At 71.9% G+C, this 54,190-nt stretch carries 60 protein-coding genes (2 of these 60 running past the window's edge); 38 read left to right on the top strand and 22 right to left on the bottom strand.

Annotated elements, in window-relative coordinates; translation table 11 throughout:
* Positions 1-384, top strand: the end of a protein-coding gene (locus tag AB0K35_RS14675; RefSeq protein ID WP_238670738.1) for an SDR family NAD(P)-dependent oxidoreductase. 525 nt of this gene lie to the left of the window's left edge; only the last 384 of its 909 coding nucleotides appear in the window; the start codon falls outside the window, past its left edge; its stop codon occupies positions 382-384.
* A gap of 7 nt (positions 385-391) precedes the next feature.
* Here AB0K35_RS14675 and AB0K35_RS14670 read toward each other — a convergent pair whose 3' ends face one another.
* Positions 392-1,573 (bottom strand): low temperature requirement protein A, encoded by a 1,182-nt coding sequence (locus AB0K35_RS14670; RefSeq protein ID WP_238670737.1) that lies wholly within the window; start codon positions 1,571-1,573, stop codon positions 392-394.
* Positions 1,574-1,599: 26 nt separating this feature from the next.
* The gene (locus AB0K35_RS14665) at positions 1,600-2,019 is read right to left on the bottom strand and encodes a hypothetical protein (RefSeq protein WP_238670736.1); all 420 of its coding nucleotides are present in this window, start codon (positions 2,017-2,019) and stop codon (positions 1,600-1,602) included.
* 184 nt (positions 2,020-2,203) lie between these two features.
* Between AB0K35_RS14665 and AB0K35_RS14660 the strand changes: the two genes are divergently transcribed.
* A complete protein-coding gene (locus AB0K35_RS14660; RefSeq protein WP_196922733.1) occupies positions 2,204-3,292 on the top strand; it encodes an S-(hydroxymethyl)mycothiol dehydrogenase in 1,089 nt (362 codons plus the stop codon).
* The gene (locus tag AB0K35_RS14655) at positions 3,289-3,918 is read left to right on the top strand and encodes an MBL fold metallo-hydrolase (RefSeq protein WP_363885617.1); all 630 of its coding nucleotides are present in this window, start codon (positions 3,289-3,291) and stop codon (positions 3,916-3,918) included. Before AB0K35_RS14660 ends, AB0K35_RS14655 begins: the two co-directional genes overlap by 4 nt.
* A 37-nt stretch (positions 3,919-3,955) precedes the next feature.
* Here AB0K35_RS14655 and tsaA read toward each other — a convergent pair whose 3' ends face one another.
* Complete coding sequence (tsaA, locus tag AB0K35_RS14650; RefSeq protein ID WP_238670734.1) at positions 3,956-4,384, bottom strand: tRNA (N6-threonylcarbamoyladenosine(37)-N6)-methyltransferase TrmO; 429 nt, start codon at positions 4,382-4,384, stop codon at positions 3,956-3,958.
* Positions 4,385-4,442: 58 nt separating this feature from the next.
* Between tsaA and AB0K35_RS14645 the strand changes: the two genes are divergently transcribed.
* Together AB0K35_RS14645 and AB0K35_RS14640 are read left to right on the top strand one after the other, a co-directional pair.
* The gene (locus AB0K35_RS14645) at positions 4,443-4,913 is read left to right on the top strand and encodes a VOC family protein (protein ID WP_238670733.1); all 471 of its coding nucleotides are present in this window, start codon (positions 4,443-4,445) and stop codon (positions 4,911-4,913) included.
* Positions 4,914-5,480: 567 nt separating this feature from the next.
* A complete protein-coding gene (locus AB0K35_RS14640) occupies positions 5,481-6,194 on the top strand; it encodes a hypothetical protein (protein WP_238670732.1) in 714 nt (237 codons plus the stop codon).
* A 67-nt stretch (positions 6,195-6,261) separates the two neighbouring features.
* Here the strand turns inward: AB0K35_RS14640 and AB0K35_RS14635 are convergent, their stop codons facing one another.
* Positions 6,262-7,632: a hypothetical protein gene (locus AB0K35_RS14635; protein ID WP_363885614.1), complete on the bottom strand. Its 1,371-nt coding sequence runs from the start codon at positions 7,630-7,632 to the stop codon at positions 6,262-6,264.
* A 189-nt stretch (positions 7,633-7,821) separates the two neighbouring features.
* Between AB0K35_RS14635 and AB0K35_RS14630 the strand changes: the two genes are divergently transcribed.
* The 6 genes from AB0K35_RS14630 to AB0K35_RS14605 all read left to right on the top strand — a co-directional run bounded on the left by AB0K35_RS14630 (position 7,822) and on the right by AB0K35_RS14605 (position 12,886).
* Positions 7,822-8,136, top strand: coding sequence for a MazG-like family protein (locus AB0K35_RS14630; RefSeq protein ID WP_363885612.1), 315 nt, complete (start codon positions 7,822-7,824; stop codon positions 8,134-8,136).
* A gap of 662 nt (positions 8,137-8,798) precedes the next feature.
* Positions 8,799-9,383 carry a hypothetical protein gene (locus AB0K35_RS14625; protein WP_238670729.1) on the top strand — a complete coding sequence of 195 codons (585 nt, stop codon included), beginning with the start codon at positions 8,799-8,801 and terminating at the stop codon, positions 9,381-9,383.
* Positions 9,384-10,260: 877 nt separating this feature from the next.
* Complete coding sequence (locus tag AB0K35_RS14620) at positions 10,261-10,410, top strand: hypothetical protein (protein ID WP_363885611.1); 150 nt, start codon at positions 10,261-10,263, stop codon at positions 10,408-10,410.
* A gap of 35 nt (positions 10,411-10,445) precedes the next feature.
* Complete coding sequence (locus AB0K35_RS14615) at positions 10,446-11,060, top strand: hypothetical protein (RefSeq protein ID WP_363885610.1); 615 nt, start codon at positions 10,446-10,448, stop codon at positions 11,058-11,060.
* 135 nt (positions 11,061-11,195) lie between these two features.
* Positions 11,196-12,170, top strand: coding sequence for a pirin family protein (locus AB0K35_RS14610; protein WP_238666793.1), 975 nt, complete (start codon positions 11,196-11,198; stop codon positions 12,168-12,170).
* Between the two features lie 47 nt (positions 12,171-12,217).
* On the top strand, positions 12,218-12,886 hold the full coding sequence (locus AB0K35_RS14605; protein WP_238666792.1) for a hypothetical protein: 669 nt from the start codon (positions 12,218-12,220) through the stop codon (positions 12,884-12,886).
* A gap of 267 nt (positions 12,887-13,153) precedes the next feature.
* Here the strand turns inward: AB0K35_RS14605 and AB0K35_RS14600 are convergent, their stop codons facing one another.
* Together AB0K35_RS14600 and AB0K35_RS14595 are read right to left on the bottom strand one after the other, a co-directional pair.
* Positions 13,154-13,822 (bottom strand): DUF1345 domain-containing protein, encoded by a 669-nt coding sequence (locus tag AB0K35_RS14600; protein WP_112640475.1) that lies wholly within the window; start codon positions 13,820-13,822, stop codon positions 13,154-13,156.
* Positions 13,823-13,864: 42 nt separating this feature from the next.
* The gene (locus AB0K35_RS14595; RefSeq protein ID WP_030332551.1) at positions 13,865-14,137 is read right to left on the bottom strand and encodes a DUF2795 domain-containing protein; all 273 of its coding nucleotides are present in this window, start codon (positions 14,135-14,137) and stop codon (positions 13,865-13,867) included.
* A 154-nt stretch (positions 14,138-14,291) separates the two neighbouring features.
* On the opposite strand from AB0K35_RS14595, the gene AB0K35_RS14590 reads away from it, so the two are divergent.
* The 6 genes from AB0K35_RS14590 to AB0K35_RS14565 all read left to right on the top strand — a co-directional run bounded on the left by AB0K35_RS14590 (position 14,292) and on the right by AB0K35_RS14565 (position 18,238).
* Positions 14,292-14,702, top strand: coding sequence for a DUF2267 domain-containing protein (locus AB0K35_RS14590; protein WP_091408107.1), 411 nt, complete (start codon positions 14,292-14,294; stop codon positions 14,700-14,702).
* 217 nt (positions 14,703-14,919) lie between these two features.
* Positions 14,920-15,945, top strand: coding sequence for a TerC/Alx family metal homeostasis membrane protein (locus tag AB0K35_RS14585; RefSeq protein ID WP_238666791.1), 1,026 nt, complete (start codon positions 14,920-14,922; stop codon positions 15,943-15,945).
* Between the two features lie 75 nt (positions 15,946-16,020).
* On the top strand, positions 16,021-16,620 hold the full coding sequence (locus AB0K35_RS14580; protein ID WP_091408112.1) for a sulfite oxidase-like oxidoreductase: 600 nt from the start codon (positions 16,021-16,023) through the stop codon (positions 16,618-16,620).
* Between the two features lie 7 nt (positions 16,621-16,627).
* On the top strand, positions 16,628-17,392 hold the full coding sequence (locus AB0K35_RS14575; RefSeq protein ID WP_091408113.1) for a ferredoxin reductase: 765 nt from the start codon (positions 16,628-16,630) through the stop codon (positions 17,390-17,392).
* Positions 17,393-17,427: 35 nt separating this feature from the next.
* On the top strand, positions 17,428-17,721 hold the full coding sequence (locus AB0K35_RS14570) for a DUF6510 family protein (RefSeq protein WP_238666790.1): 294 nt from the start codon (positions 17,428-17,430) through the stop codon (positions 17,719-17,721).
* A 34-nt stretch (positions 17,722-17,755) separates the two neighbouring features.
* A complete protein-coding gene (locus AB0K35_RS14565; protein WP_238666789.1) occupies positions 17,756-18,238 on the top strand; it encodes a hypothetical protein in 483 nt (160 codons plus the stop codon).
* Here AB0K35_RS14565 and AB0K35_RS14560 read toward each other — a convergent pair.
* The 3 genes from AB0K35_RS14560 to AB0K35_RS14550 form a co-directional block, all read right to left on the bottom strand.
* A complete protein-coding gene (locus AB0K35_RS14560) occupies positions 18,181-18,825 on the bottom strand; it encodes a hypothetical protein (protein WP_363885607.1) in 645 nt (214 codons plus the stop codon). The two genes, AB0K35_RS14565 and AB0K35_RS14560, sit on opposite strands and share 58 nt — an antisense overlap.
* Positions 18,826-18,848: 23 nt before the next feature.
* Complete coding sequence (locus tag AB0K35_RS14555) at positions 18,849-19,256, bottom strand: TIGR03618 family F420-dependent PPOX class oxidoreductase (RefSeq protein ID WP_363885605.1); 408 nt, start codon at positions 19,254-19,256, stop codon at positions 18,849-18,851.
* 67 nt (positions 19,257-19,323) lie between these two features.
* Entirely contained in the window at positions 19,324-19,668 is a 345-nt protein-coding gene (locus tag AB0K35_RS14550; protein WP_238666786.1) for a helix-turn-helix domain-containing protein, read from the bottom strand.
* Positions 19,669-19,739: 71 nt separating this feature from the next.
* Here AB0K35_RS14550 and AB0K35_RS14545 point away from each other — a divergent pair, with 71 nt between their 5' ends.
* The 5 genes from AB0K35_RS14545 (at position 19,740) to AB0K35_RS14525 (ending at position 25,571) form a co-directional block, all read left to right on the top strand.
* Positions 19,740-20,504 carry an antibiotic biosynthesis monooxygenase gene (locus AB0K35_RS14545; protein ID WP_238666785.1) on the top strand — a complete coding sequence of 255 codons (765 nt, stop codon included), beginning with the start codon at positions 19,740-19,742 and terminating at the stop codon, positions 20,502-20,504.
* A 143-nt stretch (positions 20,505-20,647) separates the two neighbouring features.
* On the top strand, positions 20,648-21,370 hold the full coding sequence (locus AB0K35_RS14540; RefSeq protein WP_238666784.1) for a VOC family protein: 723 nt from the start codon (positions 20,648-20,650) through the stop codon (positions 21,368-21,370).
* Positions 21,371-21,440: 70 nt separating this feature from the next.
* Positions 21,441-21,968: a GNAT family protein gene (locus AB0K35_RS14535; RefSeq protein ID WP_363885603.1), complete on the top strand. Its 528-nt coding sequence runs from the start codon at positions 21,441-21,443 to the stop codon at positions 21,966-21,968.
* Between the two features lie 93 nt (positions 21,969-22,061).
* On the top strand, positions 22,062-24,215 hold the full coding sequence (locus AB0K35_RS14530; RefSeq protein WP_363885601.1) for a glycogen debranching N-terminal domain-containing protein: 2,154 nt from the start codon (positions 22,062-22,064) through the stop codon (positions 24,213-24,215).
* Positions 24,216-24,269: 54 nt separating this feature from the next.
* Positions 24,270-25,571 carry an NAD(P)/FAD-dependent oxidoreductase gene (locus AB0K35_RS14525; protein WP_238666780.1) on the top strand — a complete coding sequence of 434 codons (1,302 nt, stop codon included), beginning with the start codon at positions 24,270-24,272 and terminating at the stop codon, positions 25,569-25,571.
* Positions 25,572-25,664: 93 nt separating this feature from the next.
* Here AB0K35_RS14525 and AB0K35_RS14520 read toward each other — a convergent pair whose 3' ends face one another.
* The 3 genes from AB0K35_RS14520 to AB0K35_RS14510 form a co-directional block, all read right to left on the bottom strand.
* Positions 25,665-26,750, bottom strand: a complete 1,086-nt coding sequence (locus AB0K35_RS14520; RefSeq protein WP_363885599.1) for an AI-2E family transporter — start codon at positions 26,748-26,750, stop codon at positions 25,665-25,667.
* Between the two features lie 58 nt (positions 26,751-26,808).
* Positions 26,809-27,603 carry a fused MFS/spermidine synthase gene (locus tag AB0K35_RS14515; RefSeq protein WP_238666778.1) on the bottom strand — a complete coding sequence of 265 codons (795 nt, stop codon included), beginning with the start codon at positions 27,601-27,603 and terminating at the stop codon, positions 26,809-26,811.
* A 103-nt stretch (positions 27,604-27,706) separates the two neighbouring features.
* Entirely contained in the window at positions 27,707-28,684 is a 978-nt protein-coding gene (locus AB0K35_RS14510; RefSeq protein ID WP_363885597.1) for a DUF2267 domain-containing protein, read from the bottom strand.
* A gap of 200 nt (positions 28,685-28,884) precedes the next feature.
* On the opposite strand from AB0K35_RS14510, the gene AB0K35_RS14505 reads away from it, so the two are divergent.
* Positions 28,885-29,199 carry a hypothetical protein gene (locus AB0K35_RS14505; RefSeq protein ID WP_238666775.1) on the top strand — a complete coding sequence of 105 codons (315 nt, stop codon included), beginning with the start codon at positions 28,885-28,887 and terminating at the stop codon, positions 29,197-29,199.
* 75 nt (positions 29,200-29,274) lie between these two features.
* Here the strand turns inward: AB0K35_RS14505 and AB0K35_RS14500 are convergent, their stop codons facing one another.
* Positions 29,275-29,613 carry an STAS domain-containing protein gene (locus AB0K35_RS14500; protein WP_363885595.1) on the bottom strand — a complete coding sequence of 113 codons (339 nt, stop codon included), beginning with the start codon at positions 29,611-29,613 and terminating at the stop codon, positions 29,275-29,277.
* Between the two features lie 211 nt (positions 29,614-29,824).
* Between AB0K35_RS14500 and AB0K35_RS14495 the strand changes: the two genes are divergently transcribed.
* From AB0K35_RS14495 to AB0K35_RS14475, 5 genes are all read left to right on the top strand, one after another.
* A complete protein-coding gene (locus AB0K35_RS14495) occupies positions 29,825-31,582 on the top strand; it encodes a PP2C family protein-serine/threonine phosphatase (RefSeq protein WP_363885593.1) in 1,758 nt (585 codons plus the stop codon).
* Positions 31,579-32,616, top strand: coding sequence for a cobalamin-dependent protein (locus tag AB0K35_RS14490; protein ID WP_238666772.1), 1,038 nt, complete (start codon positions 31,579-31,581; stop codon positions 32,614-32,616). Before AB0K35_RS14495 ends, AB0K35_RS14490 begins: the two co-directional genes overlap by 4 nt.
* A gap of 116 nt (positions 32,617-32,732) precedes the next feature.
* The gene (locus tag AB0K35_RS14485; protein WP_363885591.1) at positions 32,733-33,080 is read left to right on the top strand and encodes an STAS domain-containing protein; all 348 of its coding nucleotides are present in this window, start codon (positions 32,733-32,735) and stop codon (positions 33,078-33,080) included.
* Positions 33,081-33,164: 84 nt separating this feature from the next.
* Positions 33,165-33,611 carry a response regulator gene (locus tag AB0K35_RS14480; RefSeq protein WP_238666770.1) on the top strand — a complete coding sequence of 149 codons (447 nt, stop codon included), beginning with the start codon at positions 33,165-33,167 and terminating at the stop codon, positions 33,609-33,611.
* 114 nt (positions 33,612-33,725) lie between these two features.
* Positions 33,726-34,247, top strand: a complete 522-nt coding sequence (locus tag AB0K35_RS14475; RefSeq protein ID WP_363885589.1) for an ATPase — start codon at positions 33,726-33,728, stop codon at positions 34,245-34,247.
* Positions 34,248-34,266: 19 nt separating this feature from the next.
* Here AB0K35_RS14475 and AB0K35_RS14470 read toward each other — a convergent pair whose 3' ends face one another.
* Positions 34,267-35,118 carry a hypothetical protein gene (locus AB0K35_RS14470; protein ID WP_238666767.1) on the bottom strand — a complete coding sequence of 284 codons (852 nt, stop codon included), beginning with the start codon at positions 35,116-35,118 and terminating at the stop codon, positions 34,267-34,269.
* A 398-nt stretch (positions 35,119-35,516) separates the two neighbouring features.
* Here AB0K35_RS14470 and AB0K35_RS14465 point away from each other — a divergent pair, with 398 nt between their 5' ends.
* Positions 35,517-35,726: a hypothetical protein gene (locus tag AB0K35_RS14465; protein WP_363885587.1), complete on the top strand. Its 210-nt coding sequence runs from the start codon at positions 35,517-35,519 to the stop codon at positions 35,724-35,726.
* A 107-nt stretch (positions 35,727-35,833) separates the two neighbouring features.
* On the opposite strand, the gene AB0K35_RS14460 is transcribed toward AB0K35_RS14465, so the two are convergent.
* Complete coding sequence (locus tag AB0K35_RS14460; protein ID WP_196922768.1) at positions 35,834-36,259, bottom strand: OsmC family protein; 426 nt, start codon at positions 36,257-36,259, stop codon at positions 35,834-35,836.
* Positions 36,260-36,329: 70 nt separating this feature from the next.
* A complete protein-coding gene (locus AB0K35_RS14455; RefSeq protein WP_363885585.1) occupies positions 36,330-37,277 on the bottom strand; it encodes a serine/threonine-protein kinase in 948 nt (315 codons plus the stop codon).
* 190 nt (positions 37,278-37,467) lie between these two features.
* On the opposite strand from AB0K35_RS14455, the gene AB0K35_RS14450 reads away from it, so the two are divergent.
* The 3 genes from AB0K35_RS14450 to AB0K35_RS14440 all read left to right on the top strand — a co-directional run bounded on the left by AB0K35_RS14450 (position 37,468) and on the right by AB0K35_RS14440 (position 40,041).
* The gene (locus AB0K35_RS14450) at positions 37,468-37,698 is read left to right on the top strand and encodes a hypothetical protein (RefSeq protein ID WP_091408172.1); all 231 of its coding nucleotides are present in this window, start codon (positions 37,468-37,470) and stop codon (positions 37,696-37,698) included.
* Between the two features lie 113 nt (positions 37,699-37,811).
* Positions 37,812-38,558, top strand: coding sequence for a response regulator transcription factor (locus AB0K35_RS14445; RefSeq protein WP_238672061.1), 747 nt, complete (start codon positions 37,812-37,814; stop codon positions 38,556-38,558).
* Positions 38,536-40,041, top strand: coding sequence for a HAMP domain-containing sensor histidine kinase (locus tag AB0K35_RS14440; RefSeq protein WP_363885582.1), 1,506 nt, complete (start codon positions 38,536-38,538; stop codon positions 40,039-40,041). Before AB0K35_RS14445 ends, AB0K35_RS14440 begins: the two co-directional genes overlap by 23 nt.
* Before the next feature lie 45 nt (positions 40,042-40,086).
* Here AB0K35_RS14440 and AB0K35_RS14435 read toward each other — a convergent pair whose 3' ends face one another.
* The 3 genes from AB0K35_RS14435 to AB0K35_RS14425 are packed head-to-tail and all read right to left on the bottom strand — an operon-like array spanning position 40,087 to position 42,858.
* A complete protein-coding gene (locus AB0K35_RS14435) occupies positions 40,087-41,223 on the bottom strand; it encodes an FUSC family protein (protein ID WP_238672063.1) in 1,137 nt (378 codons plus the stop codon).
* A gap of 46 nt (positions 41,224-41,269) precedes the next feature.
* Positions 41,270-41,644 (bottom strand): sensory rhodopsin transducer, encoded by a 375-nt coding sequence (locus AB0K35_RS14430; RefSeq protein ID WP_238672064.1) that lies wholly within the window; start codon positions 41,642-41,644, stop codon positions 41,270-41,272.
* Positions 41,641-42,858 (bottom strand): D-arabinono-1,4-lactone oxidase, encoded by a 1,218-nt coding sequence (locus tag AB0K35_RS14425; RefSeq protein ID WP_363885580.1) that lies wholly within the window; start codon positions 42,856-42,858, stop codon positions 41,641-41,643. The genes AB0K35_RS14430 and AB0K35_RS14425 overlap by 4 nt, the downstream gene beginning before the upstream one ends.
* 68 nt (positions 42,859-42,926) lie before the next feature.
* Between AB0K35_RS14425 and AB0K35_RS14420 the strand changes: the two genes are divergently transcribed.
* Complete coding sequence (locus AB0K35_RS14420) at positions 42,927-44,795, top strand: glycoside hydrolase family 15 protein (protein WP_363885578.1); 1,869 nt, start codon at positions 42,927-42,929, stop codon at positions 44,793-44,795.
* Here AB0K35_RS14420 and AB0K35_RS14415 read toward each other — a convergent pair.
* The gene (locus AB0K35_RS14415; RefSeq protein WP_363885725.1) at positions 44,773-45,621 is read right to left on the bottom strand and encodes an arginase family protein; all 849 of its coding nucleotides are present in this window, start codon (positions 45,619-45,621) and stop codon (positions 44,773-44,775) included. The two genes, AB0K35_RS14420 and AB0K35_RS14415, sit on opposite strands and share 23 nt — an antisense overlap.
* Before the next feature lie 201 nt (positions 45,622-45,822).
* On the opposite strand from AB0K35_RS14415, the gene AB0K35_RS14410 reads away from it, so the two are divergent.
* The 4 genes from AB0K35_RS14410 to AB0K35_RS14395 all read left to right on the top strand — a co-directional run bounded on the left by AB0K35_RS14410 (position 45,823) and on the right by AB0K35_RS14395 (position 50,983).
* Complete coding sequence (locus AB0K35_RS14410) at positions 45,823-45,972, top strand: hypothetical protein (RefSeq protein ID WP_165947858.1); 150 nt, start codon at positions 45,823-45,825, stop codon at positions 45,970-45,972.
* Between the two features lie 17 nt (positions 45,973-45,989).
* The gene (locus AB0K35_RS14405; RefSeq protein ID WP_363885576.1) at positions 45,990-47,420 is read left to right on the top strand and encodes a methyltransferase; all 1,431 of its coding nucleotides are present in this window, start codon (positions 45,990-45,992) and stop codon (positions 47,418-47,420) included.
* A gap of 16 nt (positions 47,421-47,436) precedes the next feature.
* The gene (locus AB0K35_RS14400; RefSeq protein WP_363885723.1) at positions 47,437-49,467 is read left to right on the top strand and encodes a sulfatase-like hydrolase/transferase; all 2,031 of its coding nucleotides are present in this window, start codon (positions 47,437-47,439) and stop codon (positions 49,465-49,467) included.
* A 232-nt stretch (positions 49,468-49,699) separates the two neighbouring features.
* Positions 49,700-50,983 (top strand): citrate synthase, encoded by a 1,284-nt coding sequence (locus tag AB0K35_RS14395; RefSeq protein ID WP_238672068.1) that lies wholly within the window; start codon positions 49,700-49,702, stop codon positions 50,981-50,983.
* 249 nt (positions 50,984-51,232) lie between these two features.
* On the opposite strand, the gene AB0K35_RS14390 is transcribed toward AB0K35_RS14395, so the two are convergent.
* Both AB0K35_RS14390 and AB0K35_RS14385 read right to left on the bottom strand, forming a co-directional pair.
* A complete protein-coding gene (locus tag AB0K35_RS14390; protein WP_363885574.1) occupies positions 51,233-51,877 on the bottom strand; it encodes a maleylpyruvate isomerase N-terminal domain-containing protein in 645 nt (214 codons plus the stop codon).
* A gap of 300 nt (positions 51,878-52,177) precedes the next feature.
* Complete coding sequence (locus AB0K35_RS14385) at positions 52,178-53,617, bottom strand: glycosyltransferase family 4 protein (protein WP_363885572.1); 1,440 nt, start codon at positions 53,615-53,617, stop codon at positions 52,178-52,180.
* 316 nt (positions 53,618-53,933) lie between these two features.
* Between AB0K35_RS14385 and glgX the strand changes: the two genes are divergently transcribed.
* Positions 53,934-54,190: the beginning of a glycogen debranching protein GlgX gene (gene glgX, locus AB0K35_RS14380; RefSeq protein ID WP_238672071.1), read on the top strand. Its footprint extends 1,861 nt past the window's final position; 257 of the gene's 2,118 nt are visible here — the first part of the coding sequence; it begins with the start codon at positions 53,934-53,936; its stop codon lies beyond the right edge, outside the window.

Here is a 54,190-nt window from a genome sequence, read left to right as displayed (position 1 = left end):
GAGCTGGTCGACGACGGGATCGGGGTGACCTCGGTGCATCCCGGCGGCATCCGCACCCGGATCACCGAGAACGCCCGGATCGGCAGCGGCGTCTCCCACGACGAGTACGCGGCCGGTCGGGCGCAGTTCGAGAAGCTGCTGACCATCGCGCCGGAGCGGGCCGCCGAGGTGATCCTGCGTGGCGTCGAGCGACGTCGGGGCCGGGTGTTGATCGGCTGGTCGGCGAAGTTGCCCGATCTGCTGGCCCGGGCCTTGCCGGCCTCCTACAACCGGCTCCTGGTCACCGGCCTGAACCGGGGCGTGGTCCGCCCGGCGACCGCCCCCGCCGTCCCCGCGCAACGCCCCGCCGACACCCTCGCCGACCCGGCCCGCGAGGTGGCGTGACAGCGGTTCAGGCCGGGCCGGCCGCCGTTGCGCTCGGGCCGACGTCGCGGTGGCGCAACAGGATGGTCAACGCCACGAGGGCGACCAGCAGCGCCGCCATCGCGTACACCGGGGCCGGGCCGAGTGGCGCGAGCAGTGCCACCAGCGCGACGACCGGGAAGGCGACGACCACCACTCCGTGCTGGTGCCGGCGTACGTGCAGCACCCAGACGGTGAGCAGGAAGACGGCGATCGGGACGGCCACCGCGTACCCGGCGGTCCGGCCCGAGATGTGCGCGAGGTGCCGTTCGTGGTCCACCGACACGTTCAGGCCCGCGCCGACCGCGGCGACCGCCGCGAAGATCAGGTAGTGGCCATACCCCCAGACCAGGGAGTACGGCAGCCGGGCGGGCGCCTCGATCGGCCGGTCGAAGTAGAGCCACCACAGGGCGAAGACGATCACGGTGGCCGCCGCCGCCAGCGACCAGAGACGACGGTCGCCGGCGTCCACGCCGGTCTGGATGGCCACCGACGTGGCCAGCACCACGTCACCGAGCACGATCAGGGTGAACAGCCCGTACCGTTCGGTGATGTGTCGCGGATGCCAGGGGGTCATCCCCGGGCGCTCGGCCACCGCCGGCACCAGCAGGTCGGCCACGATCAGCAGCAGCAACGCCGCGGTCTCCCACCCCGGCGGCAGGGCCAGCCGGAGCAGCCAGCCGAGCTGGACGACGGTGACGCCGATCGCGTACCGCTGGGCCGCCGGGCGGTGCGCCGGGTCCCCGGCGGCGGCCCGGCACCACTGCACCACGAGCGCGATCCGCATCACCACGTAGCCGTACGTGATGACGCTGAAATCGCCGTCGGTGAACGCGCGGGGCACGCCGGCGGCGATGATCAACGCACCGGCGATCTGCACCAGCGTCGCGATCCGGTAGAGGTCGTCGTCGGTGTCGTAGGCCGAGGCGAACCAGGTGAAGTTCATCCACGACCACCAGATCGCGAAGAAGACCAACAGGTACCTGGTCAGCGCGTGGCCGAGCTGATCCTCGGAGACGGCGTGGTGCAGGTTGGCGGCGGCCTGGGACACCGCCACCACGAAACACAGGTCGAAGAAGAGTTCCAGCGGCGTGGCCGCGCGGTGCGGCTCGTCGCGACGACGTGGCCGCATCGGCCGGTAGAACGGCCGCACGGACCGAGGCTGGGTCACCGAAGCTCCTCAGGCCACCCGCCGGGTCAGCCGCGCCGACGGCCGTGGGTCAGCCCCTCCAGCACCAGGGTCAGCCCCGCACCGACCAGCCAGACGTCCTTGGCGAGCCCCGAGCCCTGCTGGGTCGGACGGATGCTGCCGGGTTCGCGCATCCCCGGCGTCTTCAGGTACAGCTGCACCAGGCCCGCGCCGAACGCGGTCAGGCCGAGCCCGACCAGGGGCGCCGGGACGAACGGCGCGATCAGCGCGGCCCCCAGGGCGATCTCCGAGTACGACAGCAGCTTGGCGAAGCGCGCCGGTTCCAGCTGACCGAGCTGGGGCATGGCGGCGACCGCCATCCCGTGCAGGCCCTCCGCCGCGGTCCCCTCCAGGGTGCGCTTGCCCAGACCCGAGTTGAGGAAGTACGCGCCGATACTGACCCGCAGTGGCAGGTGCGCGGATTTCATTGTCACTCCCGTCGGCCGTTGTCGAATGCCGCCCGCGTACCCCGGACCGCCCGCGATAACCCGCCGGGCCGACTGGGCTGGCCGTGGTGGTCGCGGTAGGTTCGCCGGGGGCCCACCGCCGAGCCCGTGGCACATCCGCCCACCCGGCGCCCGGCCCTGCCGCAGACCACCAGCAGGAGGCGAAGTGAGCCAGGAAGTCCGGGGAGTCATCTCCCGCAGCAAGGGCGCACCGGTCGAGGTCACCACCATCGTGGTGCCCGATCCCGGGCCCGGTGAGGCGATCGTCCGGATTCAGTCGTGCGGTGTATGCCACACCGATCTGCACTATCGCGAGGGTGGCATCAACGACGACTACCCGTTCCTGCTCGGTCACGAGGCGGCGGGCATCGTGGAGCAGGTCGGCGAGGGCGTCACCGACGTCGCCCCGGGCGATTTCGTGGTGCTCAACTGGCGGGCGGTCTGCGGGGTCTGCCGGGCCTGCCGCCGGGGTCGGCCCTGGTACTGCTTCAACACCCACAACGCCACGCAGCGGATGACCCTCACCGACGGCACCGAACTCGCTCCGGCGCTGGGCATCGGGGCGTTCGCCGAGAAGACCCTTGTGCACGCCGGGCAGTGCACCAAGGTCGACCCGGCGGCCCGACCCGCCGCCGTGGGTCTGCTGGGCTGCGGGGTGATGGCCGGGCTGGGTGCGGCGATGAACACCGGAAACGTCACGCGGGGCGACTCGGTCGCGGTGATCGGCTGCGGCGGCGTCGGGGACGCGGCGGTCGCCGGTGCGCTCCTCGCCGGCGCCACCACGATCGTCGCTGTGGACACCGACAGCCGCAAGCTCGACTGGGCCCGCAAGTTCGGCGCCACCCACACGGTGAACGCGTCCGAGACCGACCCGGTCGAGGCGATCCGCGCCGCCACCGGCGGCTTCGGCGCCGACGTGGTGATCGACGCGGTGGGCCGACCGGAGACGTGGAAGCAGGCGTTCTACGCTCGCGACCTGGCCGGCACCGTGGTGCTGGTCGGCGTGCCGACCCCGCAGATGCAGGTCGAGCTGCCGCTGCTGGACGTCTTCGGTCGTGGCGGCGCTCTCAAGTCCAGTTGGTACGGCGACTGCCTGCCCAGCCGGGACTTCCCGATGCTCACCGAGCTGTACCTGCAGGGCCGGCTCGACCTGGACGCGTTCGTCACCGAGGAGATCGCGCTCGACCAGGTCGAGAACGCCTTCGACCGGATGCACAACGGCGACGTGCTCCGCTCGGTGGTGGTGTTCCCGTGACCGCCCGCGTCGACCACGCGGTCACCTCGGGCACGTTCTCCCTGGACGGGCAGACCTTCGACGTGGACAACAACGTCTGGGTGATCGGTGACGACAGTGAGTGCGTCGTCCTGGACGCGCCGCACGACGTGGCGGCGATCCTCGCGCTGGTGGGTGACCGTCGGGTCCGGGCGATCCTGGCCACCCACGCCCACGACGATCACGTCCGGGTGGCGCCCGAGCTGGCCGAGGCCACCGGCGCGCCGGTGCTGCTGCACGCCGCCGACCGGGTCCTCTGGGACATGGTCCACCCGCACCTGCCGCCGCACGGTGAGCTGCACGACGGGCAGAGCATCGAGGTGGGCGGCACCACGCTGCGGGTGCTGCACACCCCCGGGCACAGCCCCGGGGCGTGCAGTTTCCACGCGCCGGAGCTGGGCGCGGTGTTCACCGGCGACACGCTCTTCGCCGGTGGCCCGGGCGCGACCGGCCGCTCGTACAGCGACTTCGACACCATCGTCCGGTCGATCCGCACCCGCCTGCTGAGCCTTCCCGCGGAGACGGTCGTGCACACGGGGCACGGCGACGACACGACGATCGGCGCGGAGGCGCCGCACCTGCAGGAGTGGCTGGACCGCGGCCGCTGAGCCCGGCACACCGCACCGCTGTCGCGCGGTCGACGGCTCAGCGTTCGTCAGCCGCGCCCAGCACCGGTTTGACGTCCAGGATCGGGGTGCCGTCGAGGGCCTCCAGGTCGGCGACCTCGACGCGCAGCCCATCCACCGCCAGGATCCGCACCCGGTGCAGCCCGATCGGGTTGGGCCGGTGCGGTGAGCGGGTGCTGAACACCCCGGTCTCCGGACGGTTCTCGTCGCCGCGTGGGTGCACAGCGAGCACGTCGCGCCGGGCACGGTCCAACCAGGTGAGTACCAGCATTTCCGTGCCGACCCGCAGGTCACGCACGGCCCGCTCGACCTGCGGGTCGAAGACCAGCCACGCCGTCGGCGCGCCCTCGTCGCCCTGCCGTGGCGCGCTCGCCACGTCGGTCAGCGGCGACGCGACCCGGCCGACCAGGTGCAGCAGGTACGTGTCATCGCTCGCCGCCTCGACCACAGTCGCTCCCCTCTGGACGGTCCCAACATAACCCTGCCGCGGCGCTAGGATCTTGAACATGGCCGCCGACTCGCCCGCCCCCGTTGTCCGCCAGCTGCGGCTCGTGGTGGAGGCCGCCGACCACGACGCTGCCGTCGCGTTCTTCCGCGATGCGCTCGGCCTGCCCGAGGAGGCGGCGTTCAGCGGCGACGGCGACGCCCGGGTGGTGATCCTGGACGCCGGCCGCGCCACCCTGGAGATCGCCAACCCGGCGCAGAAGCGCATGATCGACGAGGTAGAGGTGGGTCGGCAGGTCGCGCCCAGAATCCGGGTGGCCTTCGAGGTGGACGACGCCGAGGCGACCACCGCCCGGTTGGTCGCCGCCGGGGCCAGCGAGGTCGCCCCGCCCACCCGCACACCGTGGCAGTCGCTCAACTCCCGCCTGGACGCCCCCGCCGGCCTGCACATCACCGTCTTCCAGGAACTTCTCGGCCCCGACGAGGGTGTCGGGACGCGGGCCGCGAAGTCCGGACGCGACGGCGACGACTGAGTCGGGCAGCCTCCGGGCGGTCCTCTCACCCCGGGGGCAGACAGCCGCAGCGGCGGACGCCCACGGGCGATTGCTGGCCGTGGCCGCGCGTCGCACCGCCTCCGCCACGATCATCCGGAAACGGCCACTGACGGTAGCGACAAAACGCTCGGTCCCTACCCCCACCCACCCTGCGCGTTCCCTTTGCTCTGCTTACCTATACGCACCATGTCCCCTGAGCTGCGGATGGGCGCTTTCGGCCAGCCACGGAGGTCCCTCCCCATTGTCACGGACTGTCACTGGCGCGTATAGGTAAGCAGAGCAAAGGCTGTTGTTCGGAGACTGCCCCCCCGACTCCGAAAGCACCCTCCGTCACAGCCCTCGCCGTTCGGTGCGCCAAGAGCCGTCGTGTCCGGGGTCGTCCCGTGACCGAGGCCGCACCGGCGCGGGCCTCGGACGTTTCCGGAATGCCCGACACCTGAACCCGGTTGTGTCCCCCGTACCGCCGGAGCCCAAACGCTTTTCCGCGGTCATCTCCCGAGGAGTGTTCATCCCGGAGCGCTCCGCACGATCGAAAGGGCAACCATCGTGAAGGTCGACTTCACTCGATGGCTCCCCGCCATCGCTAAGGACTCGTACCGCAAGACCGCGCTGAGCGTGGCGGGTGTGGCCGCCCTCGGCGGTCTGGCCCTCGCGCCGACCGCAGCCGCCGCCCCGGTCACCTCCGGACCGCACCAGGGCGCCGTCGCCGCCATCGACCTCGCCACCGGCAAGGCCGCCACCTCGGTACGCCAGGATGAGCAGCCCGTCGAGTCGGGCCTGACCACCGGTTCCGCCACCGGCAAGCCGCCGGCCGGCAAGCCGAGCCGAGCCCAGCTGATCCCGCACGGCATCGAGGGCGCGCAGTCGCGTGTACCGCTCGACGACGCGCAGTTGGCCAACGCCCGCGCCATCGTCGACGCCGCCAAGAAGACCGGCGTCGGTGACCGGGGCGCGGTGATCGGCATCGCCACCTCGCTGCAGGAGTCGAAGCTGTACAACCTCGGCCACCTCGGCGCGTACAACGACCACGACTCGCAGGGCCTGTTCCAGCAGCGTCCGTCGTCCGGTTGGGGCACGCCCGACCAGATCACCGACCCGGAGTACGCCGCCACGGCGTTCTTCACCGCGCTCAAGAACGTCGGCGGCTGGCAGGACCTGCCGCTGACCGCCGCCGCGCAGACCGTGCAGGTCTCCGCCTTCCCGTACGCGTACGCGCAGTGGGAGGAGCAGGCTGCGGACATCGTCCAGCAGATGTGGTGACACCCGCACACGAGGCCGGCCGGCTCCCTATCGACGGGAGCCGGCCGGTTCTTCGTGTTCGCGTACCTCAGCAGGCCGGGTAGAGGCGGCGGGTGCCGACCCCGGCCGCGTACGCGTCCCGGTCGCTGAACCGGCAGCCGTAGTCGGGTCGGGCCACCACCGCCGGGTCGGTCACGGTGTCGCCGGCCGGGCGCTTGCCGGTGCGTACCCAGGACACCAGGTCGTCCCAGGCGGCACCGGCCTCCGCCGGGCTGAACTCGCAGTGCTGCGTGGCCCGGATCGCCCGCTGAACCAGCAGCCTGCTGCGACCGTTGCGCGCCACGTCACTGGCGTACGCCTGCTCCATGCTGAACGGCACGAACAGGTCGCCGAGACCGTGCAGGCTGAGCACCGGCGCGGTCGGGCGGCCGGCGATGCGCGGCACCTCGGTCAGCGTCGGCAGGAGCCGCTGCCGCAGGTTCTCCGGGGCGACCCGCTGCACTGTCGCGTTGACGTTCACCGGGCTGTTCGGTGTGTAGCGGGTGAGCAGGTTGGTGGACAACTGGCCGGGCCGCTGGGCGGGGGAGTTGCCGCTCCCGGTGGGCACGCTGATCGAGAAGAGGAAGTCCTTCCACACCGCGAACGCCGCGTCGGCGCCCGGACGTGGCCCGCCGGAACGGTTCACGGTGATCGCCCGCAGCTGTTTGCCCCGGTCCGTGGTGGTGTCCGGGCCGGTGGGGGTCAGCCCGGCCAGGCCGAGCGCCACCTGGATGCGGGGCACCGCGTTCGTCAGATAGTCAGCCGGCGTGGGATACGCCGGCACCCCGGCGAGTGCCTGCGCGACCAGGTTGTAGTCCAGGTAGAAGTCGAGCAGCGTCTGATCGCCGAGCACACCACACATCGGCAACGCGCCGTCGTAGAAGCCGGGGTACTGCTCCAGCGAACGACCGATGACGTACCCACCCATCGACACCCCGGCGACGTAGGTGTGCTGCGGTCGGCGGACCGTCCGCCCGAAGTGGTCGGCGAGATCCTTCGTCCCCAGCACCCCGGAGCGGATGTCGAAGCCGTTGCGGTCGTACGAGGACGACGCCCACGCGTACCCCTGCTCCAGCAGGCGCTGGCGCAGCCCGAAGGCCGGCGGTTCCGGCGAGAGCACAGTGCCCTGGCCGCGGTAACCGTGCGCCCACAACACCAGGTCGCCGTTCCACCGGGCGGGGACCTCGATCATGTACCCGGCGTGGCGGTGCACGCCCTGGCGTACCGTCGTCGGCTTGCCGCCCACGACCAGCGGCGCCAACGGCGGATTCTCGATGGTGTAGCCGGGCAGCGGCTCGCCGCCCCTCGGGTCGCGACCGGTGGCGCCGGCTGGCGCGGCACCGGCCAGCCCGACCGCGAGGGTCAGCGTCGCAGCCGCGGCGAGCAGGCGGCGGAGGGTACGGACGGGTGTGGACAGCATCGGTGCTCCCCATCGGACGGTTGTCGCCCGGGGGCGACCAGCGGGACGTTTGCCTACCGGCCGGTAGCGTCCTGAACCTAGAACCGCCGTCGACCAGTGTCAATGGGTTCGCTGATCCGCCGGTCAACACGGCGGTCCGGCCCTACCCGGTCGTTCGGGCCGGTGGGCCGATCGGGTTGACTGGTCGTCGTGGACGAGACGATCTGGGAGGCGGCCCGAGCGTCACGCGGCTGGCTGGACGCGGCGAACGGCACCGGGCAGACGGAACTGACCTGCCGCATCCTCAAGCTCACCGAGGAAGCGGGGGAGGCTTCGGCCGCCTGGATCGGTCTGCTCGGGCAGAATCCACGCAAGGGTGTCACCCACACCCGCGAGGACGTCGCGGCGGAGTTGGCCGACGTCGCCTTCACCGCGTTGGTGGCCATCGAAAGCCTCGGGCTGGACGCGCAGACGGTTCTGGACGCCTGCGCCGCAAAGGTGCGCTCCCGCCTGACGGGCCAGTAACCGCTCCTGGCGTCCGGTCAACGCCGTCCCCCTCCCGGCTGTCGCCTGCCGGGCCTGTCTGAGAACTTCGCCGGCAACGGGTGTCATACGCCGGCCGCTTCATTCGTGATCGACTCGGGTTTCCTGACGTCGGGCTGTCCCAGCGTCTCGGATGCCCCGACTTCCGTGAATCCGAGTGGATCACGCCGCTGAGGCATGATCCGACGCCCCGCCACCCGGTGCCGCCTGGGCGGTTTGTCGTCTGCTGGGTGTTGTGGGATGTGGTCGGGCGCACTCGTGGGCCGGAATCGTGGCGGGGCCGGGGTCGTTACATACCCTGACGATCGCAGTACCACCGACCCGCCGCCCGCCCCTGAGGGCTGGTCACGCAGGCTGGAATGCCAGCCTCCACCCGGTCGTTACAGTCCCCACGAACGACCACCTTGCACCGCCTCGATGAGGGTGCCGACGGGTGGGCCAACCCGGAATGACCCCGGCCCCCCGGTCGTTACACAGGGTCCCGGCGCCACGAGCCCCCCGCTCGCAGGTCGCCGACCCGACGCCCAGATGGACGTCACCCCCCAGAGACTTTTCCCCTTGTTTGTGCAGCGCCGGACGAGGTGCTCACACCCTGCCGCCGCCCCCCGGCGGTTGGGTGTCCTACCCCCGAAGGAGCTACCCCCATGAACACGATCATGCGTAAGAGCGTGCTGTCCGTTGCTGGTCTCGCCTTCGCCGGTGGTGTCTTCGCCGGCCCGATCGCCCACGTGGCCAACCCGGTCGACGCCAAGCCCGTCGCCGTTGCGGTGCAGGCCGACAAGCCCGACACCAGCAAGCTCATCCCGCACGGCACCCAGGGCGACCAGTCCCGGATCGCCCTGAACGACGAGCAGACCGCGAACGTCAAGGCGATCATCGCCGCCACGAAGAAGGCGGGCCTGCCGGAGCGGGCCGCGGTGATCTCGATCGCGACGAGCCTGCAGGAGTCGAAGCTGGAGAACCTGGGCCACCTCGGCGACATGAACGACCACGACTCGCTGGGCCTGTTCCAGCAGCGCCCGTCCAGTGGTTGGGGCACGCCGGAGCAGATCACCGACCCGGAGTACTCGACGACGGCGTTCCTCAAGGGCTTGAAGCAGGTCGACGGGTGGCAGGACATGCCCCTGACCGACGCCGCGCAGACCGTGCAGGTGTCGGCGTACCCGGACGCCTACGCCCAGTGGGAGCAGCAGGCCGCCGACCTGGTTGGCCAGTACTGGAACAGCTGACCCGCACAACAGCACCTCCGCACGACACCGACCGCTGGCCGGCACCCGCAACCCCGGGTGCCGGCCAGCGGCCTTTCTGCTCTGGCCGGTCGCCGTTCACCAGTCGCGGAATCGTTGACTGATCACTGGCTGCTAGCCGCTCATCGCCCGCCAGCCATCGGCTGCTGGCCGCCGCCGGTTGGGGTGCCGTTGATTGGGGTGCCGCCGGTTGCTGGCCGCCGCCGGTTGGGGTGCCGTTGATTGGGGTGCCGCCGGTTGCTGGCCGCCGCTGGCTGGGCCGCCGCCGGCTGGGGCTCCGCCGGTTGCGGGGCCGCCGGCTGCTGGCCGCCGCTTGCTGGGGCGCTGCTTGCTGGGGCGCCGCCGGCTGCTGGCGGTTGGCTGCGGGGCCGTTGGTTGTTGGTCGTCGGGCTGGGGATGCGGCCCTGCACGGGTCTTGGGGGAGGTAAACGGCGTCGTCTGGTTGCGATTGTCCGTAGATCTTGGACAGTTTCCGTTCCGAGCGAACGGAAACTGTCCAAGATCTACGTTGGCGACGTAGCGGAGTGACGTGATCGGCGCCGAGTGATCCGATCGGCTGGTCTATACGTACCCCTGAGCGGGGACCGGCGGAGGGACACAGGCATGGCCGCAGTGGGGTACGGCGTGGATCGCGAACCGGAGTCTGAGCCAGCACAGTCCGGTGAGCCAGTACAGTCCGGTGAGCCAGCACAGTCCGGTGAGACGGAACCGTCCGGGGAGCCGGCACCGCGACGGTTGTCCACCGGTGCTCGTCTGTTGGTGGCTGCTGCCGCGGTCGTGCTGCTCCTGGGCGCGGCGGCGGTGACCGTGATCGTTGCCGATCCCGACCACCTCGGCATGACCTACTCCAGCCAGCCCGATGGCACTCGCCCCGATGGCACTCGCCCCGATGGCACTCGCCCCGACGGCACTCGCCCGGGGGACGGGGGCCGTCCGGGGGGCGTCGCTGACCCGGACGGAGCTGAGGGTCGCCGCGGTGGTGCGGGTGCTGCTGCCGAGCACCTGTTGACAGCGCCGTTGGCGGGTCGGCAGAAGGGAACCTTCGTGCTCGCGGATGGGCTGTCCTCGTTCGAGCTGCGGGTGGCCGAGTTGGGCCATGACCTGTACCGGATCAGTACCCCGGCCGGCTCGGGTGTGGCGGGCCGACCGGCGGTGCGGGGGGAGACTGTGCGGCTCGACCTCGTGGAGTCCGGGACGCGCGGGCCACGGGCCGTGCGGGTGTTGCTCAACGAGCGGGTCGCCTGGCGTCTCCACCTCGTTGGCGGGGTGAGCAGTCAGGTGTTGGATCTGACCCGGGCCCGGCTGCTGGGCGTGGAACTCGCCGGGGGTTCCAGCCGTACCGAGATTCTTCTGCCACCGATCACCGCCGCTGGCCCCGGCAACCCCACCGGCCCGCGCGCAGACCAGCCCGCCGGCACCCTGACCGTACGACTCACCGGTGGGACCAGCCAGCTCGACGTCCGGGTCCGGGGGGAGACTGCGGTACGGGTTCGGGCGGGAGTCGGTGCCGGCTCAGTGGTGGTACGCGGCGACCGTTGGGATGGGGTGGCCGCGGGCTCGGTGTTGGGTACGCCGGATTGGGACCGGTCGGCGGAACGCCTGTACCTGGACCTGGTCGCCGGTGCCAACAGTGTTCTGGTTTCCTCCAGCAACCGGTGAACCCACGCCGGGTCAGCGCACGCCGGGTCAGCGCACGCCGGACCAGCCCACCCTGACAACCACTGGCCGGTGAACCCCGCCCGCCCTGGCCAGAAGCGTCGTGGTCGTGAGTGGGCGTGCGCGTACAGTCGGGCGGTGGAGCGTACTGAATCAATGCTGGCGCAGACCCGACCGCCCGGCGTGGCCGACGTCGATCCCGGCAGTGTGTTGTTGCCCGGCCACGACGTGCCGTTGGGTCGGTACACCACTGTGCGGCGGCTGCTTCCGCAGCGCGCCCGCCGGATGGTCGGCGCGTGGTGTTTCGTGGATCATTTTGGCCCGGACGATGTGGCGCAGCGGCCCGGTATGGAGGTGCCGCCGCACCCGCACACCGGGCTGCAGACGGTGACGTGGCTGCTGGACGGGGAGATTCTGCACCGGGACAGCCTCGGCAACGTGCAGCCGATCGTGCCCGGCCAGCTGAACGTGATGACCTCCGGGAACGGTATCGCCCACTCGGAGCGCTCACCGGCGACCCATCCGCCGGTGATGCACGGTGTGCAGCTCTGGGTGGCGCTGCCGGATCCGGCGCGGGCCGGAGCGGCCGACTTCGCCCACCACGCGGACCTGCCGCGCTGGCGGGACGGCGACCTGGACGTCACGGTGCTGGTGGGCGAGTTTGCCGGGGAGCGGTCACCGGCGGTGGTGCACACCCCGCTGGTGGGGGTGCAGTTGGAGTTGGGCGGCGAGGCGCCGGCGACGATGGTGTTGCGACCCGATTTCGAGTACGCCGTGCTGGCGATGTCCGGGTCCGCGGAGGCGGCCGGGGTGGGGTTCGAGCCGGGGGCGCTGCTGTATCTGGGCTCGGGCCGCCGGGAGTTGACAGTGCGTGGCGGGGCCGGGGCTCGGTTGCTGCTGCTGGGCGGTGCGCCGTTCGAGGAGCCGTTGGTGATGTGGTGGAACTTCGTCGGCCGGTCACACGAGGAGATCGCCGCGGCCCGGGAGGACTGGATGGCCGGCGACGGGCGCTTCGGTGTGGTCGCCGACGATTCGGCGCCGCCGCTGCCGGCGCCGGCCCTGCCCACGACCCGCCTCAAGGCCCGCGACCGCACCGGCGGCCTGCACGACTGACGACACCGGCCGGTGTGTGGCAGTTGGCGGCGCGGGTAGTCGCCGGCATGGCGACCAGTTTGATCACCCCGGTGGAGGACCGTAAACGTCTGGCGCGCCGGCTCGCCGGGAGCGGGCGGGGCTTCGCCGAGCAGTACGGGTTCCGGGTGACCAACAACCCGGCGAGCCTGTTCCAGGTGCTGTACCTGTCGGTGTTGCTGGCCCGTCGTGGTGACTTCCGGCGGGCGTTGGACGGGGCGCGGGCGGTGCGCGACGAGGGGTGGGACAGCGCGGCCCGGCTGGCGCGTTCGCTGCACGAGGACCGGGTCCGGGTGCTGCGCGCCAGCGGCCAGCGCGGTGACGTGGACGCGTTGGCTGCGGTGCTGGGTGACCTGGCTCGGACGGTGGTCGAGCGGTACCGGGGCGATCTGCGCCGGCTGCGGGCGGTGGCGCACCACGACCCGGTCCGGGAGCGGGCGCTGCTGGCCGAGCTTCCGGGCGTGGATGATCAGGTCGTCGTCCTGTTTCTCCGTGAGGCGCAGGCGTTGTGGCGGGAGGTGGCCCCGGTCGCCGATCGGCGGGCGCTGGCCGCCGCCCGGCGGCTCGGGCTGGGCAGGTCGGCGGACGACCTCGCCGGCCTTGCTACTGGCGAGTCCGAGCAGTTGGCCTGGCTGGTGGGGGCGTTGGCCCGGGTCGACCTGGAGCATCGGTACGCGGAGGTGACCGGTCGGCCGTGACGTGCCCTGGCCCACACTTCCCCAAATTCTGACCAAACGGAGGATGTTCTGCCGTATGGTTGGACCCGGCAGTGCTGGCCGCTCGGTTCGAGCGGACCTCCACCGCCTGGTGACCGCGACCGGTTCGGATGCGGTTCACCGCCTGGGCAGGCTTGCGTGGCGCCCTAGGTCGCGGTTCGTGACCAGGGGCGCCCGCCTGTCCCGGCCCTTCGATCGGCCCCGCCCCGTGTCACGCCCCGGGGGTCCGCGCGGCCGGCTGAGTCCCTCTCACCGCGCCAGACCCGCCAGCAGGTTCACGGTCACGGCGATGATGAACGCGCCGAACAGGTACGACACCATCGAGTGGCGCAGCACCGTGCGACGCATCTCGTTGCTGGTCAGGTTGGTGTCGGAGATCTGGAACGTCGTCCCGATGGTGAACGCGACGTACGCGAAGTCGGAGTAGCGCGGCGGTTCGGGCTGGTTGAAGTTCACCCCGCCGTCCGGGCCGGTGTAGTAGATCCGGGCGTACCGGGCGGCGAACACGGTGTGCACCACGAACCAGGAGAGCACCACGCTGAGCACGCCCACGCCGCTGTGCGCCTCCCGGGCCACCCCGGGAGGCGCGCTCTGCGCGCTGGCCACTACCAACCCGACAGCCAGCAGGCTGGCCAGGCAGGCGACGAGCAGCAGGGCGTCCCGGATCGCCCGGTTCGGGTCCTCGTGGACGGCCAGCTGGGCGGTCCGCTCGGCGTCCATCGGCCAGATCTTGTGCCAGACCAGCACGAGCCAGCTCAGTGCGCCCACGTCCCAGCCGGCCAGCGCCGCGAGCGGCAGGGGCAGCAGCAGCGCGAAGACGCAGCCGGCGATGACGCCGACCACCGCCACAACGGCGAGCTGCTTCGCAGCAGCCGGGAAACGCACGTCCGCTGGCCGGTCGGGGCCGGTCTGGGTCATTCGGGACGCTCCCAGGTCGGGGTGATGGGCGCCACCGCCGGGTCAGATGCCCCGCAGGTGCTGCGAGACCCGGTTGTGCTTCTTGTCCCGGGCCTGCTCGGCCCGCTGGGCGGGGCCGACCTCGGGCGCCGCCTCGATCCCGGCCGACCGGGCCACCTCGGTCCCGTTGGCGTAGTCGACCGGCGGCAGGGCGCGCAGCGCCTTCAACACGTCCGGCGGGGCACCCTCCCGTTCGGCCTCGCGGACCACGTCGTCCTTCTCGGCCGGGTAGTCCAGGCTCGACAGGTACTGCAGGACGTCGGCGTAGCTCGCCATGGCGTGGGCTCCCTCGGGCATCGATGTGGTGACGACCGGCGGCGGTTACCCGCCCGCCGGCCGGTCACGCCCGCCCGGCGGAGGAAACCGGCGCCGTTTCTCCTCGGCCGCCGCGGGTACCCGCAGACGCCGACGCGAGCCAAGGGAGTACGCGATGAACTACGACACCTTCATCGACCAGGTTTCCCAGCGCACCGCCACGTCGTCCGAGCGGGCGGTCGAGCTGACCCGGGCCGTGTTGGAGACGTTCGCCGAGCGGTTGACCGGCGGTGAGGTCTTGGACCTGGCCGCCCAGTTGCCCCAACCGCTGCAACTCGTGCTCAAACCGAGCCCGAGCACCGAGCAGGCGGACCGGTTCGGCGCTGCGGAGTTCGTCGCCCGGGTCGCGTTGCGCGCCGGTGTGCAGGAGCCCGCCGCCGAGGACGCCAGTCGGGCGGTCTTCACCACCCTGCGCGAGGCGATCACCGGCGGTGAGTTCGATGACGTGGTGACCCAACTGCCACGTGACTATCGGGGCCTGGTCGAGCAGGCGATGGCCCCGGGCGCGACGTTGCGCCGCGGCTGACAGCGCTCGTATCACGCACACACAGCGGTTTACCAGGGCAACCATCGATGTCCCGCTTGGCGTGGCGATTCCGCCTGGCCTAACCTTGTCGTGCGAGGGGAGTACTTCCCACGAACCATTCCGGTCAGTACGGCGCGCCCGGCGCGCCTCGGGTGGTTGCCCATCAGGTGGTGGGTGAAGGAGACCTCGAACATGACGGTGTTCGAGGAGACCCCACATGAGCCAAGTGTCGTATCTGTCCGCCGCCAGTGACCTGTCGTCGGTGGGCACGCCCACGCTGTGGGCGGTCACCATCATCGGGGTCGTCCTGCTGTTGGTGCTGGACTTCCTGGTCACCCGTCGTCCGCACGAGGTGTCCATGCGGGAGGCCATCGGCTGGTCGGCGTTCTACATAGCGCTGCCGCTGGCGTTCGGTGGCTGGATCTGGTCCCGATTCGGCTCCCAGCAGGGCGTTGAATACCTGACCGGCTACCTGGTGGAAAAGTCGCTCTCGGTCGACAACCTCTTCGTCTTCATGTTGCTGTTGGCGGCGTTCGCGGTGCCGGCGGTGCTCGCCCAGCGGGTGCTGCTCTACGGCATCGCCGGCGCGCTGGTGCTGCGGGCCGTCTTCATCGCCCTCGGCGCGGCCGCGTTGCAGACCCTCGACTTCGCCTTCCTGCTCTTCGCGATCATCCTCATCGCCACCGCGGTGAAGCTGCTGCGCGATGCCATGTCCGGGCATCAGCAGGAAGTCGACATCAACAAGATGCGGTCGGTGAAGCTGCTGCGCAAGGTCATGCCGGTGGTGGACGACTACCACGGCACCAAGATGACCATTCGGCAGGGCGCGAAGCGCGCACTCACACCGTTCGCCCTTGTGGTGGTGGCGGTGCTGGCCACCGACATCGTCTTCGCTGTCGACTCGGTGCCGGCCGTCTACGGCATCACCGAGGACCCGTACCTGGTGTTCGCCACCAACGCGTTCGCCCTGCTCGGCCTGCGGGCGCTCTACTTCGTCCTGCACGCGGCGCTGAGCCGGCTGGTGCACCTCAGCTACGGCCTGGCCATCATCCTGGCGTTCATCGGCCTCAAGCTGGGTCTGCACTGGGCGCACGGCATCTGGGACAGCGTGCCGCAGATCCCCACACTGGCCTCGCTCGGCGTGATCATCGGTGTGCTGGTGGTGGTCACGATGACCAGCCTGCGCGCCACCCGGGGCGGCAACCTGCCCGAGGACCGTCAGGTCGTCGCGGAACGGCACTGACCGCGCCGCGCCGGCTGACGACGGGGTACGCGGGAAAGCTCCCGCCTCCACCGACGCGGGTGGTACGACTGTGCAATGGGAATCGTGTCACCGGGCTTTCAGGGTCGGCCCCGAACGCAGGAGCCGGCCCTGCCCCCCGGCCAGTATCTGACCGAGGACTTTCCGGTGCTCTCGGCCGGCCCGACGCCCCGGGTGTCACTGGACACCTGGGAGTTCGTCATCTCCGCCGAGAACGGCAGCGAGCACCGGTGGTCGTGGCAGGAGCTGATGGCCCTGCCGCAGGAGACGCCGATGGTGGACATCCACTGCGTCACCCGCTGGTCCAAGCTCGGCACCAACTGGCAGGGCGTCTCACTGGACACTCTGCTCGCCGACGTCGACACCGGGGCGCACTTCGCGCTGGCGCACTCCTACGGCGGGTACACCACCAACCTGCCGCTCGACGACCTGCGCGGCGGCCAGGCCTGGGTGGTGCACACCTTCGACGGCGCACCGCTGCCCGCTGAGCACGGCGGGCCGGCGCGGCTGCTGGTGCCGCACCTGTACTTCTGGAAGTCCGCCAAGTGGGTGCGCGGCCTCCGGCTCAAGACGATGGACGAGCCAGGGTTCTGGGAGACCGCCGGGTACCACGACTACGGCGACCCGTGGCGCGAACAGCGGTACCAGGGTGACTGAGCGCGCCGTGGCGACGAGCACCCAGCGCCGTACGCCCAACCGGTGGCAGGTCGGCCGGCTGGTGGAGCGCCGGGTGGAGACACCGACCGCGCAGACCCTGGTGCTGGAGGTGCCGGACTGGCCGGGGCACCTGCCCGGGCAGCACGTCGACCTGCGGCTCACCGCCCCGGACGGTTACCAGGCGGCCCGGTCGTACTCGATCGCCGGGCCGGCCGTGGACGGGCCGGGAGGGCCGCGCATCGAGGTGACAGTGCAGCGCGTGCACGACGGCGAGGTGTCGCCGTACCTCATTGATGTCTTCGGGGCCGGCGACCCGATCGAGGTCCGCGGACCGCTCGGTGGCTGGTTCATCTGGCGGCCCGAGGAGACCGCGCCGGTGCAGCTGGTCGCCGGCGGGTCCGGCGTCGTGCCGCTGATGGCGATGATCCGGGCGCGGCGGGCGGTGGGCAGCAAGGCGCCGTTCCGGCTGATCTACTCGGTGCGCACCCCCGGTGACGTGATCTACGCCGACGAGCTGCGCCGCCGGGTCCGCGACGACTTCGGGCTGGACGTCGCGTACGTCTACACCCGTGAGGCGCCCGAGGGTTGGCGCGGTGAGCCGCACCGGATCGGGCTGGCCGACGTCAACACGCACGGGTGGCCACCGGACCTGGAGCCCCTCACCTACGTCTGTGGCCCTACCGCGTTCGTGGAGACCGTTGCCGACCTGCTGGTGGGGCTCGGTCACCCGTCGCGTCGGGTCAAGACCGAACGTTTTGGCCCCACCGGCTGACCACCGCTCACTCACGCAGTGTTCGAGGAGATTTGATGACCGAGATGTCGTACCTGGACGGCAACATGCTCGACGGCCCGATGCGTGAGCTGTTCACCGTCGACCTGAGCAGCGCGATGGGCCGCTGCGAGAACTGCGGGACGACCGGGTCGATGGCCAGCCTGCACGTCTACTCGCACGCACCGGGCCTCGTCGCCCGTTGCCCCACCTGCGAGGAGGTGATGGTGCGCCTGGTGCGCGGGCCGGACCGGGCCTGGCTGGACATGCGCGGCACCACGTTCCTCCAGGTGCCGATGCCGATGGAGCAGACGTTCCCCGGCCCACTCTGACGGAACGCTCGCCCGGCTGAGGCACGATGGTCTGATGAGCGCCGGTCGATGGGGTGGTGTGCCGCTCGCGGTCCGGTGCGTGGTGGCCGTCGCCGTGCTGGTCTTCGCCTACGGCACCGCGGTGCACGTGGTGCAGTTGCTCCTGCCTCAGTTCGGGCCGCAGCTCGCCCTGCCCGGGTGGCTGACGTTCTACTTCACGTCCCTGACCGTGTGGGATCCGTTGGCGGCGTTGCTGTTGGCCGCTCGCCGGGTGCAGGGGCTCGTGCTGGGCTGCGCGGTGCTGGTGACGGACGCGGCCGCGAACGGGTACGCCAACTACGTGCTGGACCCGGCGGCCGGCGTCACCCCGGGCCGGATCGGGCAGGCCGTCATCACCGGCCTCGCCGTCGGTCTCGTCGCGCTCAGCCCGTGGCTCGCACCGTGGTTCGTCGGCTCTCGCAGTCGAAGCGGCAGGCCGGTTCAGACTCGGAGGAGATCGTGGGCCCGGGCGAGGTCGTCGGCCCAGGGCGATCCGTAGTCACGTTCCCAGGCGCGGTACAGGCGGTCGCGGGTCGCCTCCCGGCGTATCCAGTCGTCGATGGCGCTCGGCTTCTGCTTGGCGAAGTTGAGCCCGCCGACCATCTTGGCCAGGTGACGGTCCGCCGACGAGGTGAGCGTGGCGTCCCAGACGTCGAGGAATCGTTCGACGCGCTCGCCGGCCGCGCGAGCCGCGTCGAGGAAGGTCGCCGGATCGGTGAACGACCCGAGCCGCGGCGGGTGGTCGGCCAGCAACGACCGCCACACCACGTCGAGGTAGGCGTCGATGGCCTGCTGCTCGACGCGCGGCCAGGTGCGCCACTCCTGTTGGGGGAGTTTGCCCAGGACGATGGCCGGGTCGAGGTCGTCGGAGGCGAGCAGGCGCTCAAGGAGCACGGGGAGCAGGGCCTTCACGTCGGCACGATCGCCGACCGTGCTGCCGAGGCTGATGGTCAGTGAGAACAGGTCGTGCTCGTCGACCGGCACGGAGCCCTTGCAGTGCGGGCACCCGTCGAGCACCGGGCGGCGTGGGTAACGGCCGAACGCGTCCCGTACGCCCGCCAGGGCCGCCCTCAGCTCGTTCTCCACCGGTCGATTCTCGCATCGACGACTCACTGCGCGGTGCCCGCGAGCAGCCACCGCCGGACCGGGATCTCCAACAGCACCCGCTCGCTGTCCGGGTTGACCTGCCTGCCGACGTCCCAGCCGTCGTACTTGCTCGCGAACGCCTTGACGACGGTGCTGGGGAACCCGGCCCGGTGCACGCGGGCGGTGCCTTCGGCCACCACTGGCGCGTTGCCGCTCTCCAGTGCCACTGACACCCGTGGGTCGGCCACGACGTTGCGGGCTTTGACGCTGCGGCTCTCACAACCGACCCAGAACGTCGCGGAGAGGTAGACGAACCAGACCGGTGTCAGGTGCGGGGATCCGTCGCGCCGCACCGTGCACAGCCAGACGTTCGACTCGTCGGTCAGTCGTACCTCGACGTCGGCTGGCGGGTTCGAGAGGGTGTGGCTCACCGGACCAGTGGATCACGACGCCGCAACGACCTTCCGCCTGCTGCGGGGTCGCGTGCGGCGCGTCGAGTCAGGTCGCAGGGGGTCCGTCGATGGCGGTACCGGTGCGGGCGGCCCGCGCGGCGCCCCAGTCGTACAGGGCCTGCAACACCGGGGCCAGGCTGAGTCCTTCCTCGGTGAGCCGGTACTCCACATGAGGTGGTGTGGTCTCGTGGTCGTCGCGCCGGACGAGCCCGTCGGCCTCCAACTCGCGCAGCCGCTGGGTCAGCATCTTCTCGCTGATCCCTGGCATCCGGCGGCGCAGTTCGCCATAGCGGTGCACGCCCTCCTTGAGATGGGCCAGGATCACCGGCCGCCATTTTCCGCCGACGACGTCGACGGCGAGCTCCACCGGGCAGTGGTATCGCTTGGGCATCGTGGCCTCCCTCGGCACGCACCAGATGGTGCGTACTTGATCTTCGTCACTGCTGGTGTTCAGCTGTAGCCATGGTGATCGAGTACATCAGGTACCGCGTGCCGCAGGAACGGCTGGACGGCTTCGAGGCGGCGTACGAGCGGGCCGCTGGCGCGTTACGCGCCGCGCCGCAGTGCGTGGACTACGAGTTGAGCCGCTGCCTGGACGACCCCGCCTGCTATCTGCTGCGCATCACCTGGACGTCGGCGGACGAGCACCTGAAAGGGTTCCGGGGCGGACCGGTGTTCGGGCAGTTCTTCGCCGCGATCAAGCCGTACGTCGAGGACATCCAGGAGATGCGGCACTACGCCCCCACGTCGGTGACCGGCCCCGGTGGCGCCGCGCCGCCCAGCCTGTACGAGTGGGCCGGCGGCAGCGACGCGTTCACGAAGCTCTGCGATGCCTTCTACCGCCTGGTCCGCTCCGACGACCTGCTCGCGCCGATGTTCGCGCACATGCACCCCGACCACGCCCGGCATGTGGCGGTATGGCTTGCCGAGGTCTTCGGTGGACCGGCCACCTACACGATGGAGCACGGCGGCTACCGCCACATGCTCGGCCACCACCTGGGCAGGGCGATCAGCGAGGCGCAGCGTCGGCGGTGGGTCAACCTGATGATGGACGCCGCCGACGAGGTCGGCCTACCCGATGATCCGGAGTTCCGCGCCGCTTTCGCGAGTTATCTCGAGTGGGGCACCCGGTTGGCGGTATCCAACTCACAACCGGACGCGGACCCGATCCGGCAGGCGCCGGTCCCTCGCTGGGGCTGGGGTGTCGCCCCGCCCTACCGGGGATGACCCGCATCCGCCGAACGACCTGCACCGCCGCGGCGTACCTCACCGCTCGACCGGAAACTCGGGTGCGGTCGACCTGGCACACCCCTAGGCTCCCGCTCCGACGGCTGGCACGGCGTCCGGTCCGATGGGAGACGAGCGCAGCGATGACTGCACACCTGTTCGCGATCACCTTCGATGCGAGCGAGCCGCTGCGGCTCGCGCAGTTCTGGTCCGGGCTCCTGGGGCGGGAGATCGTCGACGATCCACACGACGGCGTCCTGCTCCTGCCCAACGACGACAACGAGTACCACCTCCGCTTCGTCCCGAACCAGCAGCCGAAGGTCGTCCAGAACCGGATGCACTTCGACCTGACCAGCAGTTCGCTGGCCGACCAGCGGCAGACGGTGGCCAGGGCACTGGAACTCGGTGCGCGCCACGCCGACATCGGGCAGGGCCCGGAGATCGATCATGTGGTGCTCGCCGACCCCGAGGGCAACGAGTTCGACATCATCGCGCCGGGCAACAACTTCCTCGCCGGCTGCGGCTTCGTCGGCGCGCTGGCCTGCGACGGGTCGCAGCAGGTCGGGTACTTCTGGAGCCAGGCCCTCGGGTGGCCGCTGGTCTGGGACCAGGACGAGGAGACCGCGATCCAGTCGCCGAACGGCGGCACGAAGATCTCCTGGGGCGGTCCGCCGTACATGCCGAACGGCGGACGGGACCGGGTGCGGTTCGACCTCGCCCCGCCTGTCGACGTCGACCCCCAGGCCGAGGTGGACCGTCTGCTCTCGCTCGGGGCGACCCGAATCGACACCCATCAGGACCGGGCGGGCCGACTGGCACTGGCCGATCCCGATGGTCAGGAGTTCAGAATGCTGACGTCCCGCTGAGCCGGCCGACGCCCACCCACCCGGCGGCCGGTTGGACAACGGCGGCACCGGTCGGTCAGAGTGATCCGCCGTGAGATACCTGCGTACCGGTGGTCCCGCCGCGATCCGGCGGCCCCGGCCCACCGACTCGGACGAGTTCGTCGCCGCCGCGCAGCGCAGTCGGGACCTGCACCACCCCTGGTTGGCCGCGCCGGCCAGCCCGCAGGAGTACGAGCTGTATCTGCGCCGGATCCGTCGCCGCGACAGTGCCGGCTACCTGATCTGCGATCGGGCCAGCGGCCAGATCGCCGGCTACGTGAACATCAGCGGGATCGTGCTCGGCGCGCTGCGTGGTGGCTTCCTGGGGTACGCGGCGTTTCTGCCCTTCAGCGGGACCGGGCACGCCTCGGCGGGCGTCGCCCTGGTGATCGACCACGCGTTCACCTCGGTCGGGTTGCACCGGCTGGAGGCGAACATCCAACCGGGCAACGAGCCGTCCCGGCGGGTGGCCCGCAAGCTCGGTTTCCGGTTGGAGGGCTTCTCCCCGGACTACCTGTTCATCGATGGCGCCTGGCGTGACCACGAACGCTGGGCGATCACCGCGCCAATCCCGGCCTGACCGTCGGCCCGCCGCCCCGGGCCGAAGGAGCAGTGGACCTTTCACCCGGAGCGGGTGATGACGCTCAGTTCCCCGCTTCCTACGGTGGGTGTCATGGCTGCCGTTCGCGCGACCCCTGCCAATCCGTTTCCCGGCCTGTCAGTCGCGGAGACGGACAGCGCCGACCAGCGGGCCATCCCGCCCGAGTTGGGCCCCGACTCCCTTGCGGTGCTCAGCGGGCCCACCTTCCTGTACTCCAACGCGTGCGGGGATGTGCCGACGGGCAGCATCGGTGGGCTCGTCCACCTGGACACCCGCCTGATCAGCGGGTGGAGCCTGACCGTCAACGGCGGCGAGTTGCTGCCGCTGCGCTCCGAGACGATCGACCACTACTCCGCGCAGTACGTGCTCACCAACCCGGAGTTGCCGGGGCTGCCGCCGAACACGTTGGGCCTGCGGCGGCTGCGCTACGTCGGCGACGGCTTTCACGAGCGCGTGGAACTGGTTTCCTTCCGGCAGGAGCCGGTCCGGGTGGAGCTGCGGCTGGCCGTTGCCGCCGACTTCGCCGACCTGTTCGAGGTCAAGTCGAGGGTCCGGGACCGCTCCGCCGAGATCAGCCGTCACCACGCTGACGACGGGTCCGAGCTGTGCTTCTCTTACCAGCGCGGTGACTTCTCCGCGCAGACCCGGGTGTGCTGCGCGAAGCCGGCCGACCGCATCGAGGGCGACGACCTGGTCTGGGACCTGGAGCTGGGCCAGGGCGAGGAACGGAAGGTCGACCTGCACGTGCCCCTGCCGCCAGGAATGGGGGTGGTCGAGCCGGTCCGGGGCGACATCGCCGACGTCGTCCACGGCCGGGCAGACGACCCGCTGCGCCGGTGGCTTGAGGACCGGGCGGTGCTGCGCAGCGACAACACGGCGTTGGAGCGGACCGTGCGGCAGTCCCGCAACGACCTGGCGGCGTTGCGGCTCGACCTGGAGGTCAAGGGCCAACGGATCCTGCTACCCGGTGCCGGACTGCCCTGGTTCCTCGCCGTCTTCGGCCGGGACACCCTGATCACCGCGTATCAGACGCTGGTCGCCGGGCCCGCCCTGGCGAAGGGCACGCTGCTCGCCCTGGCCCGCCTTCAGGGTGAGACGTGCGACGACTTCACCGACGAGGAGCCCGGCAAGATCCTGCACGAGGTCCGCAGCGGCGAGTTGACCCGCAGCGGCGAGAAACCGTTCGGGCCGTACTACGGCAGCGCCGACGCCACCCAACTCTGGCTGATCCTGCTCTCCGAGTACTGGCGCTGGACCGGCGACGACGAGACCGTCCGGCACCTGCGGGACAACGCGCTTGCCGCGTTGTGCTGGATCGATGAGTACGGCGACCGGGACGGCGACGGCTACGTCGAGTACGCCACCCGCTCGCCCGAGGGGCTGGGCAACCAGTGCTGGCGCGACTCCCCGGACGGGGTCTGTTTCGCCGACGGCCGGATCCCCGTGCTTCCGCTGGCCACCTGCGATCTACAGGGCTACACCTACGACGCCAAGCTGCGGCTCGCCGAGTTGTTCGACGGGCCGTTGGACAACCCAACGTTGGCGCGCCGGCTGCGCGACGAGGCGAACACCCTGCACGAGCGGTTCAACCAGGACTTCTGGATCGAGGAGCGGGGCGGCTACTACGCTGTCGCCCTGGACGGCGACAAGAACCGCGTCGATTCCAAGACCTCCAACATGGGTCACCTGCTGTGGAGCGGAATCGTGCCGCCGGAGCGGGCCGACGCTGTGGTGCGACAACTCATGTCGCCGGACATGTTCTCCGGTTGGGGCATCCGCACCCTGTCCCGGGAGGAAGGGCCCTACAACGCCCTCGGCTACCACCTGGGCACGGTCTGGCCGCACGACAACTCGATCGCCGCGCTCGGCCTGGCCCGATACGGCTACCGGGCCGAGTCGAACCGGATCAGTTTGGCGATGATCGAGGCGGCCGACCAGTTCGGCTACCGGCTGCCGGAGGCGCTCAGCGGGTTCGACCGGGAGCGGCTGCTCTTCGCCGTGCCGTACCCGACCGCGTGCAGCCCGCAGGCGTGGGCGGCCGGTACGCCGCTGGCCCTGATCCGCGCCATGCTCGGCATCAACCCGGTCAACGGCCGGCTGGTTCTCGATCCAGACGTCCCGCAGGAGCTGGGCCGGATCACCGCCGGGCGGGTGCGGGCATTCGGCCAGCAGTGGGAGGTGGAGGCGGTGGGCCGCAGTGGCCACGTCCGGCTCCAGCCGAGCTGAGCGTGCGTGCCGCGTCGGACGTTTGTCGCGGCCTCCGACGGGAAACGGCCCGCAATGACGAAACCTCGTGTGGTGATCGTGGGGGCCGGGTTCGCCGGTTACCACGCGGCGAAGACGTTGAGCCGGATCGCCCGGGACCGGGCCGAGATCGTGGTACTGAACTCCACCGACTACTTTCTGTACCTGCCGTTGCTGCCCGAGGTGGCGGCCGGGGTGGTCGAGCCCAAACGGATCGCCGTTCCGCTGACCGGGACGCTCAAGGGCGTACGGGTCGTGGTCGGCGAGGCGGACCACGTCGACCTGCAGAACCGCTGGGTCGGCTTCACCCAGGCCGAGGGGGAGAAGAACCGGCTGGCGTACGACCGGCTGGTGCTCGCCGTGGGCAGCGTCAACAAGCTGCTGCCCATCCCCGGGGTGACCGAGTACGCGCACGGCTTCCGCGGCCTGCCCGAGGCCGTCTACCTGCACGATCACATCGTCCGGCAGCTCGAGCTGGCCGAGCAGGCCGAGGACCCGGCCGAGCAGCAGGCCCGCTCCACGTTCGTGGTGGTCGGGGCGGGCTACACCGGCACCGAGGTCGCGGCACACGGGCAGCTGTTCACCGACGCGCTGCACGCCCAGCGGCCCCGGCTCACCGTCCGGCCCCGCTGGATGCTGCTCGACGTGGCGTCCCGGGTGCTGCCGGAGCTGGACAAGCGGATGTCGGACACCTCGCACAAGGTGCTCAACCGGCGTGGGGTGGACGTGCGGATGGGCACCTCGGTGGCCGAGGCGACCTGCGACGGGGTGAAGCTCACCGACGGTGAGTACGTGCCGACCTGCACCCTGGTGTGGTGTGTGGGGGTGCGCCCCGACCCGTTCGTCAACGAGCTGGGCCTGCGGACCGACCGGGGTCGACTGGTCACCGACGAGTTCCTCAACGTTCCCGGCTACCCGGAGGTGTTCGCGTGCGGCGACGCCGCAGCGGTGCCCGACCTGGTCAATCCGGGCAAGGTGTGCGGGATGACCGCCCAGCACGCGCAGCGGCAGGGCAAGCGCGCGGCGTACAACATCGCCGCGTCGTACGGTTTCGGCCGGCGCAAGCCCTACAAGCACCACGACCTGGGCTGGGTCGTCGACCTGGGTGGCAAGGACGCGGCGGCGAACCCGTTGCAGGTCAACCTGGCCGGGTTGCCGGCCAAGGCGGTCACCCGGGCGTACCACCTGATGGCGATGCCGGGGAACCGCACACGGGTCAGCGCCGACTGGGCGTTGGACGCCGCGTTGACCCGGTCCGCTGTCCAGTTGGGACTGGTGCCGGCGAACGCGGTGCCGTTGGAGAGCACCACGCCCGAGGTCGCGACCCGGTCCCGCTGAGCGGGCCCTCGGCCAGGTCGTCGGCGGAAGGGCGGGCCCCGGCCAGGTCGTCGCGGAGCAGGCCGGTGGCGGCACCGGCCGCGCCCGCGACGGTCAGTCGGTGGCGCCGGCCGACCGCGCGGCCGGACCGGCCGGCGGGGCGGGTCGGAGCCGGCGCGGGCCGTACTCGCGCAGCAGGGTCTGCACGATGCCGGCGGCGGGGATGGCCAGCAGCGCGCCGAGCAGACCGGCCAGCTCCGCCGCGAGCAGCACACTGATCAGCACCGTCAACGGGTTGAGCCGGACCGCGCGGGACAGGATGAGCGGCTGGAGCAGGTGGTTCTCCACCTGTTGGTAGACCACGAAGAAGACCAGCACCACCACCCCGGCGGTGGGGGAGTGCAGGAAGCCGGCGCCGGCCGCGATCACCGCGCCGAGGGTCGCCCCGACCAGCGGTATCAGGTCGGCCACCGCCACCAGCAGGGCGATCACCGCCGCGAAGGGCACCCCGGTGACGGTCAGCACCACGAAGGTCAACGCCCCGCAGATCACGCTGATCAGCAGGTTCCCGGTGAGGTAGCCGGTGACGGTACGCGACACCTCCCGGCCCACCCGGCGCAGCCGCTCGCCCTGACCGTCCCCGGCCGCCGCGAGTACGCCCCTGGTGATCCGCGGCGCCTCCAACACCATGAGGTACGCGAGCACGATGACAGTGACCAGCCCGGCGACCGACTCGACGACGCCGCGCAGCACACCGACAGCGGGTTGGCGCAGCCGGCTGCCGAGGTCGCGCAGCTGCTCGGAGTGCTCGCTGACATAGCGGCGTGCCCCGGTGCGCTCCAGTAGCTGCCCCACCGGGCCCCGTCCGGCGCGGGCCTCCCGCAGCAGCTCGGGCGCCCGGTCGGCGAAGCGGCCCAACTCCCCGAACAACGGCACCAGGATGAGCGCGGCCAGGATCGCCAGCAGCACGAACGCGGCGAGGAAGACCAGCAGGGTGGCCAGCGCCCGACGCCGGACGAAACGGCGTTGCAGTCGGTCGACCAGGGGTTTGAGCGCGACGGCGAAGAACGCGGCGACCACCGCCCAGACCAGCACCCGCCGGGTCGCGTACACGAACCCCAGCGCGAGCGCTGTCGCCAGCACCAGACCGATCACGATCAGAGTTCGGCGGCCGGTCACCCGATCGTCGACGTTGCTCATCCGGCGGGCCTTCCCCGCCCGAGCCGTCGGAAACCCGGCATTGCGGGCACAACGGCGATCAGTGGCGGGAGGTGTCGTCCGCGTCGCTGACCGGGCGGGCACCGGCGACGAAGGTGTCGAGCGCGGCGGCGTGCAGCAGCCCGCCGGGCACCGGGTCGCGCAGGGCGGCCACCGCCAGCCGGGCCACCGGCAGCCCGCCAGGGCGGGAGGTCGCGGCGAGCACCAGGTTGCCGTACCGGCGACCGCGCAGCATCCGCCGGTCGCCGACCACGCACACGTCGGCGAAGACCGCCCGCAGGGTGGCCACCTGCACCCGGGTGCCGACCAGCGGAGGCAGGTCGGTGACGTTGACCAGGTACGACCCGTCGGGGCGCAGGACGCGGGCCACCTCGGCGGCGAACTCGACGGTGCGGACGTGCCGAGGCATCCGGGCCGCGCGGTAGATGTCAGCGATCACCAGGTCGTACCTGCCGTCGGGGGTGTCGGTCAGGGCGTCCCGGGCGTCGGCGACCTCCACCCGCACCTCCGGCGGCAGCGGCGGCAACTCCCGGGTCACCAGCTCGACCACCGCCGCGTCCCGCTCGACGACCCGTTGCGGGGAACCGGGCCGGGTCGCGGCCACCCAGCGGGGCAGCGTCAACGCGCCGCCGCCCAGGTGCAGGACGTTCAGCGGGGCCCCGTCCGGGGCCGCCACCTCCACTGCCGAGGCGATCCGCCGGACGTACTCGAAGTGCAGGTGCCGGGGATCCTCGACATCCACGTACGACTGCTCGACCCCGGCGGACAGCAGTGTCCGCCCGGTACGGCGGACCGGGTCGGCGACCAGCTCCAACCGGTCGGCGGCGCGGTTCATATCCGGCACGCTAGCCGAGCCCACCGGGCACCCGGCACGCCGGACGGGCCGGCGGAGCGGGGTCGCCCCCGTTCCGCCGGCCCGACGGTGTCGTGGTGGCCGGTCAGCCGCCGGCCATCCCGGCACCCACCTCGTCGATCGCGTCGTCGATCTGGCGGGCGAGGTCCACGTCGAGCGCGGTGACCCCGTTGGCCTGGTTGGTCCGCACTGTCAACACGGCAGCGGTGTCGCCTGGACGCCCGATGCTCGGGCCGCGGCCGTTGTCCTGACGCAGCCGGTCGAGCCGGGCGAGAACCCGGTCCAGGTTGTCGGGCGGCAGCGCGACCACCCGGTAGAGGCCCTGGCTGTCGCCGGCCCAGTAGGGCAGGTCGTCCAGCGCCGCGCTGATCTCGTCGGCGTCCAGGGTGGGTGTGGTGGTGGAGGCGCCCACCAGGCCGCCGCCGGCCTCCGGCGGATTCAGCAGGTCGCGCAACCCGTCGGGTACGTGCAACGACTCGACCAGGTCGCCGTCCTGCTCGGCGAGCGCGGCGATCGTCGCCTCGGCCTGGTAACGGGCCTGCTCCGGGGTGTTGCCGCTGATCCGGCCCACCTCGGCCAGGAAGCCGGGCAGGTCCCGGTGCCGCTCGATGCCGTCGACCGGCAGCACGTCGTGCAGCGACGCCGGCACCGCGGCGAGCAGCCGCTGCCGTTCGGCGGCCTCCAGGGCGAACGCGAGGACCAGCACCGTCGCCTCGGTGCCCACCTTGGCGGTCTTGAAATCGACCCCGGCGCGACGCCGGACCTCGTCGACGAGGTCGTGGTAGCCCATGCTGTTCACACCGGCCGCGCCGCTCGGCGGGGACGGTTGAGGTCGCGGGTTGTCGGCGCTACCGACCGGCGGCGGTGCCGGCCCGCCGCGGGTGGTGTCCGACTTGTGCGGTCCGGCCGCCGGTGGGCCGGCCCGCTTACCCGCATCGAGGCTCGTGAGCTGCTTGGACGCGCTCAGACTGGCGCCGATCTCGCTGGGCTGGCGATTCTGCTCCCGGGCCTGCCGGGCCAGTGCCCGGCGCCTCTGGTTGTCGCCCTCCATCTGCTTGCGCATTGTGGCATCCCTTCCGCTGGGATCGTGGCTGCGTCCACCGCCTTCCCGCCGTCCCGGAGAAGGAAACGGACGCCGCTCGGCCGGGTCGGACCGGCCCGCGCCACGCTTCATCCGGCGGGGGTGAGGGGTGCTCACCCGCCCGGCCCGCACGATCGGGTCAGGACCGGAGTTCTTCCGAGGTACGCGGAAGGAAGGTCGTCATGAAGGAAGTTGTCGAGATCGTCCCCGCCCGACCCGGCTGGTACGCCCGCTGGCAGCTCACGCCCGAGGTCACCAGGTGTTACCCGGTGAGCCTGTGGGCGCTGTTGGAGGAGGCCGACGGGACGGGCCGCGAGGTGATCGGGATGGACTGCATCGGTCAATGGCCCGGCGCGGACGACAACGAGGCGGGTGGGCAGTTCGTCCGCTACCTGTACCAGACGCCCGATTCGGGGGAGCCCGAGGACGTCGACGCGACCCCGATCAGCGAGCTACGTGAGGACGGACCCCGGCTCCAGCCGATGACGGCACCCTAGACATTCCTCCGGCCCCCGACCCCAGGTCCCAGGGTCGGGGGCCACCCCGTCCGCTTCCGGGGGGTGGCCCACGGGTCAGCCGATGGCCTGCACGTCGTCGTCGGCGTACGCCTCGGCCAGCAACTCGCTCAGACCAGTGCGGTCCAGCATCCGCTGAAGCTGGGGGCTGACCCCGATCAGTCGGATCGCCCCGGCGGCGCGGTGCACCACCAGCAACGCGCTGAGCCCGCTGGAGTCGCAGAGGGCCACCCCGGTCAGGTCGACCAGCACGGGGGCGTCACCGTCGCCGCGCAGCTCGGCCGCCGCGGCGATCAGCTCGGGCGCGCTGTCGTAGTCGAGCTCGCCGGTCAGCCGGAGTCGGACGTTCCCGGCGGCGAGCCGGGTCGTCTCGATGGTCAACAGCTGGTCGGGCATCCCACCATTTTCCTTGTGGAGCGACAAAACGCAAAGCGGGGGCGGCGACGCGCCCTCCTGTCCCGCGTCCCACGCCCTCGCCGTGGCGGTGCCCGCCACCCGCCGTGAGATGCCGCTTTCCGCGTTCGGGCGTAGGCTGGCCGAAGAGTTTTGACAGTGGACGCCGGTTCCGGCACGGGTTCGGTGAACGAGAAGGAGTGAGGCTCAGCTGGTGACTGCTTCCGACGTCAGGGACTGGGACCCGGGCGACGGACGGCTCTCCACGCCGAGCACGACACGACCCTCGGCGTGGTCCGCCGACGTTCGCCGCCCCACCGCGGCACTGCCGCCGCTGGCCCCCGACCGGGGTCAGGCCACGCCCGACTGGTTAGAGGTCGTCGAGCACTTCCGCGAGGGCCTGGTGGTCTGCGACGCCGATGGCGTCGTGCGGCACGTCAGCCCGGTGGCCGAGCGGTTGCTGCCCGAGGTGACGCCCGGCGTGCTGCTCAGCGCGGCCGGCGTGCCAGGGTTGAGCGAAGGCGTCCCCGGGAGCTTCACCCATCGCGGGCGCCGGCTCACCGCGCGCCAGGTGCCGCTCTCCGGTGACCGCTGCTGCTGGTACGTCGAGGACGTCACCGACAGCGTCGGCCGCGCCGACGCGCTGCTCGCCGAACGGGCCCGCTCGGCATTCCTGGCCGTGGTGGGCGACAAGCTGGGCAACCCACTGCACCCCGACCGGGCGGCCGCCGCGGTCGTCCGACTCGCCGTGCCGACCCTGGCCGAGGTGGCGGTGCTGGTGATCGCGCCGAGGGCCGGGCGCGCCCGCTGGTGGCGGGCCTCCCGCACCGACGACGAGGTGCCGACGGTCGACAGCGGCGTGCTGGCCGGCGGCGAGCTGCCGACGGCCATCGCCGACGGGTTGACCGGGTCCGAGCCGCACGCGGTGGACTGGCTGGTCGAGCAGGCGGTCGACGCCGGTTGGCTGCCGGGGCTGGCCGGCACCGACAGCGCCGTCCGGGTCGTCCCGCTGCCGGGCCGCGACGCGCCGGTCGGTGTGCTGCTGGTGGCCCGTCGCGCCACTCGCTGGTACGACGAGGACGACGTGGAGCTGGTCCGCGCGTTCGCGGCCCGCGCTGGCGCCGCGTTGACCACCGCGTTGCTCTACCGCGACCAGGCGGAAGTGGCCGACACCCTCCAGGCCAGCCTGGTGCCGGTCGAGCCGGTCGAGGCCGTCGGTGTGCAGTGGGGCACCGCGTACCGCCCCGCGCAGGCGGGGCTACGCATCGGCGGCGACTTCTACGGTTCGCACCGGCTCACCGACGGTGGTTCGGTGTTCTTCCTCGGCGACGTGTCGGGCAAGGGCGTCGAAGCCGCCGTCTTCACCGGCCAACTGCGCCAGTGCCTCCAGGCGCTGCACCGGTTGGAGTCGAACCCGGCGCGGTTGTTGCGGCTGCTCAACGACGCGTTGCTGGAGACGACCCAGGCGCACGGCCAGGGCCGCTTCGCCACGATCGTGCTGGGTGTGGCCCGCCCGGATCGCGACGGTGGCCTCACCCTCACCATGGCCGGCGGCGGGCACCTGCCACCGCTGGTGCTGCGCGCCTCCGGTGAGGTGGAGGCGGTGCCGTTGCGCGGCATGCTGATCGGGGTGGTGCCCGACCCCCGTGTCGGGGAGGTGACCGTGCGGCTGGCGCCGGGCGAGACCTGTCTGCTCTACAGCGACGGCGTGACCGAGGCGCGGGGCGGCCGGCGCCGAGACGAGCAGTTCGGCCCCGAGCGGCTGGTCACGGCGCTGACCGGCTGCCAGCGGATGCCCGCGCAGGCCCTGGCCGAACGGGTCGAGCAGGTCACCTGCGACTGGTTGGCACAGGGCGACCACGACGACATCGCCGTGTTGGCGCTGCGGGCGGCCGGCCTGAGCGGGCGCGGGGCGCGGCACCTGCACTCGGTGCCCGCCGGCATCGACCAGACAGAGGGGACTGAGGCGTGACCGCCGCCACGGCCACCACCGATCTCGGCGAGGCGTACTCCGGGTACCTGGACCACCTCGCCGACGCCGACGAGTACGCCGCGACCGACCTGGCGATCGGCCTGCTCGACGCGGGCTTCCCGGCGGAGCGGGTGCTGCTCGACCTGGTCGCGCCCGCTCAGGCTGAGGTGGGCGAGCGGTGGGCGCGCAACGAGTGGAGCGTCGCCCAGGAGCACGCGGCCACCCACATCAGCGAGCAGGTGGTGGCGGCGGTCTCCGCGCACGTCAAAGCGCGGCCGACCGGCGGCCGGGTCGTGGTCGCCTGCATGGACGGCGAGTGGCACGCGCTGCCGCCCCGGCTGGTGGCCGAGGTGCTGCGGTTACGGGGGTGGCAGGTGACCTTCCTGGGCGCCAGCGTCCCCGCGGCGCACCTCGTGTCGTACCTGCACCGCTACGACGCGCACGCGGTGGCGTTGGCGTGCGCACTGCCGATGCGCCTGCCGTACGCCCACCGGATGATCGAGGCCTGCCGCCGCTCGGACGTGCCGGTGGTGGTCGGCGGGCGTGGGTTCGGCACGGATGGCCGGTGGGCGCGCCGGCTCGGGGCGGCCTGGGCGCCGGACGCGCCCTCGGCGGCCGAGCTGATCGCCGACGAGCCGGCGCTACGCGGGGCGCCGCCGGCGCGGCTGGCCCACCTTGCTGACGACGAGTACGCCAGCCTGGCGCGCCGTCGCGGTGAGCTGATCGACAGCGCGTTGGCGGAGCTGCGGGAGCGGGTGCCGGCGGCGCGGGCGTACACCGCCGCGCAGCTCGACGCGACAGTGAGCGACCTGGGCCACATTGTGGACTTCCTGGCCGCGGCGGTCTACGTCGACGACTCCTCGTTGTTCACGGAGTTCGTGGAGTGGCTCTCGGGGATTCTGGGCAGTCGTGGGGTGCCCACCGGGGCGGTCGTCCTGCCGCTGGAGCACTACGCCGCCGCATTGCGGGACTTCCCCCGGGCGGCGCGGGCGCTGGCGCTGGGATGCGCGGCGCTGCCCGCCACCGCCCGCTGACCGACCCGCCGGTGGCACCCGGATGGATCACCGCACTCGGCGGCGGACGAGGAGGCTCTGCGTATACTTGTCGGACTGCAAACGTCCCACCCGAGGGTGGAGCGAGGGGGAGAACGGTGACGTTCAGCGTCAACTACGTCGAGCGCGACGGTGGTGGCGCCTGCCTGCGGCTCGTGGGCGAGCTGGACCTGAGCACCGCCCCCGAGCTGACCGCCGCGATCGACCAGCTCACCGCGGCGGGCGAGACCCGGGTGCTGCTCGACCTGTCCGGCCTCACGTTCTGCGACTCCACCGGAATGGCCGTGTTCGTCCGGGGCGACAATCGGGCGGCGGCCGTCGGGGGGTGGCTCCGGCTCACCGGCGCCCAGGGGCGGGTCGAGCGGGTGCTGCGCGTCACCGGGCTCGCCGACGTGTTGCGCTACGAACCGGAGTCGGTCGACCCCGCGTCCCGCAGTGCTTCCTGATGGGCTAGATTTCCCCGCCAGCATTTCCCCGCCAACGCGGTGACCGTCAGGGTCCCGTCCCCGCCGACTCCGAGGCAGGTAGTGATGGGCGTAGACAGCCCGCAGCCGGTACGCATCCTGGTGGTCGACGACGACCCGGGTGATGTGCTGATGATCGAGGAGGCGCTGGCGGACTCCGACGTCGACAAGATCATCGACGTGGTGAGTGACGGCGAGGAGGCGATGGAGTTTCTCCGCGCCGAGGGTCGGCACGAGCACGCCCGGCGACCGGACGTGATCCTGCTGGATCTGAACATGCCGCGGATGGACGGTCGGCAGGTGCTCGGGGCGGTCAAGCAGGACGAGGATCTGCGGACCATCCCGATCGTCGTGCTGACCACCTCCAACGCCGACACCGACATCGTCGGCAGCTACACCTTGCAGGCCAACGCGTACGTCACCAAGCCGATCGACCTGGACGACTTCAACGACGTGGTTCGCCGCATCGACGAGTTCTTCGGTCGGGTAGTGGTACTACCCAAGCGCGTCTGAAGCCCGCGCCGCCTGCGCGCATGCTGAACATTTTTCCCGAACCCCTTCGGCGCGAGCGGTCGCGGCCGAGGATCCAGGTGGGGAAGTAACAGCAGCTGCCTGGGGGGCGACAGTATGAGGTTCTCCGTCGTTGAGAACGGCTACGACCAGCGGCAGGTGGATTACTGCCTGGACGAGTTGGGGATCCGGTTGTCCCGACTCGCGGCGCGGGCCGAGGGCGCGGCCGGGGCGGCCCGGGAGTGGGACGAGATCCGCCAGGAGGCGGCCTGGCTCAGCGGCCTCCTGCAACGACTCGACCTGGGCGACACGGGGGCCACCCGGCACGTCGGTGACGCGTCGCCGCGCGAGGCCACCGAGATCCTGGCCCAGGCCCGCGCCGAACTGGACGAGGCCCGCGAGGAGGCACGGCAGGTGCGGGAGCGGGCGTATGCGGAGGCCGTGCAGGCCCGACGCGACTTCGAGGCGGCGCTGGACGCCCGTCGACGGCGTGAGGTGCGGGTGGACGAAATCCTCAGCCAGGTGACTGTCGACCAGGTGCCGGCCGACACCCCCACCGCAGCCGCCGGGGTGCCGGGCAGCCGGGTCGGAGTCGGCGGCCCGGACGCGGGCGCGCAGCCGCCGCCCGGCCGCCGCTGAGACGGGCGGGCACGGGCGCTCAGGCGGTGAGCGCCGCCGCGACGGTGGTCGCCCGGTCCTCGTGCTGGGCGTACGCGTCGGGGTAGGCGGAGATCTGCACGGCCTGCGCGGCTGCCGTGACGCTCATGTCCTGCCAGCCGGGGATCTCGTTGAGCGCGCTGTAGAAGGCCCCTGCGGCGTACGACGGGCGCATCAGCTGGGCGACAGTGCCCCAGCCGCTGCTCGGCCGCTGCTGGAACAGCCCGACCGAGTCGTGGTCGGAGCCGCTGCCCTGGTTCGGGTACTCCGCCGACTCCGGCAGGACGTCGCTGGCCAGGTTGTAGAGGTTGCTCTCCTGCATGGCCGTGGCCAGTGCCACCACCAGGGCCCGGCGCGGCATCTTCATCTCCAGGCCGACGTCCACGATGATCTTCGCGTTGTCCATCTGTGCCTGGTCGAGGCCGGCGACCGGCCGGGGGCGGCGGGGCTTGACCGGCTTCTTGGGCGCCTTGCGGACGACGGTGGGGGTGGGCGTGGGCTTCGCCGTCGGGCTGGGCGGCAGGATCCGGGCCGGGGCGGCGTCGCGGTCCAACGACCGGGAGGCGCGTTCGTCGGCGATGGCGGCGCGGTCGGCCACCGCCTCGGCGAGCGGCTCGACAGTGCGGGGGGCGTCGTGGTTTCCGCGCGCGGTGGCGACAGCGACGAGGCTGAGGCAGCAGGTGACACCGGTGGCCAGCGCCACCCGCACCGGGGTCGAGCCCAGCAGGGCGCGCCGCGACGGTTCGGCAGCGCGGTGACGGCCGATCGTCCGTTCGGTTGATGCGGCGTCGTCCGAGGGAGTGGTCGGGCGCGCGTCGGTCAGCTTCTGGTCGGAGGGGTCGTCGGGATGCACCTGCCGAGGCTAAAGACCTGAATGCCCGATGCCATCAGCCCGTACGGTGGCATGCGCCACAATTTGCCCTGATCATGCCGACTTTAGTGGGCAAAACACGAGCGAAGCTGATCAACCTCGCGGATGGCTCCAGACGGTTATTCCCGACTTGCCGGTGGAAAGGGTTCGCGGCGTTGGTCTCTCCGCCCGACGTCCGGCCGCGCTCCCGAGTCCACCGAACAGCCCATGCCAGGCCCACCAAAAGTGCGACGGCTCCTCGGTCGACCTTCCGGTGGAGGTGGCGCTGTCCGTAGATCTTGGACAGTTTCCGTCCGCGCCGAACGGAAACTGTCCAAGATCTACGTCGGCGGCGGAGCGAAGCGCCGCGATCGGCACGTATCGCGTCGTGCCGCGTCGTAGTGCCGCGCCGCCGCGCCGCGTTGCGCCGCCGCGCCGCGTTGCGCCGCCGCGCCGCGTTGCGCCGCCGCGCCGCGTTGCGCCGCCGCGCCGCGTTGCGCCGCCGCGCCGCGTTGCGGTGCCGCATCGCCGTGCCGCGTCGTAGTGCCGCGTCGCGCCGCGCCGTCGTGCCGCTGACGCGGCGCGGCAACCCACCGCAAGATCGTGCTTGATCCAGGAAGTAGGGCCTTCAGGCAGGAACGAGGCAACTACAACCAGGATCAAGCACGATCATGCGGAACGGTGCGCTTCCCGGCGCGCAGATCCTTGGGTCGGCGGGTCAGTGGCGGCCGTTTTCGGCTGGGGTGACGGTCAGCCGGTGTCGGCTGGTGTCGCTGCTGGAGAACGGCCAGAGCCGGTCGGCGTACTCGACCAGGTCGGCCAGTTGATCTCGGCTCAGCCCGGCTGAGGAGATCTCCGCGTGGACGTCGGCCCGGTATCGACCGTCGTTGTCCCGCCCCAGCTTCGCCTCCGCGCGGACTTGCACGGTGTGCGCCTCGTCGGTGATCTCCCCGGCCACCTCCACTGCCGCGTGATGCAGGCAGGAGGCGAAGGCCGCGGCCAGCAACTGTTCCGGGGTCAGCCCGGTGCAGTGCGGCGCCAGCGGTGAGGCCAGCGCGGTGGAGAGCCCGCCATCGTCGGTGCGTACGTGACCGCCCTCGGCGGTCGCTGTGGCCTCACGCAGCCAGGAACTCTGATCCGGCATCGCGTTTCTCCCGTCGCTCACCAGGCCGGCTACCCCTTCGCCGCCTGACGAAACGCCGCCTGTCGTCCGGTCAGCGCCCGGCGGGCAGGTTCGGCTCGTCCAGCAGTGCCACCGCCTCGGTGGCTTCCGCGGCGGCCCGTTCGGTCCACGGCGACGTCGGGGCCGGCCGGCGGGTCGTCGGGATCGTCATCGGCACGTACACCCGGGCGTCCACCGCCTCGGCCAGCAGCAGCGCGGCGACCAGGCTGGTCGGACGCTGCTCGGGGTCGTCGGCGAGGCAGGAGTGGCACAGCTCGGCGACCTCCGGCGGGAGCCCGGCGATGTCGGGCAGCGGCTCCGGTGGCCGGCGGCGGCGGACGAGCAGCAGTTCGCTGGCGGTCGCCGCGCGGTAGGGCAGGCGGGCGGTGAGGCTGTAGTAGAGCAGCACGCCGAGGGCGTACATGTCGGCGGCGGGGGTGGCCGGTGCCTCGTCCAGCTGTTCGGGCGCCAGGTACGCCGGGGTGCCCAGCACCATGCCGGTCGGCATCGGGTCCGGCGCGCCGGCGGCGATGGCGATGCCGAAGTCGAGCACTTTCACGCCGGCCGGGGTGAGCATGATGTTGGCCGGTTTGACGTCCCGGTGCACGATGCCCTCGGCGTGCGCGGCGGCCAGCGCGGCGGCGACCTCCGCGCAGACCCGCACCGCGATCTGCCAGTCCAGCGGCCCGGCGCGCAGGTGCACGGCGAGCGTCTCACCCTCGGCCAGCTCCATGACGATGTAGGGCACCGGTCGGCCGGGCCACGTCGAGGACGTGCCGAAGTCGTGCACGCTGGCCACGTTGGGGTGTTCGAGGCGGGCCGCCGACCGGGCTTCCGCGCGGATCCGGTCCACCGGGCCGTCCCGATCGTCGCGGCCGGGCGAGATGAGCTTCACCGCGACCGGCCGGTCCAGCACCTGGTCGTAGGCCCGCCACACCTCGGACATCCCGCCCACACCGATGCGCTGTTCGAGCCGGTACCGCCCGTCCAGCGTCCGCATCGACCACTCCTCGTCCTCGCCCCGCCGACGGCCGGGTGCTCAGATCGCGGTACCCGCACTCCGAGCTGGGCAAACCGAGGCCGGTTCGGCCCCGCGCACCTCGCTGCGCCCGAGCGGTGGGTGCGGTAGCTTGCGAGCCAGAGCCGGTGTCACCGATTGTGCCGGCACCGTCACCCGAGGGGACGCCGCGATGAGCGAGGTCACCGTACGCTTCGTCGGTGGGCCTGCGGACGGCCTGGTCCGGCTGCTGCCGGCCGGGTCGGACGGCGCCCCACCCCAGCGTTGGATCATGCGGCACCCGGACGGCACGGGTCCGGTGCAGCCCGGCCCCGACCACCTCTACGAACGCGACCGGCCCGACGAGGCCGGCGGCTGGAGCATGCGGTTCGTGCGCACCGACGCGTACGGGGTGTCCGAGTGACCACGAGGCGGGGCTGACCGGTGGCGTCGCCGGCGTCGCGTCGGCCCGCCCGCACAGCTAGCGCACAGCTTCCGCAGGGGCGCGGCACAGGCGTGGCGGCCACCATGGGGCCCATGGTCATGAACGGGCAGGCCGCGCCGAGCCGGATCGAGCTGCGTCGCCCCGACGGTGAGCCCGTCCGGGTGCTGGTGGTCGACGACGAACCCACGCTCACCGACCTGTTGTCGATGGCCCTGCGCTACGAGGGCTGGCAGGTCCGCACCGCCGGCAACGGCATGGCGGCGTTGAGCACCGCCCGACAGTTCCAGCCGGATGCCGTGGTGCTCGACGTGATGCTGCCCGACCTGGACGGTTTCCAGGTGCTGCGCCGGCTGCGCGAGCACGCCCCCACCGTGCCGGTGCTCTTCCTGACCGCCCGCGACGCGGTCGAGGAACGCATCGCCGGGTTGACAGTCGGCGGCGACGACTACGTCACCAAACCGTTCAGCCTGGAGGAGGTGATCGCCCGGCTGCGCGCGCTGCTGCGCCGCTCCGGGCTGGCGATCGCCACCCGGGAGGAGGCGGTGCTGACAGTCGGTGATCTCAGCCTCGACGAGGACAGCCACGAGGTTCGCCGGGCCGGCCAGCTCGTCACCCTCACCGCTACCGAGTTCGAGCTGCTGCGTTACCTGATGCGCAACCCGCGCCGGGTGCTCAGCAAGGCACAGATCCTCGACCGGGTGTGGAACTACGACTTCGGCGGTCAGGCCAACGTGGTGGAGCTGTACATCTCGTACCTGCGCAAGAAGATCGACGCCGGGCGGGCGCCGATGATCCACACGCTGCGCGGCGCGGGTTATGTCCTCAAACCCGCCGAGTAGGCGCCGCCCGCTGCGCGCCGCCCGCGGGTGGCTGGCCGGGCGCTCCCTGCGTACCCGACTGGTGTTCGCCCTGCTCGCGCTGCTGGCGTTGGTCAGCGTCGCCATCGGTGGCCTGACCACTGTGGCGCTGCGGCACTTCCTGATCGACCGGCTCGACGCCCAGTTGGCCCCCGCGACGGCCATGCGGGGCGACCGGCCGGGTCGGCCGGCCTTCCCCGGCAACGGACCTGGTGTCCCGCCCGGGTTGCCGTCCGGTGCGGTGGTCGCCGAGATCACCGACGGCCGCGTGACCAGCGCCCGGACCCTGACCAAGAGCGTCTCCAGCGCCGATCCGTTCCCCGACGAGCAGACCGTCGCGGTGGGGGAGGTCGCCGTGCTGGCGGACCTGCCTGTCGACGCCAGACCGCGCACCGTCGACCTCGGCGATCGCGGTGACTACCGGGCCGTGGCCCGCCAGTACTGGGACGGCCGCGTACGCGTCGTCGCGATCCCCCTCTCCGGCGTCCAGGAGACCATCTGGGCGCTGGTCGCCGCGCAGGCCGGGGTGGCTGCGGTCGGGCTGCTGCTCGCCGGTGTGGCGGGCGCGCTGATCGTGCGGGCGACACTGCGACCACTCAACCGGGTGGCCGCCACCGCCAGCCGCGTCACGGAACTGCCCCTGGACCGGGGCGAGGTGGCGCTCGCCGTCCGGGTCCCGGCCGCCGACACCGACTTGCGCACCGAGGTCGGTCAGGTCGGCGCGGCGCTGAACCGGATGCTGGGCCACGTCGCCGACGCGCTCTCCGCCCGGCAGGCCAGCGAGACGCGGGTACGCCAGTTCGTCGCCGACGCCAGCCACGAGTTGCGGACGCCTCTCGCGGCGATCCGCGGTTACGCCGAGGTGGCCCGGCGTGGCCGTGACGAGGTTCCCGCCGACGTGGCGCACGCGCTGCGCCGGGTGGAGTCGGAGAGCACCAGAATGACCAGCCTCGTCGACGACCTGCTGCTGCTGGCCCGCCTCGACACCGGCCGGCCGCTCGCTGTCGAACCGGTGGACCTGACCGCCCTGGTGGTGGACGCGGTCAGTGACGCGCGAGTCGCCGGTCCCGAACACCGTTGGCAGCTCGACCTGCCCGAGGTGGCGATCCAGGTACCGGGCGACGCCGCCCGGCTGCACCAGGTGGTCGCGAACCTGCTCACCAACGCCCGGGTGCACACCCCGCCCGGCAGCACTGTCACCACCACGCTTGCCGTCGACGACGCCGACGCCGTGCTCAGCGTCGCCGACGACGGGCCCGGGGTGCCGGTGGAGCTGCAACCGGAGATGTTCGAGCGGTTCGCCCGGGGCGACAGCTCCCGATCCCGCGAACACGGCAGCACCGGCCTCGGCCTCGCGATCGTCGCGGCGGTGGTGGAGGCCCACCACGGAACGGTCGGGGTGGACAGCCGCCCGGGTCGGACCCTGTTCACCGTCCGACTGCCGGATCCAACGGTCGACGCCTAAGGCCTGTTTCATAAGGGCGGCCGGCCAGTTCTTATGAAACAGGCCTTAGCCCGCGGCGGCCTCGCGGACCAACCGGCGGGCCTCGTCCCGGGGCACGCCGGTGGCCCGGAGCAGGTCGTTGGCCGCGGTACGCAGTTGGGCGACCACGATCGTTCCGGAGAAGCCGAGACCCTCCCGGCAGGCCCCGCCCGCCTCGCTGACGGCGCGCAGCGCCCGTGCGCGGGCCTGCACGGGCTCCTGGGCGGCGAGGAACTCCCGGTTCAGCAGCCGGACCGCCTCGCCCAGGTGCTCGACCGCCGCCGGCAGGTCGGCCGGAACCGGTTCCCCGTCGCGCAGCGTGGTGCCGATCCGGCGGACCAGACCACGGCTGTTGCGGAAGGCCCGCTCCATGTGCGTCGCTCCAGCGCCATACGCGGTAATTGCCCGGCGTCGTCGCCACCGTACGGGGGAGAGGCGGACGACCTCTTCGGCGGCCGTGGTCACCTGGGTGAGCTGTTCGATCTTCGGGTCCGCGTCGCGCATCCGGTCCAGCACCGCCTTCGCGCGTCCACGGTCCGCCTCGGCGAGCGCCTCGGCCGAGGCGGTCATCTCCCGTGCGAACAGGTCCAGGGCTGGTTCGGCGGCTCGGCGGATCGCTCGCATCGGGTTGATGGGCAGGAGGACGAGCATCACCAACAACCCCGCCAAGCCGCCGATCAGCGCGTTGACCGTTCGGGGTAACTCCAGGTCCGGTGCGGTTGGGGTGAGAGTGGCGATGAGCACGGCCGTACCTCCGGCCTGTGCCATCAGAGCGCCGGGGCCGCGTACCAGCACCGCCGTCGCGGTCGCCAGGAAAACGATGACGCCGGTCTGCCAGGGGCCGGTGCCGAACTGGCCGATCAGGAGGTCGCCCGCACCGATGCCGACCACCACGCCGACGACCAGCTCCAGCGCGCGGGGAGCGCGGTTGCCGAGCGACGCGGCGATGACGGCGACGGCTGCGGCCGGCGCGAAGGTCGGCTCCGAGTTTCCGACGACCTCGTGGGCCACCACCCAGGCCAGGGCGGCGGCCAGGCCAGCCTGGAACGCCACGATCACGTAGGTCCGCAACCGGTGGCGGCCCTCGTCGACAGCCGCGGTGACCCGTGCCCGCAGGTTTGCCGCCGCTGCACGTCCGTCGCCCGCCCCGGCCCTCAGTTGCATGGCCGGGGTTACCCGGGCCGAGCCGCGCCCGAACATGACCGGCTGATCAGGTTGGATAGGCCATGGTGGCGGCCAGTGCCACCACCCCCGGCAGTCGGGTGTCCTGGCGCAGGAACTGCACCACCACCGGGACGGGGGAGCGCAGCAGGCAGCCGTACGGTCGGTCGAGTCGTACCGCCTCCGGGTCGATCAGGTCGTTGAGCCGAACGTGTCGTACCCGACGGGCGTCGACGGTGATGGCGTACGGGCCGACCGGCTCGGTGTCCTCGTAGTAGAGGCTCAGTTCGACGTCGGCGCGGGTGGCGGTGGCGTTGAGGACGCAGAGCTGGTCGAAGCTGGTGAACGCCGGTTCCGGACCGTTGCCGGGGAACGGGATGTGCCCGCCCGGCACGACCCACAGGCGGGCGCCGATCTCGGTCATCGGGTCTCCTCCAGCAGCCGGGCGAGGTCGGGGCTGAGGAACACGCCGTCCGGGTCGAGTCGGCGGCGGGCGTTCTGGAAGTCGTCCCAGCGCGGATAGAGGGGCCGCAGGTCACGGGCGGTCAACCAGTGCTTCTTGCCCCAGTGCGGGCGGCCACCGTACTGCCGGAACACCGCCTCCATGTCCCGGAAGTAGTCCTCGTACGGCAGGGAGGTGTTCTGGAGACAGGCGATGGTGGTGGTGGGCCGCCCGTACGCGTTGCTCAGCCAGATGTCGTCGGCGGCGATGCTGCGCACCAGTACCCGCCAGCCGACAACCGTGCGGTGCCGTTGCAGGATCCGCCGTCGGACCTCGGCGAAGCAGGCCGGGAACGCCTCCGACGGCAGCATGTACTCGATCTCCTCGAACCGCAGGTCCCGTTCCCGGGGGATGGTGCGGTGCGCCGGGCCGGACCGGATCTCGTGGGGCGCGCCCCAGGGCCCGGAGTCCGGGACCCGCGGCGCGGCCCACACCCGCTCGCCGGACGCCTGGTCGGCGCGGTTCATGGTGCGGATCTGCGTCTGGTCGCTGCGCGGGTACCAGTAGAAGTCCATGTTGCGGTTGGTGTGTTGCAGCTCGGCCAGGTGGTCGAGGGTCCACTCGAGGTGCGCGCACCACGCCCGGCGGCGCAGCTCGTACTGGGGTTGCACCTGCAACGTGACCTGGGTGACGACGCCGAGCGCGCCCAGCGACAGCCGGGCCGCCGGCACCAGGTGCGCGTTCTCGTCGGCCGAGATCTCCAGCACGTCACCGGTGCCGGTGACCAGGCGAACACCGGTCACCTGGGTGCACAGGTTGCCGAAACCGATGCCGGTGCCGTGCGTGCCGCTGGCGGTCGCGCCGGCGATCGACTGGTAATCCACGTCGCCGAGGTTGTCCATGGCCAGCCCGGCGTCGTAGAGGCCCTCACCGAGGGCCTTGAGCTTGGTGCCCGCCCACACCCGCGCCCGATCGGCGTCCTCGGTGATGACACCCGCGAGCCGGTCCGCGCTGAGCAGGATGTCGTCGGTGCGCACCAACGGGCTCGACGAGTGGCCGGACCCCACCGGGCGAATCGTCCTACCGTCCTGGCGTGCCCGCACCACCAGCTCCCGTACCGCGTCCTCGTCGGCCGGCTCGGCGAACTCCCCCGGGGTGAACGAAAGGCTGCCGGACCAGTTGACGAACTGTCGCATCCGGCCGACTACCCGTCGGCGCGACCGGTAGTCGCGTTTCCGTGCCGGACCGCCGGGTAAGGAGCCGCGTGCCGGCCTTCGGCTTCCCGACCACGCCGCCGATCGACTCGTACGCGTTCCTCTCCGACACCCACACCGGGGCGCTGATCGGCGTGGACGGCGCGGTCGACTGGTTCTGCGTGCCGCACTTCGAGGGTGACGCTGTCTTCGCGCGGCTGCTGGACCGTCGCGTCGGGGGCGCGTTCACGTTCTCCGTCGCCACTGACGCCGCGCCGGTCCGCCGGTACCTGCCCGGCACCCTGGTCCTGGAGAGCGCGTACCACGCTGCCGGTGGCAGCGCCGTCGGTCAGGACTTCCTCGCCGTACGGGCCGGCGACGCCGCACAGCCGTTCCGCGCGGACATGCTGCTGGTACGCCGCCTCCTCGTACGGGAGGGGTCGGTGCGGGTGCGTGCCGAGGTGACGCCACGCCCCGGGTACGGTGCCCGCCCGGCGCTCTGGCACCGGGACGCCGACCACTGGGTGGCGGCCGAGGCCGGGCTGCGGCTCCGCTCCGGGTTGCCGTTCCGCGTCGACGGCGCGGCGCTGCGGGCCGAGGCGGTGCTGCACGAGGGTCAGACGGTCGACGTGCTCCTCGGCTACGGCCCGGGCGACATCGACGAGTTGGACCCGGCCGACCTGCTGGAACGCACCTGCCGCACCTGGCGGGAGTGGTCCGACCGCGCCGACTACACCGGCCAGGGCAGCGACGAGGTGCGGCACAGCGCCGCCGTGCTGCGGGGCCTGTCGTTCGACGAGACCGGGGCGTTGCTCGCCGCACCCACCGCCTCGCTTCCCGAGGAGATCGGCGGGGTCCGCAACTGGGACTACCGCTTCACCTGGCACCGCGACGCCGCGCTGCTGCTGCTCGCCCTGTTCCGACTGGGCCACGCCGAGGAGGGCCGTCGCTACCTGCGCTTCCTGCTCAGCACGTGCGGCGGGGCGGGCGACGTCCTCAGCCCACTCGTCGGGATCCACGGGGTGACCCGCGAGGAGGAGATCCTCGATCACCTCGACGGGTACGCGGGCTCGCGGCCGGTGCGCATCGGCAACGCTGCCGCCCAGCAACTCCAGTTCGACACGTACGGGCACGTGCTCGACGCCGCGCTGTTGTACCAGCAGCTCACCGGAGAGTTGACCGGCGCGCAGTGGCAGGTGCTGCGCCGGCACGTCGACACGATGGCCGCCCGGTGGCGGGAGCCGGACCATGGCATCTGGGAGATCCGCGGGCCACTGAGGCACTACGTCAACTCGAAGATGATGGCCTGGGTCTGCCTCGACCGGGGTGTCCGCCTCGCCGACCTGGTCGGGGACCACGACGCACCGACGCAGCGGTGGCGCGCGGAACGCGACGCCATCCACTCAGAGGTGATCGAGCGTGGCTTCGACAGCCGCGTCGGCAGCTTCGTGCTGGCGTACGACTCGACCGAACTCGACGCGTCGTTGCTCCGGATGCCCCTGGTCGGGTTCCTTGCCGGTGGCGACCCGCTGGTGGTGGCGACCATCGACCGTATCCGGCGGGACCTCGCCATCGCCCCGGCGCTCATACGGCGGTACGCGGCCGATGACGGGTTGCCCGGCGAGGAGGGCGCGTTCCTGCTCTGCTCGTTCGAGCTGGTCTCCGCCTTGGTCCTGGCCGGGCGCCGAGAGGAGGCCGCCGAGGTGTTCGACCAGCTCCTCGCGTACGCCGGGCCGCTCGGCCTGTACGCCGAACAGCTCGACGCCGACGGCACAGCGCTGGGCAACTACCCGCAGGCCTTCACCCACCTCGCGTTGATCGAGGCGGCGCTGAACCTCGACGGCGCCGGCGACCGCGACGCGCTGCACGCCTGGGCGGAGCGCACCACCCGGCCGGGAACGGCCGACGGCTGGCCGGTCAGCCGACCAGCACCTCGGTGAGGACCTCGACGACGCGTCGGGTGTGCCGCCCGTCGGGGTCCTCGTCGGTGTTCAGGTCGGTCACGCTCATCCCGAGCAGCCGGTCGGCGCGCGCCAATGGCGTGATCAGCGCGATCAGGTCCGCCCAGCGCGGGCCGTCCGGCTCGGGGTAGGTCACCGCGGGCAGGTCGCGCGGGTCCACCACGTCCAGGTCGAGGTGCAGCCAGGCCGGTCCGTCGCCGTTGGCGGCCAGGCTCGCACCGACCGTCGCCGCGCCCCGGCGCAGCAGCTCGGCGGCGTTGATCTGGTGGATCGCCGGGTCGATCCGGGCCGCCTCGACCCGGCTGCTCTCGTCGGTGGCCGGGCGGTGCCCGAGCAGGTGGACGCGGTTCGGCTCGATCAGCGCGCCATCGGGGCCGACGGCGGCGGCGGGGCCGTGCCCGGTGACCACCGAGAGGTCCATGTCGGCGGCCTCACCGGTCGGCGAGGTCGTGCCGTCGAGGAAGTCCGGGTGGGCGTCGACGAACCACAGGTCGGTCGCCGGGGGCAGGGCCCGGCAGATGCCGGGCAGGATCGCGCAGTCGCCGCCGAGCACCAGTGGTCGGTGGCCGTCCGCGATCAGCGCGCCGGTCCGCGCGGCGATCGCGCCGCCGGCCCGGACCAGGCCCGCCGCGCCGATCACCCCGCTGGCCGGGTCCCGGGTCGGGTCGCGCAACAGCGCCTCGTCGATCCGCCCGTCGTCGTCGGCGGACAGGGCCTCGCGCAGGCCGGCCCGGCGCAGCGCGGCCGGGGCCCGCTCCTCGCCGCGCCCGGCGCCGGAGGAGTCCAGCGGCGCGTCCACGATCATCCAGCGCACGTCCGCAGCGTACCGGCGGGATCGGCCGGTCCCGGCCACATTCTGTGGTGCGGCTGGGAGTACGCCGATGTGCCCGCGACGGCGACGACGACCGGCGTACGGTGATGGACAAGTCCGGCTTTCTGGGTCAAAAGCCTCATGGTGTACGGCCCGGGACGCCGGTGTCGAGGCGGCGAGGGCAAGGAGCGATCGGTGGAACATCTGGCCTACCTGGACGCGGGGTCCGGCAGCCTGATCGTGCAGGCGGTCGTCGGTGGGGTGGCTGGCGCCGCGGTCGCCGCCAAACTCTACTGGCGACGGCTGGTCGACAGGTTCCGCCGGCAACCCACCGACCAGCGCTGAGCGGGCCAGCCCCGACGATGGCGATCTCACCCACCGAGGTACGGCCCGAGCCGGCCTCCTTCCGCGACCCCGCCAACCGGGTCTTCCACGTCGGCGACGAGGTGCTGCGCGGGCTGGACCCCCAGGCCGCCGAGCACTGGCGGGCGCTGACCGGCAGCACGTTCTTCCCGGCGCTCGTCGCCGCGCGCAAGGTCTGCGCCACCGAGGACGCCCCGCCCACCCTGGTGCCCGCCGCTACCGGAACGCCGTGGGCCGCCGTGCTGCGCCACGAGCGCATCCCGTTCGTCTCCCACCCGTACGAGTGGTCGTTCAGCATGCTGCGCGACGCCGCCCTGCTGCACCTGGAGATCCTGACCGCCGCGCTCGGCGAGGGATTCACCACGAAGGACGGCTCGGCGTACAACCTCCAGTGGCGCGGCGCCCAACCGGTCTTCATCGACATCGGCTCCTTCGAGCCGGTCCGCGACGGCGAACCGTGGGCCGGCTACCGGCAGTTCTGCCAGACCGTGCTCTACCCGCTGATGCTCACCGCCCACCTGGGCGTCGACTTCCACCCGTGGCTGCGCGCCCGGGTCGACGGCATCGAGGCCGACGAGCTACGGCCACTCTTCAACGGCGCCCGCCGGCTGCGCCCCGGCGTGCTGACCCACCTGCACCTGCACGGGGCGATGCAGCACCGCAACGCCGCCGCCAGCACCACCGAGGTCCGCGACCAACTGCGGGCCGCCGGCTTCTCCCGGGAACTGCTGCTCGCCACCGTGCGCGGCATCGAGAAACTGGTCCGCAAGCTGGACCGCCGCCCACCCGAGAGCCACTGGTCGGACTACCAACGCACCTGTGGCTACTCGGCCCGCGACCGGGTGGCGAAGGAGCAGTTCGTGGCCGCCGCGGTCGCCGCCGGCGCCCGCCCCCGCCTGGTGCTCGACCTCGGCGCCAACGACGGCCGGTACTCCCGGCTGGCAGCAGGGCACGCCGACTACGTGGTCGCCGTCGAGCAGGACCCCACAGTCGTCGACGAGTTGTACCGACAGCTGCGCTCCGAGGGGCAGCGCCGCATCCTGCCGCTGGTGCTGGACCTGGCCGACCCCTCGCCGGGTGGCGGCTGGCGGGGCGTCGAGCGGGCCGGCTTCGCCGAGCGGGCGTCCGCCGACGTGGTGCTCGCCCTGGCCGTGGTGCACCACCTGGCGATCGGACGCAACGTGCCGCTGCCGGAGGTCATCGACTGGCTGGCCGGGTTGACCGTGCCGGGCGGGGCGGTGGTGGTGGAGTTCGTCCACCCGGAGGATCCGATGGCGACCCGACTGCTGGGCAACAAGCCCGCCGGTCTCTTCCCGGACTACCGACGCGACGCCTTCGAGACACTGCTCGCCGCCCGGGGGCGGATCACCGACCGGCTGGAACTGCCCTCGGGCACCCGCACGCTCTACCGGACGGTGATGGGTGGCTGAACCCTCCTCCGCCGACCTGCCGGCCCCGCCCGACCGGCGGTCCCCGACTCCTGGCCGGTGGCACCGGGGCTGGCGCGGGGAAATGCGTCGGCTGCTGGAGATCGTCGCGCTGGTCGGTCTCGTGGTCACCCAGCCACTGCTGGACGTGCTCGGCCGCAGCCCCGACTTCTTCCTCTTCCACCGCGCCGACCCCGCCCAGATCCTGCTGCTGCTCGCCCTGGTGACGGTGCTGCCCACAGTCGCGGTGGCGCTGCTCGGCGCGCTGAGCAGACTGGCCGGCCGGACCGCCCGCGCCATCACCCACACCGCGCTGGTCGGGCTGCTGGTCGCCGCCCTCGCCGTGCAGGTGGGCCGACACGTCACGCCGCTTCGGGGCGTACCGCTGCTGCTGGTGGCCGTGCTGGCCGGAGCCGCCGGTGGGGCCGCGCACCGACGGTGGCGGGCGCCGGGTCATGTTCTGCGACTGGCCGCCGCCGGCCCGGTGGCCTTCGTGGCGCTCTTCCTGCTCGCCTCACCCACCTCGGCGGTGGTCCTGCCGCGTGGCGACGGCGGCGCGGCCGGCACCGCGCAGGGCTCGGCAGTGCACCCACCGGTGGTCATGCTGATCCTCGACGAGCTGCCGCTGGTCAGCCTGCTCGACGCGGACGGGAGGATCGACGCCGGGCGGTACCCGCACTTCGCCGAGCTGGCCGGCGGATCCACCTGGTACCGCAACTCCACAGGGGTCAGCGGGTGGACGCCCAACGCGCTGCCGGCGATGCTCACCGGCCGCTACCCGGCCAAGCCGGTCGCCCCGCACTACTCGCAGTACCCGGACAACATCTTCACCGCCTTCGGCGGCCTGTACGACATCCGCGCCGAGGAGAGCATCACCAGGCTCTGCCCGCCCAGCCGCTGCGAGCAGCCGGTCGCCCCGGCGCAGGGGCTCGGTGTGCTGGTCCGGGAAACCGGCAAGCTGCTCGGCCGGGTCGCCGGGCCGACGGAGAGCGCTGTCGACCCGGAAGACTCCTATCGCGAGCAGACCCGCGCCGAGGCCGGCCTGGACGCCGCCGAACCCGTGCCGGCCGACCCGAAGTTCCGCTGGGACAGCCTGGACGACAACCAACCGGCCCGGTTCACCAGCTTCCTGGCCGGGCTGAAGCCGACGGCGCGACCCACCCTGCACTTCCTGCACCTGCTGATGCCGCACTCACCGTGGGCCTACCTGCCGTCCGGCGCGCGCTACGACGCCCCCGAGGACCTGCCCAACGACGGCGCCGGCTGGGTCGACCTGGCCCGGCAACGGCACCTCGCCCAGCTCGGCTACACCGACCGGCTGATCGGCGAGACGCTGCGGACGCTGCGCGCCAACGGCCTCTACGACCAGGCCCTCGTCGTGGTGACCGCCGACCACGGGGTCAGCTTCCGTCCCGGCGCGCAGGGCCGGGGCATGGACGCCATCAAGGCCGCCGCCGGGGAGGTCGCCTGGGTGCCGACGTTCGTCAAGGAACCCCGGCAACAGACCGGCCGGGTGGACGACCGCAACTGGGAACACGTCGACCTGCTGCCGACGGTGGCCGACGAGGCCGGCGTCCGGTTGCCCTGGCCTGTCGACGGCCGCTCCGCCCGGCAGGCCCCCCGCACCGACGGTACGAAGCACTTCTACGACCGTCCCGGCGAACCTGTCACCTTCCCCGGTGGCGTGCCCGCCCCGCCACCCCTGCCGACACCCCACCCGCTGGTCGGCACCGAGGTACGCGCCGGCCCGGCCGCCGGCAGCGCCCGGGTCGCCGACCTGGCCGCGTTCACCGCCACGGACCCGGACACCGGCACCCTCCCGGCGCTGGTCTGGGGTGACGTCCCGGACCGGATCCCGGACGGCACACTGCTGGCCGTCGCCGTCAACGGCCGCATCGGGGCCGTCGTCCCGGTGGTGCCGGCCGACCCCGGCGGACGCCGGTTCGCCGCGCTGCTCGCCGACGACAAGCTGTTCCACGCCGGCACCAACCAACTCGACGTCTTCCAGGTCGCGACGGACGGTACGTTGCGACGCCTCACCCTGTCGTGACCTGGCGTCCGGGGTCGGTCCAGCCCGGTTGCCGGGCCCGGTCCGGTCTGGTTTCCGGGCCCGGTCCGGTCCGGTCCCGGTTGGCGGGATGCCGGGTTTCCCGGCCGCCCGGTCGGGAATCGGGTGACGCATACCTCACCGCCGAACCACGGCGGGCGTTGTCCCCCGAGCCGCAATTACGGTAGAAGCGAAGGCAATTCAACGTAGATCTGCCGGCGAAGCGAGGAACCACATGACGGAAGTCAAGCTCGATCACCCCGGTGGGCAGCTGTCGATGCCGGTGCATCCTGCGGTCGAGGGCCCCGCCGGTATCGGGGTGAGCAAGCTGCTGAAGGAAACCGGGATGACCACGTACGACCCCGGTTTCGTCAACACCGCCGCTGCCTCATCCGCGATCACCTACATCGACGGCGACGCGGGCATCCTGCGTTACCGGGGGTACCCGATCGAGCAGCTGGCCGAGAAGTCCTCCTTCCTGGAGGTCTCCTACCTGCTCATCTACGGTGAGCTGCCGACCGAGCAGCAGCTGACCGAGTTCACCGAGTGGATTCGGCGGCACTCGCTGCTGCACGAGGAGATGCGTCGCTTCTTCGACGGCTTCCCCCGGGACGCCCACCCGATGGCGGTGCTCTCGTCCGCGGTGAGCGCCCTGTCCACCTTTTACCAGGACAGCCTGGACCCGTTCGACTCCGAGCACGTGGAGATCTCCACGGTCCGGCTGATGGCGAAGGTTCCCACCATCGCCTCGTACGCGTACAAGAAGTCCATCGGTCAGCCGCTGCTGTACCCGGACAACTCGCTGGGTTACGTGGACAACCTGCTGCGCATGACGTTCGGCGTGCCGGCGGAGCCGTACGAGGTCGACCCGGTGATGTCGAAGGTGCTGGACATGCTCTTCGTCCTGCACGCCGACCACGAGCAGAACTGCTCCACGTCGACCGTCCGCCTGGTCGGCTCCAGCAACGCCAACCTGTTCGCCTCGGTCTCGGCCGGCGTGAACGCGCTGTTCGGCCCGCTGCACGGTGGCGCCAACCAGGCGGTGCTGGAGATGCTCCAGCAGATTCACGCCGGCGACGGCGACGTCCGGTCCTTCGTCCGTAAGGTCAAGGACAAGCAGGACGGCGTCAAGCTGATGGGCTTCGGCCACCGGGTCTACAAGAACTACGACCCGCGGGCGGCGATCGTCAAGAAGGCCGCGCAGGACGTGATGGGCCGGATGGCCAAGCCCGACCCGCTGCTGGACATCGCCATGGAGCTGGAGGAGATCGCCCTCGCCGACGACTTCTTCGTCTCCCGCCGGCTCTACCCGAACGTGGACTTCTACACCGGCCTGATCTACAAGGCCATGGGGTTCCCGACCAAGATGTTCACTGTGCTCTTCGCGCTCGGCCGGCTTCCCGGCTGGATCGCCCAGTGGCGCGAGATGATCAACGACCCGGAGACCAAGATCGGCCGTCCGCGGCAGGTCTACGTCGGCTCCGCCGAGCGGGACTACGTCCCGTTCGGCGAGCGCTGACCCGCTCCTCGCTTCACCAGCAGGCCGTCGACCCGCTCACGGGTCGGCGGCCTGCCGCGTTCCCGTGCTCCGAGCTGTCCCGTCCCCGTCCCGCCCATGATCGACTCGGGTTCCTTGAAGACGCGGTGTCCGCCGTGCCAGGACACCCCAACTTTCAGGAAGCCGAGTCGATCATGGGCGGGGTGACCCCGAGGGCGGGCCCCGAGCCCTGGGCGTCGGGTGGCGGGTGGTCGGCGGCGGGGCGGGCGGTCAGAAGGCGGAGATGTTCCGGGCTCGCTCGCTGCGACTCAGCGCGCTGATCAACGCGGACTGGCCGTTGCGGCGCACGGCCAGGCGGACCAGCAGGTCGCGTACGGGGTCGAAGACGTCCGCCGGGAACTCCGGCGTGGGCACGCCGACGCTCACCGCGAGGTCGTCGGAGTGGACCACGATCTCCAGTTGACGGGTGAGCAGGAACTCGCTGCGCGGAAGGGCCCAGCCCTGCCACGGGATCGGCACGACGTCACGGGCGGCACCCCGGGAGAGCAGGTCGCCGACCTCCTCCAGCGCCTGGGCCGAACGCACGTGCAGGTCAGCCGGCCCGCGTGCGGCGTCGGCCTCGTCGGGGCCGGAGGCGACAGTGTCCTTGTCCGGGGACCCCTCGGACACCCAGGCGGCCCGCTCGTAATGGTTGTCGGCCGACTCCAACACCGGCAGGTCGGTCGGCATCGGCAGCAGCTCCGCCGCGCGGACCGCCTGCCGCCCCAGGTGGCACGCCAGGCCACCAATGGACAGGTGTGGCAGGGCGCTCGGGCTTGACCAATGGTCAATCACCTCGGGGCGTCGGATCAGGTCCAGCGCGATCGAGGCGGCGATCGGGAAGGTGGCATCCAGGGCGTCGACACTGCGAGACATCCGCACATTCTGGCAGGCCCCACCGACCGGCGCCGGGCTGCGCGTCCCGGCCCGACGGCTCAACACCGAGCCGCCCAACACCGAGCCGCCCGCCCAACACCGAGCCGCCCAACACCGAGCCGCCCAACACCGAGCCGCCCAACACCGAGCCGCCCAACACCGAGCCGCCCACCCGGCGTGGAGCTCGCGGCGCGCTCCCCACGACGTGATCGACTCGGCTTTCCGGAAGTCGCGGGGTCCCGAGCACCGGGACACCCCGACTTCAAGAAAGCCGAGTCGATCAACCGCACACCGCGAGGGTCAGCGCAGGCCGGCGGCGGCGAGCAGGTTGCCCTCGGGGAGCGCCGGGAGAGCCCGACCCTGCGACATCCGCTGCTCGGCGCGCTCGGCGGTGAACGCGGCGTCGTGGTGGATGGCGGCGGCGTAGCTGGCGGCGGTGCGTTGGGCGATGGCGGCCCAGCCGTACTGGTCGTGGACCATCCGGCGGGCGCGGCGGGCCATCACGCGGGAGCGGTCGGCATCCGACAGCAGCGCGTCCACGGCGTCGGTGAGGCTGTCCGGGTCGTCCGGCCGGAAGGTCATTCCGGTGACGCCCGGTTCGACGATCTCGCCGAGGCCACCGGTGGCGGCGACGGCGAGCGGAGCGCCGGCCGCCGCGCCTTCCAGGGCGACCATGCCGAACGGCTCGTAGATGCTCGGCACGGCGAAGCAGTCGGACGCGGCCATCAGCGCCGGCAGGTCGGTGCCGCCCAGGAAGCCCGGCATGCTGACCATTCCGCCCAGACCTCGGCGGTGCACCTCGGCTTCCAGTTCGGCGCGGTACGGGCCGTCGCCGGCGATCACGGCGCGCAGCCCGGGGTGCCGCTCGCGCAGCCGGGGGAGCGCGGCGATCAGGTGCTGCACGCCCTTCTCGTACACCAGGCGGCCGGCGAAGGTGACCAGCGGGCCGTTCCCGGCGAAGCGGGCGCGGGCGGCGGCCACGGCACGGGCGGGCACCCGCCAGCGGTGCGGCTCCACGCCGTTGGCGACCACGTCGACCCGTCCGGCCGGTACGCCGAAGAGAGCGTTCACCTCGTCGCGCATGTACCCGGAGCAGACGATCACCCGGTTGGATTCGCTGCTGAGCCACTGCTCGACGCCGTGGATGGTGCGGTTCATCTCCTCCGGTAGCCAGCCCTGGTGCCGGCCGGCCTCGGTGGCGTGGATCGTGCTGACCAGCGGGATGTCCAGGTGGTCGCGCAACGTCATCGCGGTGTGCGCGACGAGCCAGTCGTGGGCGTGGATGACGTCGTAGGAGCCGGCCTGGGTGGCGCGCAGGGCGGTGCGGGTGAGGGTGTGGTTGAAGGCCATGGTCCAGGCCAGCAGCGAGCTGGTGGCGAGGGGGAAGGTCACCGGGTCTTCGGGGGCGCGCAGGATGCGTACGCCGTCGGCGTACTCCTCCAGGGGCGCGCCCTCGGAGTGGCGGGTGACGACGGTGACCTCGTGGCCGGCGGCGGCGAGGGCCACCGACAACGCGTGCACGTGTCGGCCGAGGCCGCCGACGAGCACCGGCGGGTACTCCCAGGACAGCATGAGGATGCGGCGGGTCTGCGGGGGAGTGCCGGGGCCGGGCTGCGCCGGCACTGGCGTGCCGGGCTGCGCGGTGGGACCGGCCTGCGCGGGAGGCCGGGAGATCACTGTGGGCCGGTGGGCCCGGTCCTTGGTGGCAGCGAACTGCTCGTCGACCCGCAGGGTCGTCACATCAATCTCCGTCCATGCATGGTGGTACGCGCCGGCGTCAGTGGCGGCGGAGCGAGAGGTGTAAGGGGTGGCCGAGGGCCTGGCGGGACGCGCGCGGACGCTTGCCCCCAAACAAGGAAAGTCCATCGGGACCAAGAACGCACCTCGAAAAGGGTCATCGTGACGGAGGACACCTGAGTGGTGTAGCGCGCATCAGACGGGTGGTTTCCGCCCACCGCCTGAAAGGATGGATTGGCGCGTCCGGGCCGGGGGCACTACCTGCGTGCGCGCGGGCGATCTCGGCCGGTGCGCACATAACCATGGTCTAAGGAGCGACATGCAGGTCTGGCCGGGCGAGCGGTACCCCCTGGGCGCCACCTACGACGGGATGGGCACCAACTTCGCCATCTTCTCCGAGGTGGCCGAGCGGATCGAGCTGTGCCTCTTCGACGAGTGGGACACCGGCGCGGAGCGCCGCGTCGAGCTGCGCGAGGTGGACGCCTACGTGTGGCACGCGTACCTGCCGGGCATCGAGCCGGGCCAGCGCTACGGCTACCGGGTGTACGGCCCGTACGACCCGGCGAACGGGTTGCG

It is taken from the genome of Micromonospora sp. NPDC053740, from assembly GCF_040677775.1.
Taxonomy (GTDB): domain Bacteria; phylum Actinomycetota; class Actinomycetes; order Mycobacteriales; family Micromonosporaceae; genus Micromonospora; species Micromonospora alfalfae.
Note: the sequence above shows the minus strand (reverse complement) of the source record. Positions and strands in the feature narration are given on the sequence as shown.

What these genes read in the sequence shown, in the direction of transcription:
- AB0K35_RS14390 (WP_363885574.1), bottom strand. Translation starts at nt 51,877, where the DNA reads ATGTCTCGCAGTGTCGACGCCCTGGATGCCACCTTCCCGATCGCCGCC.
- AB0K35_RS14600 (WP_112640475.1), bottom strand. Translation starts at nt 13,822, where the DNA reads ATGACCCAGACCGGCCCCGACCGGCCAGCGGACGTGCGTTTCCCGGCT.
- AB0K35_RS14455 (WP_363885585.1), bottom strand. Translation starts at nt 37,277, where the DNA reads ATGCGGACGCTGGACGGGCGGTACCGGCTCGAACAGCGCATCGGTGTG.
- AB0K35_RS14645 (WP_238670733.1), top strand. Translation starts at nt 4,443, where the DNA reads ATGGCCGCCGACTCGCCCGCCCCCGTTGTCCGCCAGCTGCGGCTCGTG.
- AB0K35_RS14635 (WP_363885614.1), bottom strand. Translation starts at nt 7,632, where the DNA reads ATGCTGTCCACACCCGTCCGTACCCTCCGCCGCCTGCTCGCCGCGGCT.
- AB0K35_RS14520 (WP_363885599.1), bottom strand. Translation starts at nt 26,750, where the DNA reads ATGAGCAACGTCGACGATCGGGTGACCGGCCGCCGAACTCTGATCGTG.
- AB0K35_RS14480 (WP_238666770.1), top strand. Translation starts at nt 33,165, where the DNA reads ATGGGCGTAGACAGCCCGCAGCCGGTACGCATCCTGGTGGTCGACGAC.
- AB0K35_RS14435 (WP_238672063.1), bottom strand. Translation starts at nt 41,223, where the DNA reads ATGCAACTGAGGGCCGGGGCGGGCGACGGACGTGCAGCGGCGGCAAAC.
- AB0K35_RS14580 (WP_091408112.1), top strand. Translation starts at nt 16,021, where the DNA reads ATGGGAATCGTGTCACCGGGCTTTCAGGGTCGGCCCCGAACGCAGGAG.
- AB0K35_RS14445 (WP_238672061.1), top strand. Translation starts at nt 37,812, where the DNA reads ATGGTCATGAACGGGCAGGCCGCGCCGAGCCGGATCGAGCTGCGTCGC.
- AB0K35_RS14540 (WP_238666784.1), top strand. Translation starts at nt 20,648, where the DNA reads ATGACTGCACACCTGTTCGCGATCACCTTCGATGCGAGCGAGCCGCTG.
- AB0K35_RS14570 (WP_238666790.1), top strand. Translation starts at nt 17,428, where the DNA reads ATGACCGAGATGTCGTACCTGGACGGCAACATGCTCGACGGCCCGATG.
- AB0K35_RS14625 (WP_238670729.1), top strand. Translation starts at nt 8,799, where the DNA reads ATGAACACGATCATGCGTAAGAGCGTGCTGTCCGTTGCTGGTCTCGCC.
- AB0K35_RS14595 (WP_030332551.1), bottom strand. Translation starts at nt 14,137, where the DNA reads ATGGCGAGCTACGCCGACGTCCTGCAGTACCTGTCGAGCCTGGACTAC.
- AB0K35_RS14475 (WP_363885589.1), top strand. Translation starts at nt 33,726, where the DNA reads ATGAGGTTCTCCGTCGTTGAGAACGGCTACGACCAGCGGCAGGTGGAT.
- AB0K35_RS14500 (WP_363885595.1), bottom strand. Translation starts at nt 29,613, where the DNA reads ATGCCCGACCAGCTGTTGACCATCGAGACGACCCGGCTCGCCGCCGGG.
- AB0K35_RS14525 (WP_238666780.1), top strand. Translation starts at nt 24,270, where the DNA reads ATGACGAAACCTCGTGTGGTGATCGTGGGGGCCGGGTTCGCCGGTTAC.
- AB0K35_RS14545 (WP_238666785.1), top strand. Translation starts at nt 19,740, where the DNA reads ATGGTGATCGAGTACATCAGGTACCGCGTGCCGCAGGAACGGCTGGAC.
- AB0K35_RS14460 (WP_196922768.1), bottom strand. Translation starts at nt 36,259, where the DNA reads ATGCCGGATCAGAGTTCCTGGCTGCGTGAGGCCACAGCGACCGCCGAG.
- AB0K35_RS14550 (WP_238666786.1), bottom strand. Translation starts at nt 19,668, where the DNA reads ATGCCCAAGCGATACCACTGCCCGGTGGAGCTCGCCGTCGACGTCGTC.
- AB0K35_RS14425 (WP_363885580.1), bottom strand. Translation starts at nt 42,858, where the DNA reads ATGCGACAGTTCGTCAACTGGTCCGGCAGCCTTTCGTTCACCCCGGGG.
- AB0K35_RS14565 (WP_238666789.1), top strand. Translation starts at nt 17,756, where the DNA reads ATGAGCGCCGGTCGATGGGGTGGTGTGCCGCTCGCGGTCCGGTGCGTG.
- AB0K35_RS14665 (WP_238670736.1), bottom strand. Translation starts at nt 2,019, where the DNA reads ATGAAATCCGCGCACCTGCCACTGCGGGTCAGTATCGGCGCGTACTTC.
- AB0K35_RS14515 (WP_238666778.1), bottom strand. Translation starts at nt 27,603, where the DNA reads ATGAACCGCGCCGCCGACCGGTTGGAGCTGGTCGCCGACCCGGTCCGC.
- AB0K35_RS14605 (WP_238666792.1), top strand. Translation starts at nt 12,218, where the DNA reads ATGGCGACCAGTTTGATCACCCCGGTGGAGGACCGTAAACGTCTGGCG.
- AB0K35_RS14405 (WP_363885576.1), top strand. Translation starts at nt 45,990, where the DNA reads ATGGCGATCTCACCCACCGAGGTACGGCCCGAGCCGGCCTCCTTCCGC.
- AB0K35_RS14430 (WP_238672064.1), bottom strand. Translation starts at nt 41,644, where the DNA reads ATGACCGAGATCGGCGCCCGCCTGTGGGTCGTGCCGGGCGGGCACATC.
- AB0K35_RS14620 (WP_363885611.1), top strand. Translation starts at nt 10,261, where the DNA reads ATGGCACTCGCCCCGATGGCACTCGCCCCGATGGCACTCGCCCCGACG.
- AB0K35_RS14505 (WP_238666775.1), top strand. Translation starts at nt 28,885, where the DNA reads ATGAAGGAAGTTGTCGAGATCGTCCCCGCCCGACCCGGCTGGTACGCC.
- AB0K35_RS14440 (WP_363885582.1), top strand. Translation starts at nt 38,536, where the DNA reads ATGTCCTCAAACCCGCCGAGTAGGCGCCGCCCGCTGCGCGCCGCCCGC.
- AB0K35_RS14510 (WP_363885597.1), bottom strand. Translation starts at nt 28,684, where the DNA reads ATGCGCAAGCAGATGGAGGGCGACAACCAGAGGCGCCGGGCACTGGCC.
- AB0K35_RS14590 (WP_091408107.1), top strand. Translation starts at nt 14,292, where the DNA reads ATGAACTACGACACCTTCATCGACCAGGTTTCCCAGCGCACCGCCACG.
- AB0K35_RS14395 (WP_238672068.1), top strand. Translation starts at nt 49,700, where the DNA reads ATGACGGAAGTCAAGCTCGATCACCCCGGTGGGCAGCTGTCGATGCCG.
- AB0K35_RS14450 (WP_091408172.1), top strand. Translation starts at nt 37,468, where the DNA reads ATGAGCGAGGTCACCGTACGCTTCGTCGGTGGGCCTGCGGACGGCCTG.
- AB0K35_RS14415 (WP_363885725.1), bottom strand. Translation starts at nt 45,621, where the DNA reads ATGATCGTGGACGCGCCGCTGGACTCCTCCGGCGCCGGGCGCGGCGAG.
- AB0K35_RS14585 (WP_238666791.1), top strand. Translation starts at nt 14,920, where the DNA reads ATGAGCCAAGTGTCGTATCTGTCCGCCGCCAGTGACCTGTCGTCGGTG.
- AB0K35_RS14530 (WP_363885601.1), top strand. Translation starts at nt 22,062, where the DNA reads ATGGCTGCCGTTCGCGCGACCCCTGCCAATCCGTTTCCCGGCCTGTCA.